This is a genomic window from Nostoc sp. NMS8 (assembly GCF_017115045.1).
In the GTDB taxonomy this organism is placed as follows: Bacteria; Cyanobacteriota; Cyanobacteriia; order Cyanobacteriales; family Nostocaceae; genus Nostoc.
Genome location: NZ_JABXKK010000111.1, coordinates 1 through 47,391 on the forward strand (window position 1 = coordinate 1; position 47,391 = coordinate 47,391).

Here is a 47,391-nt window from a genome sequence, read left to right on the forward strand (position 1 = left end):
ACGACCCTTATTTATGAATTCACTATTTTGTTATTCTGTCAATGCGTAAGTCCTAAAATATACAAATTATTCTAAATTACTGATAATTTCTGACTTTTGAGTGCTGAATTATTACGTTTTTATAACGGTTCCAACTCAAATGCAGTACAAAATTATATCGCAAGGTGTAGGGGCAATTCATGTAGACACGTACCCCTGCGGGGAAGCAAGCTACGCGGAGCGTCTCCAAGAGTTGCGGCTGACCGCAGGGTATTGCCCCTACTGGTGTACCTCACGTGAACGAGAACCGCTATATTAGACAGAGCTAACAGGTATCTTAATTACAAATTCTGCACCTTTTCCTGGAACAGAAAAACAGCTAAGTTGTCCATTATGTTTTTCAACTATAATCTGATAGCTTATATATAGCCCTAGTCCACTACCTTTACCCACAGATTTAGTGGTGAAAAAAGGATCAAATAGCTTTGAACGAACTTGTTCATTTATCCCTAAACCATTATCAGCAATAGTAACCTCTATCCACTTTTGATCGATTAACTCAGTTTTTATTTGAATTTTAGGATTATTATCTGCGAGTTGTTCATTGTCAGTAGTTTGTGGATTTACAGCTGACCAATGACCATTGTTAGCCAATAACTCTAGGGCATCGATTGCATTAGTAAGAATATTCATAAACACTTGGTTGAGTTGACCAGGGTAGCAAGTTACATTGGGTAATTGACTGTATTTTTTGATAACTTTGATTTCTGGGTACTCATGCCTAGCTTGCAGACGATGTTCTAAAATCATTAAAGTACTATCAATTCCCTCGTGAATATTAACTTGCTTAAATTCTGCTTCATCAAGTCTGGAAAAGTTACGTAGCGATTTAACAATTTCCTGAATGCGTTCTGTTCCCACTTTCATTGACTCGAAGAGTTTAGTTATATCTTGAATCAGAAAATCTAAGTCTATTTCTTCTACTTTTGCTTGGACTTCTGGAGGAATATTTGGACAAATTTGTTGATAAATTTGCACCAATGTTAGTAAATCCTGAGTATATTTATGGGCGTGGTGAAGATTCCCATAAATAAAACTCACGGGGTTATTAATTTCATGGGCAATACCAGCGACCATCTGACCTAAACTAGACATTTTCTCAGCTTGGATAAGCTGAGTTTGGGTAAGTTGTAGTTCGTTTAGTGTTTCTTGTAAATCAGTTGTGCGTTCCTCAACCCGAACTTCTAGCTCTTGATTAGCTTTCTTAAGTGCTTCCTCCGCTTGTTTACGTCTTTGCACTTCCTTGGCTAACTCATCGATTTTTTCGTTCAAAAGAACAAAATTACTGCTAGCTACAACTCTATTTTCCAAGCGTAAGAGAATTAAAGCTGAAGATTCAGCAGACCAAGGTTGAATCACCGCTCCTTGACTACGACATATTAAGTTTTGTCCATCATTTTTTCGTAAAGTCAAAGAGCCAATCACCATTTCCCTGCTACTTGAACAGGCTTGCAGGTACTTTACAACATCATTGTTAGACTCAGTTACAAGTTCAAAGAGCATTCTTCCCCGCAGTTCTTGGCGGCGTAACCCCAGCATATCTGCGACTGGTTGATTGGTAGCTAACAACTGACCCTCTCCACTTACCAGCAGTAAAGGTTCTGGTAAAACTCTGGCAAGTTCAAGAAATTGTTCAGGAGTCATAAGGCCTCCAATTTCAGGGTTCAACTCTACTTTAGATATCTGCACTCAAGTTTATATCCTGGGGTTGGTTTAGTATTTAAGGGTTTAAACAGATTCCAGTCCCCGAAAGTATTCTCGACCTTCTGCATCTTCTGCTTCTTCTGTAGGTTTTAGGTAAACAATAACTCTACATCCAGAAGCACCCTCGGCTATAGTGTCTTGCAATTCTACTTTCGCATATCCCAGGTTATTAGCTGCGATCGTCCCAAAGACGTTTGAAGTCATCATACACATAGCAGGGCGATTAAGTACTTTTTCGGCAAATGGGCAGACGCGGTTGCCAAAGACAATTTTTTCATCATTCTGCTCAATGACATAAAAATCGCCCTGGATTCGTTTTTTTAAATCAATCAAGACATCAGCCACTTGCTTACGAGAAAGGCTGGAAACTTCCAGGGCAGATTTATAATCTTGGTCAATCTGCCTACCCATTCTTTCACCAACTACGCTAATAAATCCAGAAGCTTCTTTTAAGCCAACTACATCCTGTAAGGTGCCAGATAATTCTCTAATTAATGTACGTAAAAATATATCGCGTTCTAAAGAAAGATTAAGGGTAGCTATCGAGTGGTCAAGTGCATTACTCATAAGTTTTGAGGAAATAATCTTGGAACTATAGTTATAGAGTTCCCAAAAATACATCTAAAGTAACCGCTTAATCTCTTTCTTCAGAGAATTTGATGCTTGCTTTTATTCATAAGGCAATACAGTTCAGTTAAACTTCTCTTACTTCTCTTTCTTTGCATCCTTCTCCCTTGGCGTTAGCCTCTCCCTTTGGGAGCGACGGGGTACACACATCTTGGTAATGAAGCCCAAATCCTGGATTTACCCCCCTTAATCCCTCGTTGGTAAGGGGGGAATATCTGGTTCTTCCCCTTACCAAGGGGGAGTTAAAAAGGGTGAAAAGGACTTGTGTGTACACCGAAGGGGAGACACTAATGCGAATGCGGTAGCCTACAGCAAGTCGCTCCACGTCTACGTTAAAAACTATTTATTATATCGTGATGATCTACGATCAAATTTAACATTTATTTTTACTACAATTAATTTTAATATTTAATATAGTTGCTACTTTAAAAAATAGGAATAGTGATTATAAATTCAGAACCCGCTCCTAACACAGAATTTACTTCTAGAGTTCCTTTATGTTTTTGGACAATTATTTGATAAGCAATTGATAATCCTAATCCTGTTCCTTTACCCACAGGTTTAGTTGTGAATAAATGGTCAAACATTTTTTGTTGAACATCAGCTGATATTCCCACCCCGCTATCTTGAATTCGAATTGAGACATCATTGTTATCTTTAGTTAGGGCAGTATGAATAGTAATTTGATTAGGATTTAGCTTAATCTCATCAAAACTCAGTCCATAATTAGACTCTTCTAAAGTATCAATAGCATTTGCCAATAGATTCATAAATACCTGATTTAGCTGTCCTGGAAAGCATTCAACTAGGGGTAATTCTCCATAATCTTGAACTAATTCAATAGCAGGGCGAATTTTATTAGCTTTCAAACGGTGCTTGAGAATCATCAGAGTGCTATTAATACCTTCATGAATATTAAACAGAACTTTTTGTTCTGTATCTGCTCTAGAGAAAGTTCGCAGACTATTGCTAATGTTGGAAATACGATCCGTGCCTTCTTTCATTGAGGAAATGAGTTTAGGTAGATCGTCACGCATATACTCCAGATCAATTAATTGAATTGTTTCTTCAATTTCCTGAGATGGTTTAGGATAGGTTTGCTGATAGAGGTTAATGAGATGTAACAAATTCTGAATATACTCTTTAGCTGGAGTCAGATTACCTGCTATAAACCCAACTGGATTATTAATCTCATGAGCTACATCTGCGACAAGACTTCCCAAAGTAGACATCTTATTTTGCATTATTTGAAGATTAAGAAGCATTGTTTCTAGTTCATGGCCTCTTTCTTCTAGCTTGTATTGATATTCATTTAATTCATCAATCACTTTTTTTAGCAAGAATTCTTTTTTTTTATTTGTATCTTCGAGTTTTATCCGATCTGATTCAGAACGCTCCAATTTTTTTTGGATAATTCTATTCGCTTTTTTTAATTCCCTAATTTCTTGTTGATAATCCAATATTTCCATCATTTTTTACCTAGTTCCCAAAATTAAAGTTACAAAAGTTTCATTATGGAATTGCGTCTGACTAGTTCGATCTATGGGAGCAATCTCTCCATAAGAATAGAATCCACAGGCAGGTAAATACTCAGTCAGATAAAGTTTTGTGTTTTGATACTCTTCTTTTGCCCTCGTGCCAAGTATTTGCCGACGAGCTACACATGAAAAAAACAAAACAGCACTTGGTTTTGCACCTGGATAATTATTTAAAGCATTCATGAATGACGCCTTCGATGCTGCCAAAATATCCTCATGATCTGCTTCTGAAATTTGAATAACTGCTTGATCGGGAATATCTCCAAAAAAGGTGATGCTACCAGATTCTTGATTATAAGCAATAGGCGCTCTTATATAAAAATTGTCTTCATTTTGATCGAACACTGCTAATGGATATTCCATTGAAGGAGGAAGCGAACCTAGATAATGATGATAAAAATCTAAAGCTGGCTTGCCATCTATTTCATAGACTATGTTCTTATCTACCTTAGTAGCTTTGCTTGTTTGACCAATAGGATGCCAACCACTTGCAACAGCATGGGAAAAAAATATTGTGCCAGAAAAAAGTAGAATTGGTACAGAATCACTTAATACTTCTGTTTGAAAAAATTGATATGTACTTTGGTATCTTGACTGATCGCCAGCCAAACCACCAAATATCGGCATATATTGACCAAGAGCTAGCTTTAAGCCATTTAATATAGAGACACCACTAGTTGTGAGGCTCTCTGGATGAGTTAAACATAGCTTTGGGGGTGCGGTACTTTTTGCTTTGGCTTGCTCCACGGCTTGTTTAGTTGCAGTAATTGGATCGCTTGAAACTTTGCGTCCAATTCCTGCATGTATTTCAACTTCGTCTGAGCAAAACAACATCAAGGTGATTGAGTCCTGCTGAAACTCTAAGACTGAAGAAATTTCTCCATCTGTTGTTCCACCAATCAACTCAATACCGGGAAAAGCCTGATGAATTTGCTGCAAAATGAGAGCATGTTCAAAGCCAATTGCAGCAAAAATAATTCCAGCTTTTGGTATATCTCCTGCAAGAGAACTAGCACATTGCAGAATAACTTCTTCAAGTGCTGATAGAGAATCTGGATCGTTACTGTGACCTACTACTGCCTTAAACATAAATTTACTTATTATGTTGATGAACGCGATTTGCTCTGATTTTTAAATGGGAAGCCTGATGATAAACTCTGAACCTTTTCCTAGTACTGAATTTACCTCTAGAGTTCCACCATGTTTTTCGACAACAATTTGACGGGTAATTGACAATCCTAATCCTGTACCCTGAGCCACAGGCTTGGTGGTAAATAAATGGTCAAAGATTTTTTGCTGAATATCAGCCGACATTCCCACACCATTATCTTTAATCCGAATCAAGATATAATTTTTATCTTCAGTGAGTAGAGTCTGAATCAAAACTTGATTGGGATCTGCTTCAATTTCAATATAAGTACGTCCTATATTAGACTCCTCTAAAGCATCAATAGCATTAGCTAATAAATTCATAAATACCTGATTTAGTTGTCCGATAAAGCATTCTAAGTCTGGCAATTTATCGTAATCTTTAATTACTTGAATATCAGGACGATCCTCGGATGCTTTCAAGCGGTGTTTGAGAATCATGATAGTGCTATCTATGCCATCATGAATGTTGCAAGAAACTTTGCGATCGCTATCGGCTCGAGAAAAAGTTCTCAGACTAGTACTAATGTTGCGAATGCGCTGGACACCCTCTTTCATTGAGGAAATTAAGTTTGGTAGATCGGAAAGCATATACTTCAAATCTATTGCTGTAATTTCCTCTTGAATTTCTAGAACCGGATTAGGATAATGCTTTTGATAGAGATCAATCAGGTTAACCATGTCTTGAAAATATATTGAAGCATGTCCGAGATTGCCATGAATAAAACCAACTGGATTATTAATTTCATGTGCAACTCCTGCTACTAATTGACCAAGAGCAGACATTTTTTCTGTCTGTACAAGCTGGAGTTGAGACTCTTGTAGGTCTTTTAATGCTCTGGATAAGGCTGCTGTTCTGTCTAAAACTCGTTTTTCTAAAGTTTTTGTAAGATTTCGTAATTGAAGATGGGTTTTAATTCTAGCTAATAATTCTTCTTCATGAAAGGGTTTAGTAATGTAATCAACTGCCCCGATATTTAGACCCTTTACCTTACTATCAGTATCAGAATTTGCTGTCATAAAAATTACGGGTATATCACAAATAGCTGGATTTGCTTTCAGCATTTTACAGGTTTCAAATCCATCTATTTTTGGCATCATTACATCTAATAAAATCAAGTCGGGTAGTGTATCTTCAACAATTTCAATTGCCCTCTTACCATCATTTTCTGTAATTACTTTGAAGCCAAAATTAGTTAATATATCAAAGACAATTTCTAAATTTGTAGTAGTATCATCAACTACTAAAATTAGATTATCTTCTGGTTTATCAAGTATTTTCATATCTGGCTTTTCATTCATGTATTTAAATTGATTTAACTTCTTGTTAGTTATTCAATATTCGTCTAGCGATCGCAGCTAAGTCACCTCTGTTTTATTGTCGGACTAACTAACAATTTTCTAGTCTGACAATCCTATAGTTCCCAAAAATTGTTACAACAGCAACATTCTCACACTAAATTGCCCATAGCTTATACGTGGGGCGATCGCTACAGCATAGACATTCAGCACCAATCTTTACTTTTGCCGGAGTTGATGATCCTCTTTCATGAAAGCGATCGCCCTGAAATTAGTCATTATTACCCTTGTCTTTTCAGAAATGTAGTGTTATATTACATTTATGGCACCAACAGGTAACTTTTTCAGCCAGTCAACCATTTTTCTCAATAAAAACACGTAGAATTGGCTACTTTTATTTTTTAATCAAAGTATCTAGATAACTATTGAAATATTTATATGCGTTTACACACTACTATGTAGTGGCGTAAATTAAACTTGCGCATTTTAAAATATGAATTTTTTAAAAGTTTTTCAAAGGCTCTTTAAAGAAAAATATTGAGCTACTGTCTGTGTGGTGATGCGACCAATTTTTTCGGTACTTTAAACTAATTCATTTCTATGAATCAATCAAGTAACCCTGATTTATACTGCCCATTCCCATCCCACATCAATAAATATGTTGATGTTCTAGAAAATCACGCTCTTGAATGGGTATTTAGTTTCAATCTCCTGAGCGATGAATCAACTTATAAGCGTTTTTGCAAATCTAAATTCTTTTTTTTAGCTGCATCTGCCTATCCTGATAGCAATCTTGAAGAACTGAAAATTGCACATGACTGGCTGAGTTGGGTGTTTATTTGGGATGATCAATGCGATCTATCAGAGTTAAAAAAGCAACCTGAAATATTAAATAATTTTCACAAAAGATATTTAGAAATATTAAATGGTGCAGAAGTTATAAGTCAGGATACACTATTGAGTCATGCATTAATTGATTTACGAGAAAGAACTCTCCAAAAAGCTAGCTTAAAATGGTTTAAGCACTTTGTTAACTACTTGAAAGACTACTTCTGTGGTTGTGTTCAGGAAGCAAACAACCGCGCTAAGGGAATTGTACCTGATATGAGTACTTATATTAATATACGTAGGTCAAGCGTAGGAGTTTATGCTGTTCTTGCATTAGCTGAATTTTGTAATCAGTTCATGATTCCCGATGTTTTAAGAAATCACTATCTTGTGAAAAAACTGGAACTAATTACAACTGATATTATTTCCTGGTCTAACGATATATTCTCTGCATCAAGGGAAATAGCAAGTGGTGATATTCACAATTTAGTATTTGTCTTACATTATCACAACCAAATTTCTCTAGAGGAAGCAACAAAACAAGTGGCGCAAATACACGATATAGAGGTACGTTCCTTACTAAGCTTAGAATCATTCCTCCCATCTTTTGGAAAAGAATTAGATGTTGATATCGCAAAATATATATCAAGTATGCATAGTTGGATTCGTGGCAACCTCGATTGGTATTCCCACTCTTTTCGCTATCAGAATTCAGAAAGGTTGAAAATAACAGAATTCAAATAATAAAATATGTCTCTATATTGAAACTCATTCAAGTTTGAAATATGGAGTTATAAAAGAAGTATATTATTAGGTAGTAGCTTCAGTTATGGATATTACCTAATAAAAAAACTCGTAATCTAGGACTCATCTTTGATTTTTGAAAAAAAGTCACTACGTATCTATCCCTTTTTTTCTGTTCCTTGTCTACGCAGCTAGAAAGAATTAATGACTATTAGTTCACTACCATTTCAAAGGAAAAAATTAGATGCAACTACCTAATCTTCTCAAAACCCCCTCTTTACTACAAAAGCTTCAATGGGCTACTGATCCTGTGGCCTATATGGAAAATGCAGCCCAGCAATATCCTGATATTTTTACTGGTAATATCATCGGTTTTGGTGACACAGTAGTGTTTGTGAACCATCCTCAAGCAATCGAGGAAATTTTAACTAACGATAGAAAAAAGTTTACAGCCGTCGGGGAACTCAACGAAATTTTGCAGCCGCTTTTGGGAAGTTATTCAGTCCTGATGCTGGATGGTGATCGCCACAAACGCCAACGACAACTTGTAACACCGTCTTTTCATGGAGAACGGATGCAAGCTTATGGTCAACTAATCTGTAATGTGTCTGAAAAACTTTTTAGTAAGTTCCCACTGAACAAGCCATTTTTAGTTCGTAATCTAACAGAGGAGGTATCCCTGCAAGTCGTTTCACAGGCTATCTTTGGCTTGCATGAGGAAGAAAAAATTCAAAAACTTAGACAACTATTGCCTTTGCTGTTAGACCTTTTCAAGTCACCTTTGACTTCTAGTTTATTCTTTTTTCCATTCTTGCAACAAGATTTAGGAGCTTGGAGTCCTTGGGGGAAGTTCCTGCGCGATCGAGAGCAAATTGATCAATTTCTCTACACTGAGATTGCCGAACGTCGGCAAAAACCCGATCCAGAACGCATCGATATTCTCTCTTTGCTGATATCGTCTCGCGATGAAGCAGGCCAACCGATGACAGAACAGGAGTTACACGATCAGCTAATAACTCTAATACTTGCAGGTTATGATACTACAGCATCGGCAATGTCTTGGGGATTCTACTGGATTCACCAAAATCCTCTAGTCCTGGAAAAACTGCTCCAAGAACTAGACACTCTTGGTGATTTCCCAGATCCGATGAGCATTTACCAACTGCCATATCTCACCGCTATTTGTAATGAAACCTTGCGAATTTACCCCGTGACAATGTTTTCGTTTCCCAGGGTAGTGCAAGAATCTGTTGAATTATTGGGACATACTTTAGAGCCAGGAACTGTACTGCTTCCCAGTATTTATCTCACTCATCACCGAGAGGATTTATATCCCCAGTCTAAGCAATTTAAACCAGAGCGCTTTATTGAACGTCAATTTTCTCCCTATGAATTCCTGCCCTTTGGTGGTGGTGTCCGTCGTTGTATTGGCCAAGCTTTGGCTCAATTTGAAATGAAGCTAGTATTTGCAACCGTTTTGTCACGTTATAACTTGGCGCTAGTTGATCAGCGGGCAGAGAAACCTCAGCGTCGGGGCTTTAACCTTGCGCCTTCTAGTGGAGTGAATATGGTAATTACAGGACGGCGTGCGCGTCAAGAGTCTTTAGCGAATCTGACAACTACATCCGTATCCTAAAACTTTGTCAACTAAAGACCTCTTGCAAAAGTCCCTAATACCCCACACCTTAGTAAGGCTACAGTGTACAGACAAGTACTATCTGAAAGCGTTTCAGGCCTTATAGACTCCTTAAATTGTCATTACGAGCGCACTGATAACGGAGCGTTCGCGTAGCGTCTCGTAGAGAAGTAATCACATAAACAGCGCAGTTTTTGCGATTACGTGTCGTAGACATGCACTTGCGTTCGTCAGACTACTAGTTTAGATATCTGACTGTTGCATTGGGATCTCAATCACGAACTCAGTCCCTTTTCCTAATGTGGAATTACAGGTTAAACGACCCTTGTGTTTATCCACAATAATCTGATAGCTAATCGACAACCCTAACCCTGTGCCACTTCCTATCGATTTAGTAGTAAAAAATGGGTCAAATATTTTTTGCTGCACCGCTTTGGTCATACCCGAACCGTTATCAGCAATCCGAATTATCGCCGTATTAGAATCTGTTAGTTCAGTAAAGATATGAATTTGTCCTACCCTATCAGAAACCGCCGATGCGTCTATGTCTCTTGTTATTTGTTCTTTATTATTTACCAGTGATGGATCGCCAATGACAAATGATTCTTCTAAAGCATCAATCGCATTACTCAGAATATTCATAAGCACCTGATTTAATTGACCAGGGTAACACATAACTTCTGGTAATTTTCCGTATTCTTTGATGACTCGAATTTCGGGAAAATTGTTCTTTTCTTGAATTCGGTGTTGTAAAATCATTAAGGTACTGTCTATTCCCTCATGAACATCTACAGGCTTCATCTCAGATTCATCTAGACGAGAAAAGTTGCGTAAGCCCAAAACAATATTTCGGATACGTAAACTTCCCATTTTCATTGAATCTAGAATCTTTGGTAAGTCTTCTGTGAGAAAGTCTATGTCAATTTCCTTATATTTTTCCTCAACTAAAGGCGAAGGATGAGGATATTCTTGCTGATAAATAACTACCAAATCCAGCAAGTCTTGGACGTACTCACTAGCATGATCAATATTGCCATGAATAAAGTTAATAGGGTTATTGATTTCATGAGCAACTCCTGCTACCATTTGTCCTAAAGAAGACATTTTTTCACTTTGAATTAATTGGATTTGGGTACGTTGTAATTCTTGTAGAGTTTGTTGTAAAGAGTAATTTTTGTCGTTGAGTTCCTGTGTTCTCTCGTGGACTTTCTCTTCTAAAGTATGGTTGTATTCCTCCAAGCTTTCTTTAGCTTGTGCCAAATTTTTGTAGAGGATAGCATTTTCTAGGGATATTGCTGCTTGAGTGGTGAAGAGTTTGAGTACTTCTATGCGATCGCGTGTAAATGCTCCTATCGTCAAATTATTTTCTAGATAAATAATCCCAATCAATTTACCTTGATTTAGAAGAGGTATAGCCAACAAACTCTTAGGTTCTTCACTCAGAATGTAGCTATCACCTGCTAAAAAGGAAACAGTCATTGCATCATCAATAACCAAAATTTCTCTGGAGCGTTTAACATAGTTAATCAAAGTAATTGGAACATCGTAGCTGGACTCCAAAGAAGTTGATGGAAACTCTGTGTAGGTATGGTCAAAATTTGAACTTGAAGAAACCGCTGTAACAGTTAATGCTAAGTTATCACCTTCGCTCAAAATTAAAGCGCATTTAGAAGCCCCTGCATTCTCCATCACAACTTCCATCAAAGTAGAAAGTAATCGCTCAAGCTCGATTTCGCCAGAGAGTGCTTGAGATGCCTTAATGAATGCGGCTAAATCCAGAGAATCAGAAATACTTATCTTCGAGGCAATAACAGTTTGTTGATTACTCAGGGTAGATAAAAATGATATAGATGTGTTATGTAAAGAAGTGCTTTCCTCGCTGGAATAGATACTCAGTTTTTCTTGCTGCAATATAGGAGCCAGTAATTGGGGATAGCGTTTTGCCAAATCGCCAACTTTGGCTAACGCTCCCCAACGAACATAGCTATAGTAAGCATCTGTTAGATAGGTTTGGGCAATCTTATGTTTACCCCATTCTAAATAGAATTTGGCGGTAAGTTCTTGAGCGAGGGCTTCTTCATTAATATACTCATTTTCTTTGGCAAGGAAAATGGCGCGATCGTAGAATTCCATTGCTTCCAGATATTGACCACCAACTCGATACTGTTCAGCCTTTACAAGATAATATTTGTGTAAATAATTCATCGGAGCATGATTTGCCCAATGCTCCATTTTTTGCTGATTTACTTGAACTTTATTCAGAATACACTTTTGCTCAGAATCCGATGCTTCAAGGTATACTGCTAGTCGTGTTAGTGAATCATATAAGTAGAAAAGAGGAGTCACTAGCTGTCCTATTCCACCTTGTAAATACTGTTCTGCTAAATTAGCATTTTCTAAGGCGGAAGGATATTCCTGAAATAGGTAGCAGAGATGTAATTTACTTACATATAAATAGAAAATTCCCATGACATCATTAGCGTCAAGGTAAAGTGGCAGCATTTTTTCTTCATCGTAAGCTTCACCACATAAATGACAAGGATTTTCTACGTTTCCTAATAAGTTTAAAACACTTTGTTGGTAAATGGTAATCCAGTTAAATACTGTTTGTTGGTTGATTTGTCTGATGACATTGCTGTAAGTTGCCATCTCCCGCTCTAGCTCTGTCAGTTCTTTACCAATGAAATATGAAGAGTAGGAATAAGAATGGAGATAATAAGCTGCATATTCTAAGTCTCCTATTTCTAGTCCAGCATAATAACCTTCTAATAAAGGTTCTAATACTTCTTTGGTATGTTTCTTCCAATGCCGAATAGTTGTATTAAATCCCAGCATGATCTTAGCTTTAACATCTTTAGCATTCAGCTTATCCACTAGACTAGCAGCGAGTTTACCAAATTGATACCCAGACTCAATATCTCCTACTAATCCGCTGAGTATTAATCCATAATAACTATAGCCAAAAGCAGATAAGGGAGCATTACCATATTCGAGCGATAATTCGATTTGCTTTAGAATAATCAGCGGAAAAAGTTTAGGAGCAACTGCATAGGTAATAGAAGTTGAAGTTGATAGTATACGCATTATTGCCAGCGGTTGGAACTCTGTCATTTCCGGTAGATTAATTAAATCTTCAATGGGCCTACCGTTGATATTTGATGTTAATTCTGACATTGCTGACTGAATATCAGACTGGCTTGGATGTTCAGGAAACTCTACTCCCAAAAGTTTCAAAAAGGTTAGGGCGGTATTTACGGCCTCCAATGCCTTGTTCTGTGCCCCATAAGCCTGAATTTTGACTTCATAAACTTTTACTTTTTCTAGCAGTGGTTTACGTACCAACACCACCTCTGCTAATTCCTCCATCTGTTCAAAGTTACCAGCCAGGTAGGCTGCCTCTGTCGCAGTCTCATATAAAGCTAGGGTGAGATGATGTTTCGTTTCCCAACTATTACTTGCCAGCAGTTGGATGCCGATAGTTAAATACTTAACGGCAGCGGAATAAGCTGTTGATGCTAATGCTTTACGTCCAGCAATCAGATTCATCTGAGCTAGTTCATCTCGTTTAGCTTGAGGAGAGATAAATTCCACTGCAATATTAAACTGATTGACAACCTCAAAAATCTTTTCTTCCTTTTCGGCAACTGGAATATTGTTCAATAACAGTAGCCCAATTTTTAAGTGAATTTGCTTTTTTTGTTCTTCGGGAATTAAAGAATAAGCAGCTTGCTGCACTCGGTCATGTACGAATTTATATTTAGGTAGCTGTAAATTAGAAATTGAAAATTGCGTAGATTCTATTCTATGATTAAGAAATTCATTATCATCATCTTTTGAAAATATGTTGTAATTTTCAGTCTGTGGTAAAACTAGCCCATCAAGTAATGCTTGCCACAAGTCTGATGCTGTATCTACTACAGATTTTTCATTGACGATCGCTAGAGTTTTTAAGTCAAATTGATTTCCAATACAGGCAGCCAGTTTCAGAACTTTTTGGGTATGTATTGGCAATTTTTCTATTTGCAGAGCGATAAATTCTACGACATCATCTGTGAGAGCTAATTCTTTGACTTTTAAAATATTATACTGCCAATAATTAACATCAAGATTTAAGAAAATTAGCCCATCATCCTGTAAAGCTTTAAGAAATTGAACGGAAAAGAAGGGGTTGCCTTTAGTTTTGGCAAACACCATCTGGGTGAGAGGAACCGCAGCGACTTCAGTACAATGAAGGGTATCAGCAATGAGATGATTTAAATCACCCTGATTTAAAGGTGCTAAGGTGATCGTATTAATATTTACTGCTGCTTGTTTAATCTCATGTAGTGTTAAATATAGTGGATGTGCCTTGGAAACTTCGTTATCTCGATAGGAACCAATTAGCAATAAACCACCCTGGTTTTCATCCAATTGTTCTGTATCTTCTGATAGAGAAGACAACGTATCTTGACATATTAATAACTGGATTAATTTTAGAGAAGCTGTATCTGCCCATTGCAAGTCATCAAGAAATATAACTAGAGGGCGTTCTTTCATTGTGAAGATTTGGATAAATTTTTGAAACAATAAATTGAACCGATTTTGATTAGCACTGCCAGAAATTTCTCTAACTGGAGGCTGCTTGCCAACGATCTGTTCAAGTTCAGGAATTACATCAATAATCACCTGAGTTTGTGTACCCAATTCCCGGAGTATTTTAGTTTTCCATTGTTGAATTTGGACATCACTTTCTGAAAGCAGTTGCCCGATTAAGTCTCGAAAAGCTTGCACCAATCCTGATAAGGGAATATCGCGTTGAAACTGGTCAAATTTTCCTTTGATGAAGTAACTACGCTGCCGCACAATAGGTTTATGGACTTCATTGACCACAGCAGTTTTGCCAATGCCAGAGAAACCCGCGACTAATATCATTTCTGTTACCCCGGCTGTTACGCGCTTAAAAGCTGTGAGTAGGGTTTCAACTTCACTTTGGCGACCGTAGAGTTTTTCAGGGATTACGAAACGATCTGAGATGTCTCTCACACGTAGTTCAAAGGGTGCAATATTTCCTGTTTCTTGCCACTGGCTTTGGCACACCTCTAAGTCATGCTTTAACCCCAAAGCACTCTGATAGCGGTCTTCGGCATTTTTTGCCATGAGCTTGCTGATGATGTCAGACAAAATTAGCGGAATATTAGAGTGAATCCGACTGGCTTTTAGGGGTTGTTTGGCAATGTGAGAGTAAACTAACTCAGTCGGATCTTTGCTGGTGAAGGGTAACTGTCCGGTGAGGAGTTGAAAGAAGGTGATACCAAGGGAATAAAAATCAGTGCGGTAGTCGATACCTCGGTTCATCCTGCCGGTTTGTTCTGGGGAAATGTAAGCCAGAGTACCTTCTAAGATATTGGTATTGGCGAGAAATTGAACTTCTCTTGGTAGGAGGGTGGCAATACTAAAGTCGATGAGTTTTATTTCATCTGTGCTAGGGTTTATGAGGATGTTGGCAGGCTTGATGTCTTTGTGAATAATGCGATCGCGATGCAGTCTTTCAAGGGTAGAAGCAATTTTAATCGCAATGGGGAAAAACTCGTTGAGAGAAAGCCAGTTATCCTTCTTCCCCTTGTCCTCCAGTCGCCAGTCTTGGAGGGGAATGCCGCCAAAATCTTCCATCACTAAGACGTAGCTGTTACGGTAATTTTCTAAGCTATAGGTTTTGACTATGCCAGGAATATCAAGATTTTTGGTGATGATATATTGATTTCGGAATTGGGCGATTTCTGCAAAGGTAGGATATTCATTCCGCATCAATTTGAGAACGACTGATTTTTTGTCTTCTTCTCTGATGCCCCGATAAACTAGGGTTTTACTGCCTGAGTAGATTTGCTCGGTAATCCGATAGCCAGGGAAGGAATATAATGTATCTAATAGTACTAACATTGCAGACTATACTCATAATCATTGTTTCTACGGCTTATTATTCCCGTGTGAAGACTATCCTCATCATGAAATAGGATTTTTTTGTTTAATTTATATTAGGAAATATAATTTTTTACTAAATATCTGAATCTTAAAAGCGTTTCCTTATCTAGTTAAATACCAATACACTTAGGTTTTCGAGACGCGATAAAAAATCGCCGTCTCTACAAGTGTTTTGGGCTGCTCTGAACTGTATTGAGTTAAATACATATAAAAATCTCACCCCAATCCCTCTCTGTGAGCAAAGGGGAGATAAAGCATAGCTTTATCGGGGTGAGGTTAAACTGTATCTCAGTAGATAATTATGACTTATCAACATCAACATAAGTATTTTTGAACTAACTATTTTTACCCGCTTTGAATCGGACACCTGTTATTAGAGAGGGTGTATTTTTTGCGATAATAATAACGAGCGCAAATACTACTTGATTTTTTGTTTAATAAAAGTCACAACCTGAGTTAGCTGTTTTTTCAAACCATCAATTTCTGCCTGCATTTTGGCAATTTTCTCGTTCAACGCATTAATTTCTGCGTCGGAGACTCCTCCAGCCGCAGTATTGGTGACGTTAGGAGTTGCAACTGCAACATTGCCGACGCTAGGGGCTGCGACTGTAGCAGTTGCAACATTAGAGGTTGCAACTGTTCTATTTTTAACGGCCGCTACTGCTCCCACTGCGACTAGTTCTGGGCGCGGCTGTTTCGCCTTGGTCATAGCTAACTTAATTGCGTTAATTAGTTGCTTTTGATCAAAAGGTTTGCCCAGAAATTCAAAGTATTCAAAGGGTTCTGTGATTTTTTCAGTCACCTCTTCCTTGCGACCAGACATGATCACCAAAGGAATTTTCCTTAACTCTGGATCGGCTTGAACTTTCTGAAAAACCTCCCAGCCACTCATTTTAGGCAACAGGAAATCCAGCATAATTAGGCTGAGTTTTTCCTGAAGGATGAAATTTAGTCCTTCCACACCGTCTTTTGCTTCCAGTACCTCAAAATTGCCCGGAGGCAACATTTCTCGTACTTTTACCCTGACAACTGTAGTGTCATCGATAACTAAAATCTTGTTGCTTGCCACGACTGTTTGCTCTAACAGAAACTATAAGTGTAAATAGCGGCTTTGCCGATTGCCCTTGAGAATCCTCCCACTATATACAAAATTTCTAGCAATTGGGGGATAGTATATTTCGGTATAAATGACATTGTGAGAGGTGTTTTGCAAAACTTTTGCTCGCGCTCTTTTGAATTTGTGTCATGGTGATATTTAATCAACAAACCACTACATCTATATCCGCATCTTGCTTAGATGTCTATGATTTCGTCACAACAAGCCGAACTAAAGTCTGAAATTACGGCAATGCCTAGCTGGTTACGTCGTTCGATTGGCAAAGCCAGTGAAATCTCTACCGTACAACGCATTATTAAGCAGCGCCAAATTCACACGATTTGTGAAGAAGGACGCTGCCCTAACCGTGGAGAGTGCTACGCCCAAAAAACTGCAACTTTTTTGCTAATGGGGCCTACTTGCACACGCTCTTGTGCTTTCTGTCAAGTAGATAAAGGTCATGCACCAATGCCTCTTGATTTAGAGGAACCCGAAAAGGTAGCCCAGGCGGTGCAGCTTTTGGGATTGCGTTATGTGGTGCTGACCTCTGTAGCCCGTGATGACTTGCCCGACCAGGGTGCAGGGCATTTTGTGAAAACGATCGCGACTATCCGCCAATTTAACCCAGAGACTCAAATTGAAGTGCTGACCCCCGATTTTTGGGGTGGTGCTGGTGTTGGGGAATCGGGTCAACGCCAGCGGATAGAGATGATTGTGAAAGCCAAACCAGCTTGTTTTAATCACAATATTGAGACAGTGCGGCGGTTAACAGGGCCAGTGCGCCGAGGAGCCAAGTACGATCGCTCCCTGTTAGTGCTGGCTATGGTCAAAGAAATCGATTCGACCATTCCCACTAAATCGGGTTTGATGCTGGGACACGGAGAAACACTTGATGAAGTCGTTGAAGCAATGGCTGATTTAAGGGCTGTAGGGTGCGATCGCTTGACTATCGGTCAGTATATGCGTCCTTCCCTAGAACATTTGCCAGTGCAAAAATATTGGACTCCAGAGGAATTCGATCAGCTTGGCAGACTAGCATGGAAAATGGGATTCAACCATGTTCGTTCTGGGCCTCTGGTTCGCAGTTCCTATCATGCTGGAGAGGAGGGAGTGGGGGAGTCAGGGATGAGGGAGCAGGGGAAGAAATAACCAATGCCCCATGCCCAATTTCCAATTCCCAATGCCCAATTCTTAACTTCACACAAATATTCTTAAAGAATTTGAGTATTTGGTACGCCAGTTTGGTATTTCTTAAAAAGTCCTGACATTAGGAGAATTGAATTATGACTGCTAAAAGTAAGATTTCCCCAGTTGCCGACAGTGGAGCTAAACCTCCCTACGCCTTTCGCACAGGCTGGGCGCTGTTCTTGTTAGCTATTAATTTCCTGGTAGCAGCCTACTATTTCCACATTATTGAGTAATTAGAAGTGGAATGGTGCTGCTCAAATCGTTCCTTTGAATAAACCTTTGGGACGAATGAGCAGCACCAAAATCATGATCAACAGGGCTACACCCTGTTTGTACTGCGAACCCAGCCAAGGAGTGCTGATTTCCTGGACGATGCCAATGATAAAAGCTGCTGCGATCGCACCGTAAGGATTGCCAATGCCACCAAGTATTACCGAGGCAAATAATGGTAATATTAGAAACCATCCCATATTTGGACGCACTGCTGTAATTAACCCATACATACTGCCACCCAATGATGTAAGCGTGCCAGCAATTACCCAAGTCCAAAAAATTACTCGGTCAACATTAATACCTGAAACCCTGGCTAAGTCCAGATCGTCGGCAACTGCTCGCATCGCCTTACCAATTTTGGTATTTTGCAGCAAGTAATGCAGCGCCAAAATTGCTAGCACCGCTAACCCCAATACCAATAATTGATTTTGCGGTACCTTTAAACCCAAAATATCTAAAGCTGGTGTCACAGGTAAATCATAATTTTGGTTCTTGCCACCCCAAATCAAAATAATCCCATTGCGAAGAAATAAGGCAAGTCCGATAGAAATAATAATCAGCGTCGTGGAAGTAGCACGGATAGAGCGCATCCTTGACCACAGTAACTTTTCCGATAACAGCATTACTGCAACTGTTCCCACTGCTGCCAAAATCATCGACAGCCAAATATTAACTCCAATGGTGTTTATCAGCCAGGTGAGATAGGCTCCTAAAGTGAGAAAGTCACCATGAGCAAAATTTGATAGTCGTAAAATTCCATAAGTAAGAGTCAGTCCGACTGCGGCTAGCGCAATAATGCTCCCCACCGCAATCCCATTAACCATTAGTTGGGCGAATTGTGTATCCATAAGTCTCAAGTTGCTTTTAAAAAATTTTAGGTTAATGGTTCATAAAATAATTTTTTTGTCTAGCTGCTAAATTCGGCATCATAAGCTATGGTTTATAACAACATAAGTTATGGTTTATAAATAAAAAAGAATTCTCGGCTAATATGCATAAAATCCTATTCGGATTTTTATGCAAAGCTAAATTTGTTCAGCGGTCTAGTTGACCATGCAGCAGTACTCAAGCTTACCAGACCAGAACTCACTGATAGATGCAACGCCAAAACTTTTGACAACAATTGAGCAACTTCGCGCACAACTGTGGCTGGAGAGCAGCTTAAACCAGTTGCAAAGTCGCCTTAATGATTGCCTACTTTCTGCTTGTAACACTGCCCCACAGGCAGGAGCCGCACAAGCAGAAATTTTCCAAGCTGTGGTTAACGAAATTAACAGTGCTGTTCACAGCAGTAATTTGGCACTTACAGATTGTGCCGTAGGCATTGCGTTGTTTCAACCACAAGAAACCGTTGCCACAGTTTGCTATGTTTCTCGTTCTCCATCCCCAAACTCACAACCTTTATTTGTAGAAGTGCTGACAGCAGAAAAAAAGCTGCTGTTGAGATTGCAAGAAGTCATAAAACTTGAAGATTTGCAACAGCTTGAGAATCAACAACCACAGAGCGCTTGGCGGTTAGCTGATGACTCTGGTAATGTTATGGGCTGGCTAATTATTGCCACAGCGTCCCTAAGCTCTGAGCGTCAATCGCCGATTAAACCACAAGCTCAACTCAGATCGCAATTGATGGCAAGGTCTGCTAAGTACTGTACTACAGCTTTGCTACAACTTAGACATATCCTGTCTTGGTCGCAACGGTATCAACACTTAAGCAACTCTAATCAAGAATTGGAGCGTACTAATCAACTCAAAAATCAGTTTTTGGCAAATACCAGCCACGAAATTCGCACACCGCTTAGTTCTATTATTGGGTTTACCCACCTGCTTTTAGCACCAGGGTACGAACCAACTAGAGAACGCCAGCAAGAGTATTTAAATATCATTCAGTCTAGCGGCAAGCACTTGCTAGCTCTGATTAATGACATTTTGGATCTCTCTAAAATTGAAGCAAATCAGCTAGAAGTACAGTGGGAAATAATAGATGTGCCACTGCTGTGTAGCAATGTTTTGGCACTAGTGAAAGAGAAAGCCGCTAATAAGGGTTTAAAACTGTGCTTAGAACTTGAACCCGATATTACAACTTTAGTAGCCGACGCCTTACGACTCAAGCAAATGCTGTTGAATTTAATCTTCAACGCTCTAAAGTTTACCAGTGAAGGAAGTGTTGGCTTACGGGTTGCTCCTAAAGGTGTATTTGTGCATTTTACAGTGTGGGATACAGGCAGTGGCATTTCCCAAGAAGACCAAGTTCAACTGTTTGAACCCTATTTCCAAATTGCCAAGGCCGTAGCAGGTGGTGTTGAAGGTACTGGTTTAGGTTTAGCAGTGACTCAGAAACTTGCCCAAATTCACGGTGGTTCTGTGAAAGTGGAATCTGAAGTAAATCGCGGCTCCCGTTTTACCCTGGTACTTCCCTTTAAGCAAGAACTGGGAGTGGAGAAAGATGGGGGAGATGAAGTGGATGAGAGAGCAAAATTTTCTTCATTTCCTCTGCATTTCACACCTAGTTCCTCTGTAGAGATTTTGTTGGTAGAAAATGATTTACCAAATGCTGATTTGATGCAAATTTACCTACGTAAATTGGGATATCAGGTGACTTGGGTTCAGAATGCTAGCGAGATGTGGGAAACTCTAACTGGGTTAGAGCCGGCGGTGATTTTAATGGATGTTTGTTTAACAGATGGAAATGGTCTGAGCTTAGTGCAACAACTGCGAGAACATGAGCAATATCGGACGATTCCGGTAATTGTTCAAACAGCAATGGCGATGAAAGGCGATCGCGAAACTTGTCTAGCCGCTGGAGTAAATGACTATATTTCTAAACCGATTGATTTACCACTTTTAGCCAGTCTGGTAGCCAAGTACAGTAAAGCACCAACTTCGCTTGATGGGGAGTGAGGGAGCAAGGGGAGCAGGGAGCAAGAAAGAAGAGTTTTCCCCTCCGCTCCCTGCTCCCCGCCCCTTTGCCTCTTTTCAATGCCCAATGCCCCATAACTAATGACTACAATATAAATTGTTGGGTGCTATAGGGTTTTGGCAGGATTAGGAAATGATGCTGACAGAAAAATTTGAGCAATTAAGAGCCTTATTTCAAGAGATGGAGCAGGCGTTGATTGCCTACTCTGGGGGCGTTGATAGCACTTTGGTTGCCAAAATTGCCTATGATGTCTTGGGCGATCGCGCTTTGGCTGTCACGGCTGTTTCTCCTTCGCTATTACCAGAAGAGTTAGAAGACGCGAAAATTCAAGCTGCAACAATTGGGATTCCTCATAAAATTGTCCAGACTCACGAGATGGAAAATCCCAATTACACTTCTAACCCTGTTAATCGCTGTTATTTTTGCAAAAGTGAGTTGCACGACACTCTCAAACCTTTAGCTTTAGAGTTGGGTTATCCTTATGTCGTGGATGGGGTAAATGCCGATGATTTGCATGATTATCGCCCAGGAATTCAGGCGGCTAAAGAAAGAGGGGCGCGATCGCCTTTAGCAGAAGTGGGTGTCACTAAAATAGAAGTTCGCCAACTTTCGCAACAACTCGGTTTACCTTGGTGGGATAAACCTGCTCAACCCTGTCTCAGTTCCCGCTTTCCTTACGGTGAAGAGATTACTGTGGCTAAGTTGCAACGAGTCGGTAGAGGAGAAATTTATCTCCGAAAACTAGGTTGGCAGAATTTGCGAGTGCGATCGGAAGGTGATACAGCACGTATTGAATTACCACCAGAGCAAATTAAAGAGTTTGTATTAACTAACGATTTACAAACATTAGTTTCAGCATTTCAAGATTTTGGGTTTATCTATGTAACCTTAGATTTAGAAGGTTATCGTAGCGGTAAGTTGAATCAGGTTTTAAATCGGGAAGCCTTGGGCGTTAAAGTATAAAATTTTGGTTGTATAAAGATAGAATTTATTTACCTTCTAGAGAAACTAGAAAGCAACCGTTAATCCTCCAGATATAATCGGGCTGTTTTTCCATAAAATATAAAGCCCTTAAGGGAACTCCATCAGGAGCAAGTAGCAGCAGTGGTTGAGTGATGTTTCCCTGGATGGTTGTTATTTTCTCGAAAAAGACAGAACGAGGGCGGTATACTGCTGGATAGCTTGTTTTTACCATAAGCATAAAATGTTCTGCGGTTCCGAATTGCGCCTGAATTGCCGGACTAGCGAAGGTAAAAGCGCCTTGAGCGTCATCTTTTTTAAAAGCTGCCAATTGGTATTCAATTACAGAACGTATGTTGATGGCATCTGTATCAGTAACTTCCATAAATTTAAAAATTGCGTAGGCACAGCCTGTCGTAGATATCGCTCTAATCTCGGCAAAGCGATCGCTCACTTCTCACGCTGAGTGAGCTTGTATTCTATCTGCTGTAGTGCCGTTCGCCACACGTCATATCCCTCTTGAGACAAGTGCAACCCATCTGTGGTTAACTCTGGGCGCAAATTGCCTTCCATATCGGTAAACGAGCTATAAATATTTAGATAATTAGCACCTTCTTGTTTGGCAATCACGGTTAGTTGGATGTTGATGTGACGAATGCGGCTATTGGCAATGTTTGGCAGACGAGTAGGTAAAATTGATTGGACAATAATTTGAGCATGAGGGTGAGCCTGTCGTAAACGCCTGACAATCCGGCGATAATTACGCAAAATTGTTTCATCACTAGCACCTTTTCTTAAGTCGTTAATCCCAGCCATGATGTAAATTACATCTGGTCGTGTTGCCGAAAATGCCCCCAATCTTTTTAAAACGCCACTAGAGGTATCTCCAGATATGCCTTGATTCAGCCACAATTTACCAGCAGGCAGTTTTTCTCTCGGAAACCACATGCTCAAAGAATCACCAACTAAGATACTTAGATGATTTGGGCCTTGACCTTGAGCGATCGCTCTCGCTTCTAAAGCTAGTAAACTTTTCCAGTCGTCATAAGTTAGTTGACGTTTCTTGATCGACTCCCACAATGATTGCAAATTATCACTATCTACGCGTGTATAAATCTGACCTGTTTTCAGAGCCGCCAATCTTTGGTAGTAAAGTTGATTCCCAGATGTCAATAAGAGGGTAGTTGCTTGGGTGCTGGGGTTAAGTGATGACTCTGTTGGGGTTGGTAATCCCGGACTGCCGAATTCTGGTACGCTAGGGATGTTTTTCTCACCTTCTGATAGCTGCGAAGTTTTTAAGGGTTGGAACGCTTGGCCGCTCAGTTCTGGTAAAGAGAGATCAACATTCTTGATAATTTTTGTACTGACTATTGCCTGCGAACCCTGTTTTAAATCCCACAGGAATCTAGAATTTTCTGGCAGGACAACGGACAGATGTGGAAGAGCCGATGCTGGTATTGCTAATCCTGTTAACAAGCCTGCTGCCAACAGATAAGGGTCCCTCATCGCTTTCTCTCTCCTCTACTCACTGCTTTTCCATATCACAGCATTCGTTGTCTGTATTCAGGAAAATTTTACTTCGGTTAATCTACTATTCTTATTTAGACTGTATAGTTCTGTAAAGCGTGTTCACGAGATTATATTTGACAATTTACGATCTCTTTAAAGTAGGGTTTTATCAGTAGTATAGAAGTATTATTTATGAGATTTTTCTACTGAAGACACTGATTTCTTTGGCTACACTTTTTACACTCAGTTGTCACAAATTAAGTGTTGGCAAACTCGGCGATTAGTGAGTGATTTGTGAGCATCTCAGGAGAGAGGTTTTTGCTTTTGATTAAATTACCATAAAATTCCAGATTTCTAGATTTCAGTAATTGTGGCGATCGCATGAGAGTTTACTAGACCTAGAAGCGATGCCTGACGAAAGACCGCTTTACATCTACACTTTTCACTTTTTATGCGAAATTGAGCTTTGCAAAGGTAGCAGTTATCAAATGAGTAATAGGTGTAAGTGTAATCATCGATAATATTGATATCATACGATGGTGTGTCATCGATAAGCAAGTATTAAGTTTGCCCTACTGAGAATTTGAGAACTTACTATAAGACTCATATTTGATTTTTGAAAAAACTCAGTACACACCTATTCCCTTCCTATGGTGCTTGCGCTACGCTTCTCTACGAGAGGCTACGCTAACGCGAACACGCACCACAAAAATAAATTCCGTAATCAAATCGGATTCCTATATACTTCATTTGAAATTTATGTTTACTCATTGAAGTATGAGTTGAAACACATTTAAATTAAGTTTTAACTCTAGAGAATAACCTCATTAGAAGTGCTAAGATTTAGGCTGAATCATTAGTGTTTCCCTTTTTTTACGTGGCTAGAGCTAGTACAGCGATTGGTGTTAGTCCCATTATTAAAGAGATTGTGCAAAAACAGGCACATTCTACACGTTTGACCCTGAAAGAAGTTATTCTCATGGGGATGTTAGCTATTGACAAACTAGATGATCGAGGTCGTCAAGAGTTAGCAGATCAAGTTCATCAAATGCAGGTAAATGGAGAAATTTAAGTAAGTCGTTATGAGTTATGGGTTACAAGTTATGAATTAGAAATTTTAACTTCTGGCTCTTGACTCTTCAGTTAATTTAGTTATTGGCCAAATCGATAACGACTTCCCATTACGTAATTTTCATTAATTTCAAAAGATATCCAGCGGCGTTGTAGAGTCTCAGAAACAAAGCCAGTTGTATTAGAACCTGCAAATGGATCTAATACTATATCACCTTCATCAGTTAAGAATTTGATGAAAAACTCGGCGAACCCTTGAGGAAAACGTGCTGGATGGGGTCTAATTTCTGCTGTTTTGCAGCGTCGTAAATAGGCACTATTAGATTCAGTATTAGCAATTTCTAATAAATTGGGTGGAATTGCACCCTGGTTATCCTTTTGAAATTTATCAGAAATATCATGTCCACTAGGACGTATTTTTGCTTTATAGCCATTTTTGAGTAACTGTTTCATACTTTGGCTATAAGGCTTTAAAACTTTTCTATTATCTGCTTTAGGATTTGGTGTTTTAGACAACCACCAAACTGTATTTACAGAATCTTTCACACGAATTCGTCTGATTGTCACCCACTCAGCAGGGGTTGGCAGTCGAGATGGATTATAGTGGTAAAATTCTTGAGCAAGAAAGAAACCTACTTCCTTACATAATCTAACTAAAAGTTCGTATTGGTAGATACTGCGAACGGGATTACCAGGTAAGTAAGCGCCACCTAAATCTAGTACGAATGAGCCATTATCTGCCAGCACTCTTTTAAATTCGGATGCAAAAGGTAAAAACCACTCAATATATTTTTCTGCACTTTCGTTACCGTATTCTTTTTTTCGTGTGAGAGCAAATGGAGGTGATGTAATAATTAAATTGATACTATTATCGTCAATGAATTTAATAAGTTTAAGGCTATCACCTAAATATGCGGCTCCGTTCTGCTGGGTATAATAGGGATTAAAAATTATTTCTTTTGGTGGCGTTATTAGTTCTTCTTGCAAGAGTGATAAAATTATCTCGTTTTTTATAGTTATAACTTGTTTTGATATTGTCTGGATATTTTATTTTAACAATACAGTTTGGTTAAGGTTTTTTGATGAAAATGCGAGAGCGCAAAGACGCGATAAATCGCCATTGTAGAGACGGCGATTCATCGCGTCTCTTGCCTTAATCGAACAGTATTGCATAGCGAAACTAATCTGCTTTGATGCTGAATTCTTCTTCAATTAAAAAGCGCCCCCTATTTCTGGAGGGCGCTTTTTATTTAGCTAATACTGGAGTATTAACCGTTGATAGCAGGAGCAGTCATTGCTACAGGAGTAACTTCACCAGCAGCTAAGTCTAAGGGGAAGTTGTGAGCGTTACGCTCGTGCATTACTTCCATACCCAAGTTAGCGCGGTTGATTACGTCTGCCCAAGTGCTGATTACGCGACCTTGGGAGTCAATAATTGATTGGTTGAAGTTGAAACCGTTCAGGTTGAATGCCATCGTGCTGATACCCAAAGCGGTGAACCAGATACCGACGACAGGCCAAGCTGCGAGCAAGAAGTGCAATTGACGGCTGTTTTGAAATGATGCGTATTGGAAGATCAAACGACCGAAGTAGCCGTGTGCCGCAACGATGTTGTAGGTTTCTTCTTCTTGACCGAACTTGTAACCGTAGTTTAGTGATTCGGTTTCGGTGGTTTCACGCACCAAGGAAGAAGTTACTAGAGAACCGTGCATTGCAGAGAACAATGAACCCCCAAATACACCAGCCACACCTAACATGTGGAAGGGGTGCATTAAGATGTTATGTTCTGCTTGGAACACAATCATGAAGTTGAAGGTTCCAGAGATACCCAAAGGCATACCATCAGAGAAAGAACCTTGACCGATTGGGTAGATCAAGAATACTGCGGTAGCGGAAGCCAAAGGTGCGCTGTAAGCTACGCAAATCCAAGGACGCATACCTAAGCGGTAAGAAAGTTCCCACTGACGACCCAAGTAAGTAGCGCAACCAATCAAGAAGTGGAAAACTACCAATTGGTAAGGGCCGCCGTTGTACAACCACTCATCAAGAGAAGCTGCTTCCCAGATTGGGTAAAAGTGCAAGCCGATAGCGTTTGAAGAAGGAACAACTGCACCAGAGATGATGTTGTTTCCGTAGATCAAAGAACCTGCAACTGGTTCGCGGATTCCATCGATGTCCACAGGAGGAGCAGCGATGAAGGCAATTACGAAGCAGGTGGTTGCAGCTAGCAGGGTAGGAATCATCAAAACGCCGAACCAACCGATGTATATACGGTTTTCGGTGCTGGTGATCCACTCGCAGAAGCGATCCCATACGCTAGCGCCAGAGCGCCGTTGTAAGGTTGTGGTCATGGTTTTATAAGTGCTATGGGTTGTTAAATATGGAACAAACGAAATAAATTTCGCCTGTTGAAATATAGTCTACATGAATTTACTTGGACGCAATCTGTGACTTAATATTCTTTAACAAAATTCTTTAACAAGCTAGTCGAACTGTAAAGTTTTTCTACTATTAAATAAGTCATGGATTGACGCTTTATAAGGCATTTCACCACCTAACTTGCTATTACTTTCGAGGATGCGATCGCCTACTACTCTGTGGCGGAAGTTTTCCTGCCTTTAATAAGGGGCTTAATCAATTGTCTGGCTAATTGAGATGGTAGGTGGATTTCCCTTACTTGCCTTTACACTTCTTTACAATCAGCCTGTGGGAAATATTTTAAGTCTTAATGAAATCTTGAAATGCCCCCCCAGAGGATTGCAGTTTGTATCCTAATAGGTTTTATTAAAAAGTTACATCTCTTAAATAATCTTCACAAGCCTAAATGAAATAGTTAGGCTCAGTTTTTCGCTGCTAATACAGTCCTATCCGTTTTTACCAAACAAAAATCTGTCTTTAAATGAGGAAATATATGTTATCAGGTTTTTCGCGTGTTTTCAACGATAGCTCCAGAAACGTTAGACGTAAAGTTATCAACATTTATGCATTCTTGATTAGCGTGAATATTTTGGTTTGGGTAGTTGCCCTCATTGCATTCCACAGTTACCCCCTTCTGCTTGGCACTGCCGTATTAGCTTATAGCTTTGGGCTGCGTCATGCTGTGGATGCCGATCATATTGCGGCGATTGACAATGTTACCCGTAAATTGATGCAGGAGAACAAACGACCTGTTGCTGTTGGGTTCTTTTTCTCACTGGGTCATTCCACCATTGTAGTTTTAGCCTCTGTTGCGATCGCATTGACTGCCTCAACCATTCAAAAGGACTTTCCTAGTTTTCAAAAGGTTGGTGGGTTAATTGGCACTACTGTTTCTGCACTTTTCCTACTGGCAATTGCAGCGATTAATATGGTGGTTCTCTGGGATGTCTATAAAACCTTCCAAAGCGTAAAGCGGGGAGGAATCTACGACGATCAGTCTTTAGATGAATTTTTGAACCAACGTGGGCTGTTAGGTCGCTTCTTCCGTCCCTTGTTTCGGCTGATAGATAGTAGCTGGAAAATGTACCCTTTGGGGTTTCTTTTCGGTTTAGGCTTCGACACAGCGACCGAGGTAGGACTGCTTGGGATCTCTGCAAGTCAAGCGGCTAAAGGTCTGCCAATTTGGTCGATCTTATTGTTTCCAGCTTTGTTCACAGCAGGTATGTCCCTAGTTGACACTACTGACGGCATTTTAATGCTTGGTGCTTATGGCTGGGCTTACATCAAACCAATCCGCAAGCTCTACTACAATATGACCATCACTTTTGTTTCTGTACTGGTCGCTGTAATCATCGGAGGGATTGAAGCTCTGAGCATCATTGGCGATCAGTTAGAACTGAAAGGTTGGTTTTGGGATTTTATTAGTGAACTAAGTGATAATTTTGGCACAATTGGCTACTTGATTATTGGCATTTTTGTATTAAGTTGGTTACTCTCGACTTTCATCTACAAAGTCAAAAAGTACGATGACTTGGAAGTTACTACCACTACAACCCCTAAGCAGACAAGGAATAAGGGAATAGATACAAATCAAAAAAGATGATCGATCTTAAGCATGGACAAGGTTTACAGCCAGTATCCGACTTGGAAGTGCGAATTCAAGTTGACATTTAAAAATCAAAGTAGATGTAGGGCAAACTGCCTTCGGGGGCTAATAACCAAACAGCGTAGAAACAGATGGGAACGAATACAAGTTTAATTGGCCAGTTAAACTCTAACTTCAGCATTCGGTTGAAGGTATAGACTACAGTCATCAGGGCAGCTAAAGCTAGAAGTACCCAAGTGAGTTGGGATTGGCTCATATTTAAGGCTTCCACATAGACCTTTTCCGCAAACTGGGCGTCAGCCGGATAACCCCAAAGATGCCGAATTACTAAAGAAGAGTCTTGGAGATTAGGTAAACGGAACCAAATCCAAGAGGTAAAAACCATCAGTTGGGTTAATAACCAAGCGACAAAAATACCCAGAGGATTTTGCCAGAATTGTTCTAGCTTTTCAAAGCGATCGCTTATAGAATCTGTAAGTCGATGAACCACCAAGGCTAATCCGTGGAATATGCCCCAAACGACATAACCCAAAGCAGCACCGTGCCAGATACCAGCAATTAGCATCACAAGAAATAAATTCCAGCAGGTACGGACTAAACCTCGACGAGAACCGCCCAAAGGAAAGTAGACATAGTTACGCAGCCAATCTCCTAGAGTGATATGCCAGCGTCGCCAAAATTCTGAGATATTGGTGCTGAAATAGGGAAAGTCAAAATTCTCAGGTAGAACCAAACCGAAAAGCAAAGCACTCCCACGGGCAATATCTACGTAACCATTGAAATCTAGATATAATTGCAAGCCGTAGGCAAATGTCGCTAACCAAAGATCGGTACTACCCGCCCGTTGCAAATTCCCAAAGCATAAATCGACGAAAATTCCCAAGTGGTCTGCAAAAATTCCCTTTTTAACTGCGCCCCTAGCAATCAACCACAGCGCCTCAGCTACTCTATCAGCACTAGGTAAATCTAGTGTATTGAATTGATTTGCTAAGTTGTGGTAGCGCGTAATCGGGCCTGAAATCAGTTTGGCGAAGAATAATTTGTATGTAGCAAATTTGAGAAAATTATCAGTAGCAGGGGCACCGCGATAGACATCTATTAAATAGGCAATGCATTCAAAGGTGAAAAATGAAATTCCTAAAGGTGCAATCAATTTAAAAGAGCTATCTGGTGAGTTGGTTTGTATATTAAAAACAAACTTGAATAAGGGGGTTAAATACTTAAAAGCTAACAGCAGTAAAACATTTAGAGTTATACCCAACCACAAAACTTTGAGACGGCGACGATTCCAATCAACTTGAGCAAATTGCCACTCTTCGTTAGAGATTTGCCAGTCAAGAGAATGTTTTCCTGGTGATGTATTTTTACCAATTTCCAGTCCCACACGGAAATTAATAAATGTCAAAGCTAATAGTAATGGTATGTATTGGATGTGCAAGGATGCATAGAAAACCAGACTGGCAATTAGCAACGTCCATAATCGAAATTTCTGTTGTGCTAAAGACCAGTAAATTCCTAATACACTCAACAAGAACAGCCCATAGAAAATTGATATAAAGTTCATTTTTTAGTCATTAGGCATTAGTCATTAGTCATTAGTCATTGGCCATTGGTCATTAGTAATTAGTCATTGGGTATTGTAGATTATTCTGCCTAGCTCCCAGTCCCCAGTCCCCAATCCCCAATCCCCAATCCCCTACTTCACTGGCCAAGGAATCATCGGATCGTTAGCTAACTTTTTCGAGACTTCGTATGCGCCAAAGCGGTTGAGGTGACTAGGATCAGAAAAATAGTCATTTGCTTTTGGCCACTGTTGGCTCAAATCACGATAAATAAAGTTGGGATTAGTAGCCAAACGCAACATATATTGTTGAAATTGTTGCTCATATTGTTTACGCACTGGATCTAAATAATCTGCCGTCAGAGGCATGTTGACAAACACTAAGGAAATTTTCTGAGCCTGGGTAAACTGAAGCACCTCTTGGAAAGCAGTATCTTGCTGTCCTTCTACCTGGAAAGATTTATAGTCGTTGTCATAATTTCCGGGAACTCTAGAATGTTTTTGATAATATCTCGCGGGATTAAAGCGAATAGACAAGGGTAGAAAGCCATCAAAGTCAACTGCTTGCTGAAAAATACTCTCATCTGAAGTAGCGTCTGTTAGCTGTTTTTCTGATGTAACTGTCTGATTATGACCAACTGCAAGGAATTGTTTTTGCAGTAAACTTTTTATTTGGTCACGGTTTTTATAACTAGCAGAAACAGATGCCAAAGCCTGATTTAAGGACTGATTGACAGCTTCATAAGTGCTGATCTCCGGTTTTTCTTCGGTTGTCTTTTTTTCTCCTGAATTTACTGTATTTTCTGGCAAATCATTACTATTTGCAGGGTTTGCTGTTTTTTGGAATGCTTGTTTATAACCAGCTGATGCAGCAAGCGATTTAAAGGTAATATCCTCGCGTCCGCCGTTGAAAGCACGGGCGCCATCTGCCCAGATAATTATTTTGGGTAGTTCTGATGGTTGCAGTACATGGCGAATTACAAAGTCTACAACTTGTGCAGTAGCACCGTTGATTCCAAAGTTAAATACATCAAGATTTGGATAGCCCTGAGTCGCTAAAGCTTTAGAAAGTGCTGCGGGATCTACTCCTCTGAGGGCGCGGGAGGAGCCAATAATCAACACGTCTGGCGGAGTACCAGTTCTAGCTAAACGCTGTTTATACAGTGCTAGTTGCTCGTCTAATTGTCTGACGTTGAAACTTGGCAGTTGCGATCGCGCTGCTAAAAGAATAGCTGTTGCGGTAGCTTTTTCCTTCAGTGGGGCGGCTGCCAAATTATTTTTCGGAGTATCATCGCTTTGGGTAAATTCCGAAGCATTAAATACAGAACTCTGATTTGGAGGAGATTTCGTTTTGGAAGTGCTGGTAAAAAATGTTGTTTTCTCACTCTGATTTTTTTCAGATGTCAAAGATGCTTGGCGCTCAGAAGATGATGGGAGGGAGACGCTAGCGACTTTTGACGAACTTGGTGTAGTACGTGCAATAATTTGACCCAGTACCCAATCAGTTTGGAGGGTGAGCAATAATCCCAGTGTTCCCCAAACTAGAGCAATCTTAATTCCTTGAACATCACGGTTATCTTCTGCTGATTGGTTGCTTTCGGTAAATAGCTGGCTGTTCAATAGCAATTTTTTTGCTGTTGCACTTGTCGTTGTCAGCCAATCTCGCGCTACTTCGGTTACAAAACTTTGAACTTCTTCTGTGGTTAAGTCGGGGCGCAAAATTGGCTCACTAGTCTCAGAGGTTACTAAATCGTTAACGTATTTAGAAGTAGCAGCAAATTCTGGGGTTGCCTCTGGTACTAAACGTTGGCGATGTTCAAGATCGACGCCATAATGCCAAAAAGGTTCTTTATTCCCAGCCCGGCGACCGTAGACACGTACTCCCATGATACCGGGAATTTTTAACTGGCGGATAAACTGCGTAATTTTACTTGCTACTTGTTGCCGCACTGGACAAACAGGCGCATCACACATGATGTGTAATAAATCATTTTTGTTCAGTAGAAGTACGCGAATGCCACCTGTTAATAGCCGCCAATCCAAATCAGGATTGAGTAAACGCTCCAGTAAAAATACGATCGCAGGTTCATCGCCAGTATTGGCTAAATCGAGCGGTGATGTGGCAAAGATGGGATTGTTGGCTGCGGGTAAACTCAGCCAATCAATCCAAGTCGGCTGCATGTCGCCTGCTTTTTGTCCGTAGACGGTGGCGGCGAGAATGCCTTGAGGTGCGATCGCTTCTAGTTGCGGTAAAATTGCCTCTAAACACACTGCCTTGTCTGGGATAGGGGCAGTTCCTAAGAGATCAAAAGCTGGAATACAAAAGATATGTAGCGTTGATTCTTTTAAAGAAACTTGGACACCAACTTTTAACCCTGATAGTACCTCAGTTAATAATCGAGCGATCGCTTGGACATCTCCCCAACGCGCCCACTCTTTGAGCATTACCTCTGGTGGGGTCAAGTCTATCCGCAGCAGCCAATCAGGGGCAGTTTCGCCGCTAACTTGAGAAACAATTACAGCATCTTGGTAGCCGGAAAGCTTGAGATAACGCAACTTTTGTGCTATTGGTTCAGCAAGCAATGATGCATCAGGGCTATAGCTCGACTGGCAAAATATCCACAGGCGATTTTCTTCTGGCTGAGAATTCTTGGGCTGATATGGCTTAATTTTTGCCTGTACTGATACACCTAACGTACTTAGGGTTTCGCTGAGATATCGAGCGATCGCCTCTGGGTTGCCTTGGCGTGCCAAACTTTCGTTAGAGACAATTAGCGCCCCACCCGATTGTTTAGATTTTTCTGAGTCTGCTAGTAGCGCTTGCTGCACCTCATCCAAATGCTTATCTATCTGATTCAAGTGAACTCGATGGCACCATGAGGGGCGCTGTTCCCCTTTTCTGCGGCCATAGACAAATACTTGATATATTGAGGTTTGTTCGCTGCTTGTGAGGATATCTAAATTTGTTTGCTGTAGTGCTTGCAGCAAGTCAGACAAAGTACGCCAACGCTGAGGACATTCCGTTCCTTCACAAAGAATATGAAGGTCATTTCCCCGCAACCGGACTTTCACCCCGAAAGTGTTGATCCCTGTTGCCTGGCTTACCCATTGCGCTAAGGATTGCTGGCGATCTGGTAATACTGTTTTCATGCTCAGTTAACTTTACAGTCAGCGATTGTTGGGGGATAGTGCCTGCACTTGTAAACTAGAACCATAGGTTTATCACACTCTGACGTTTTTTTTTAACAATTTTGTTACCTTCGTAGCTCATAAAATCGGCCAAGATAGTCTTGTACGGGTTGCAAGTCTGACTAATGTTGAGTTTTGCGTTTATTTTACTAACAGGGAGTCAAAAATCAGAAGTTAGGAGTTAGGGGTTAGGAGTTAAAAGTTAGGAGCCAGGAGTCAGAATAATTCTATATGACTGGCTGATGACTTGTCCTTGAAAGCCGGATTTGCATCCCACTGCCCTAATACGCCAGATGGGCAAAACAAACAATAAGCTTATCTCATTAAACTCCCTCCCTTTATCGTTGGAGTTATCTTAACTCCTAACTCCTGACTCATAATTCATAACTCCTAACTTCTTCTTACTCATATTTCCCATAACCAAGAATTAGCAATGCCTCCTGTCAACCAACAATCTTCATCTAAACCCGCATCCAATCTGGATTTATTTGCCATTCCCCCGTCGTTCCTTTTACAAATTGGTACAGCGTCTATATTACTGCTGCTGATTACTGGAAAAACTACAGTAAAAGCACTAGAAGCCATAGGGGAAGCCAGTGAAGAATTATTTCGAGGCGATCGCCTACCCAACCTAGATTTCCCAGATGAACACGAAATCAATCAAGATGAGAAGATATACACCAAATAATTATTTGCTCAGGAACAACCCAGTGAGCATTAAGTGCAAAACCTAGAACCGTAAACACTAATTAGCTTTACAAGAATAGAGAATATGGGTTCCCTTTTATACTCTTCGTCTCAAACTGCGGATATATACCCGGTGTCGGAATTATTTTTGCGCCATCGTCTCCAGGTAGTGGAAGAATTGTGGGAGTCAGTTCTCCGGCAAGAATGTGGTCAAAATATGGTAGATTTGTTGCGGCAGTTGCGCGATTTATGTTCGCCAGAAGGGCAAGCAACAAATGACCAAGCATCTTCAGCCGTCAAATTAATTGAACAACTAAATATCAACGAAGCAATTCGCGCGGCTCGCGCTTTCGCTCTATATTTTCAGTTGATTAACATCATAGAGCAGGAATACGAACAACGGCAGCAATTGAGTCGCTATGAGGCCGAAAGCGAGGAAATCGAGCCGGAAACAGCAGCCAATGTTAACTATTCGTCTAATCAAAGAGAAGATGACGCGCCTGTTAGCAAGGGAATAGCAGCAGCCTTCCTCAAAAAGAATTATCTCGAAAAGGCGCAAGTCAAACCCAAAGGTACCTTTGCTGCCTTATTTCCCTATTTATTCAAACTGAATGTACCACCCCAGCAAATTCAGCGTCTAATTGCACATTTGGATGTCCGCTTAGTTTTCACAGCCCACCCGACGGAAATTGTTCGTCATACCATCCGGGATAAACAGCGACAAGTAGTACAACTTTTGCAGAAGTTGGATGCTTTAGAAAACCATTCTGGGACTACACCAGGAGCATATCCTTGGGAAGCAGCAGATGTCCGCGAACAATTGCTCGAAGAAATTCGCCTCTGGTGGCGCACAGACGAACTTCATCAGTTTAAACCCACGGTGCTAGATGAAGTAGATTATGCCCTACACTACTTCCAAGAAGTTTTATTTGATGGCATTCCCCAACTTTATAAACGTTTCAAACATACTCTATCCAATACCTTTCCTTGGCTAGAACCACCGAGTAAAAACTTTTGCTCCTTCGGCTCCTGGGTAGGCTCAGATAGAGATGGGAACCCATCAGTTACACCCGAAATTACCTGGCAGACAGCTTGCTATCAGCGCAAAATGGTGCTAGGGAGATATATTCAGTCAGTGAAAAATCTGATTGAGTTGTTGAGTGTGTCGATGCACTGGAGTGATGTCTTACCAGACTTGCTGGAATCTTTAGAAGCGGATCAGTCGCAGTTGAGTGAGGTATACGACGCACTGGCGCTGCGTTATCGACAAGAACCTTATCGGCTGAAACTGGCTTATGTGCTGAAGCGACTGGAAAATACTCGCGATCGCAATCTAGCTTTGTACAATCGGGAAACGCCAACCAATCAAGATAGTCCCCTGTATCGTTCGGGAAACGATTTTTTAGCAGAACTGCGGATGATTCAACGCAACTTGACAGAAACAGGCTTAAGTTGTCGAGAATTAGAAAATCTCGTCTGTCAGGTAGAAATTTTTGGCTTTAACTTGACACAGCTAGATATCCGTCAAGAGTCATCCCGCCACGCCGATGCGCTCAATGAGATACTGGAATATCTACAACTATTACCCCAACCTTACAACGATCTATCTGAGGAGCAAAGAGTCGCTTGGCTGACAGGAGAATTGCAAACCCGTCGGCCATTAATTCCGGCAGAATTGCCATTTTCTGAAAAAACCAACGATGTCATTGAAACCTTTCGCGTCGTGCGATCGCTGCAACAAGAATTTGGTCTAAATATCTGCCAAACTTACATTATCAGTATGTGCCGCGACGTAAGCGACGTGCTGGAAGTACTACTGTTAGCCAAAGAAGCCAGACTTTTTGACCCCGCCATAGCTGTGGGAACCATTCAAGTTGTCCCCCTCTTTGAAACAGTAGAAGACTTACAACGCTCCCGAAGCGTCATGCGGAAACTATTTGAACTCCCCTTATATCGCGCTTTATTAGCCGGCGGCTACGAACAAACAAAAGTAGAGAATGAAGCATCCCCCCCTGCCCCCTCCGTCTCTTCCTCCCCGCTTCCCACGAACTTGCAAGAAGTAATGCTGGGGTATTCTGACAGCAACAAAGACTCTGGTTTTTTAAGTAGTAACTGGGAAATTCATAAAGCTCAAAAATCACTGCAACAAATAGCAGAAAACTATGATATAAATTTGCGGATTTTCCACGGACGCGGCGGTTCTGTGGGACGTGGTGGTGGCCCTGCTTACGAGGCGATTTTGGCTCAACCAGGTCATAGTATCAATGGGCGAATCAAGATTACCGAACAAGGAGAAGTTTTGGCTTCCAAATACTCCTTATTGGACTTGGCTTTATACCACATGGAAACTATCACCACAGCAGTGATTCAAGCCAGCCTGCTGCGAACAGGGTTTGATGATATTGAACCCTGGAATGAGATTATGGAAGAATTAGCAGCGCGATCGCGTCAACATTATCGTGCCCTAATCTACGAACAACCTGATTTTGTTGACTTCTTCCACCAAGTAACCCCCATTGAAGAAATTAGCCAGCTGCAAATTAGCTCTCGTCCCGCACGTCGTCCATCTGGTAAGAAAGATTTAAGCAGTCTACGAGCGATTCCTTGGGTATTTAGCTGGACACAAACCCGCTTTTTACTTCCTTCCTGGTATGGCGTTGGCACAGCTTTACAAGAATTCTTGAACGAAGAACCAGAAGAACACTTGAAATTGCTCCGCTACTTTTACGTTAAGTGGCCCTTTTTCAAGATGGTGATTTCTAAGGCTGAGATGACTTTGGCAAAGGTAGATATGCAAATGGCACATCACTACGTCCAGGAATTGTCCAAGCCAGAAGATCAACTTCGTTTTGCCAAGGTTTTTGACCAAATTGCCAGCGAGTTTTATCTGACAAGGGATTTGGTGTTAAAGATCACCGATCACAATCGACTGTTAGATGGCGATCCTGTGTTGCAACGATCTGTACAGTTACGCAATGGCACAATTGTACCTTTGGGATTTATTCAAGTTTCACTACTCAAGCGTTTACGGCAGTCCCTAAATACGACTGCTACTTCTGGAGTAATTCATTCTCGTTATAGCAAAGGCGAGTTACTGCGAGGAGCGTTGTTAACTATTAATGGCATTGCTGCTGGGATGAGAAATACGGGTTGATTGGGCATTGAGCATTGGGCATGGGGCATTAGCCTCGTTCCCAGCCTGGAGGCTAGGAATATATTCCCAGGGGCTCTGCCTCTGGTCAAGAAAGAGGAGGCGGAGCCTCCCAGAATGGGTTCCCACCCTAGAGGCTGGGAACCAGTTAGATGACTAATGGCTAATGACTAATGACTAAAAATAGAATTTTAATTTGCACTTTTTTGGCTTTGTCATCAGGTTTTTTTGGTGCTTACACTAGTGGGCAAATCACCATGATGCTGCATAGCCAAAAGTGCCAAAACCAACCTTGGGGTTTAAAGGAGATGTGCAATGCTTGGATGACGCCAGGGGCAATGTGGCAAGGTAGCACAACAGGACTTTGGACAGGCACTATTTTAGGGGCGTTTGTTGGTGGTGTGGTGACGCGACAAGCTCGTGATTAGTTAACCTTTGGCGGCTTTGGTGTCAGCAAGGCTGGTAAAATCTACCCATAGCTAAGAAGAGAAAATCACCATGCCTACCGAAACTAACTCAGGGAATCAAAGTACTACTGGGGCTGATGCGATTGATGAAGCGATCGCACAGGGAATTGATTTTGATGGTTCTCCTATTCCGCCTGCCAAGTTAGAACTCTATGGTAAAGTTATGGCGCTAGAAGGCAATAGACAGCGCAGTGGTGTATCTAATACGATGCGATCGCGCATTGTGCGAATTGGCGCAAAGCATATTCCCCAAGCAGAACTCGACCAATTACTTGTAGATGCTGATTTTGCACCCCTTAAAGAAAAAGAAATTGCCTTTTTCTATAGTGGTAAATAATTGTTGATGTTTTACAACAGGTTTCATTTATTTGAACCAAATATGTTGTAGGGGCACAGCAATGCTCATTGGTGTCAACTTAAGCTGGAAATAGCTTATCTGTTGGCTGCCATGCCCGCCCGGAAATAAATTTTCGGGCTAATAGCTTAAGTCTACTGAAGTAGACTGGAGATTTTTAGCAATATTTTTTAGTCATCTTCAGATGACTTTAGCTATGAGACGGGAATTTCAATTCCCGGCGGACAAGCGGTTTCGCGTTAAGTTGACACCAATGAGCAATGCTGTGCCCTTAATACTGTTCGCTTAAGGCAAAAGACGCGATGAATCGCCGTCTCTACAATAATCTCAATTTTCTACCTCACATATCCTAAATTGCCATCAGTATTTTGGCTTCTTGAGTCTTTTCCCGATCGCGTTGAAAAGTGTATCTACAGCAAGATATTGTCAACTTTGCCTTGTGTTTGAATTAGCAGGTGGCTATATGTACTTGAGTAATAGCTGAAAGACTTGGAGAACACATGTCAGGAACTACGTCAAATTCAGAAATGCAATATCGAGTACTCGGCAGCACAGGAGAGAAAGTTTCCGCCATCGGATTGGGCGGTTGGCACATCGCCTTGAAGCACGTTGATGAGCAATTGGCTATCCGTATTGTGAGAACAGCTATCGATCGCGGCATCACTTTTATGGATAACAGTTGGGATTACAACGGTGGAGTCAGCGAAATTCGTATGGGAAAAGCACTGCGCGATCGCTACCGAGATAAAGTGTTTTTGATGACGAAAATTGATGGTCGTTCTAAAAAAGAAGCTGCAAAACAGCTAGACGAATCACTGAAACGCTTGCAAGTTGATTACATCGATCTTGTTCAGCATCACGAAATGATTCGATACGAAGATCCCCATCGAATTTTCGATCCAGAAGGGGCGAATGCTGCCTTCATTGAGGCGCGAAAAGCTGGAAAACTCCGATACATCGGCTTCACCGGGCACAAAGATCCCCATATTCATCTACACACGCTAGAAGTTGCAGCTACTCACGGGTTTAAATTTGATACGGCGCAGATGCCGCTAAATGTCATGGATGCCCATTACCGAAGCTTTGCAAAGCTAGTTGTACCAGAACTTGTGAAACAAAACATCGGCGTTTTGGGGATGAAAAGCTTGGCAAACGGTATTCTTTTACAGTCAAATACAGTAACGCCAATTGAGTGTTTACACTATGCTTTGAATCTGCCGACATCGGTTGTGATTACCGGAATTGACAGTATGGAAATTCTAGAGCAAGCTTTTGAAGCAGTGCGGACATTCCAGCCAATGAATGACGAGCAAGTGCGATCGCTCTTAGCAAAAACGGCAGAAGCAGCATCACGCGGCGAGTTTGAGCCGTTCAAAACCTCATCAATCTTTGACAGTACCGCCCAAAATCCAGATTGGCTGGGAGAGGAACCACAGCGCATCCAGCAATTGATGTCAGCGTGATGCTTTCTGAGTGTTGTCTGTAGAGGAAGTCCACACATCGATATGCTACCACTGGTATCTTTCTGGTTTCATTCGTTCCCAAGCAAAATTCATTTTTACCCAAGCATCCCGCCAGTAACTTGTAAAACTATGTCCTCCAGCTCTGAGTGCGTGATGATGACCAATCCAGACTAGAATCACGGTACATAGTAAAGAAAATGCTGCATAAGATAAGTGACCTTCCGTAACCATGCAGGGTGGTTTCTGTGTAAAACTGCCAAACGCTCGTATTGAAAACGAATATGCTTTACTTCGTCTATCAATATTTGTTGACACAACTGCTTTAAAACTAGGGAATCAGACCTCTCCCTGCCTTGAACTAAAGTTCAAGCCTATCCCTCTCCGAGTCGGAGAGGGACAGGTTTTGCGTAGTAAAACCAGGGAGAGGTTTTTTGGGTGGACATGATATACCAATCGAACTCACGTTGTTTCAATGATTCCCAAAACTTACTGCAAACCTCTTAGACGTAATTGCGATCGCCACGCTATCTAATGTCTGCAATGGCATTGTTTCGGCTGACAATGCTATTGTTTTGACATGCAATGGCATTGTTTCGACTGACAATGCTACTGTTTTGACATGCAATGGCATTGTTTCGACTGACAATGCTATTGTTTTGACATGCAATGGCATTGTTTTGACTGACAATGCTACTGTTTTGACATGCAAAAATTAACTCACACTTTTTTAACCTTGTTCGATCTAAAAATCTCACTTTACCGTTAGTTTTTTTGATCTAATGGGCACATTAAATATATGACCTATATCAGTATGCCTATATGCCCGCCCAAGATCAAACCCGCCGTCTGCCTTCTCAATCAATTAGTCAAGATATAAATTCATTGCACGGCTTGCAAACCATCAGCACATACAACACAACCCGTACTGATGCGTCTGTAGCAAACTTACAGCAAGCTTATCAGACGATGCTGGCGCAGCAACAAGCCGAAACTGAAAAACTAACTTTATACCGTGCTGCTGCTGACGCTGTGCGATTAGCAGAATGGGAATTTCACAATGCTGTATTAGCCATGAAAGAAGTGATTCGCGGCCAATATGGCTCAGATAGCGATCAAGCCCAAGCAGTCGGACTGAAGAAAAAATCAGAACGCAAGCGTCCCAACCGTAAAAAGTCAGTTGCGATAGCGTAATCGGCGGCTGGAAGCGATCGCAAGTTAATTAACTAAAGAGCGATCGCCCATATCCAAAATTTGTAACCTGTTTAATTTGACTTTTGATTACCAAGGAATAATCTTTACTCAAAATTCAATCTATCAAAATAGTGAATTAATTTCATAACTATTGACGCTAAAACTTCTATCTAGCGATTGATATGGCTAATAAGCTAAATAAAGTAGATTTAGTATACTAAGTCACATGAGATTGTCTTGTATGAAACAGAATTATGTTACAAAACAGCTTTCCACAGTAAAACGCTGGATGGCTACAACATTGCTTGGTATGTTAGCGATCGCTTTTGTTTGGCAAGGTGCATTTTTCTCAAACACCTCAGCAATGGCTGATCCTGCTGCAACCTTGATTGCATCCTCAGACGCAGGCGATCGCGCTCAAGAAAAAGCCAGTAGAGATGCTGGACGAACCAAAAATTTCATTGATGATGCGGCAGATAAAGTTAAAGACGCTGCCAAGAGCAATGCCAGTAAAGTTGACCAAGCAACAGACAATGGTAGCTTTATTGAGCGCAAAGCAAAGAAAGATGCCGCTACAATTCAAAGAAGAGCAAGTGAAGATGCATCTCGCACTAAAGAAGCAGTAGACAACACCAAGAATGTTGTTGAACGTACTGTCGAAAACATTAAAGATGCTTTTGGTAAATAGAGAATAGATATAGCCGCAACCCGTAGATCCCCGACTTCGTAAAAGTTGTCGGGGATCTTGTTTTTTACGAATGATTCAGAAAAATATTAAGTTACTAAAATACTGAATTTTGCTAAAACAAATAAGTAATTTTAGATACATCTTTGTTGCGCCTAGCTAAACTAGCGATCGCTGATAAAACTAGCTCCTGTCAACGCAGAACAGAAGAAACAATAGTTAAATATTTACTAGCAAATGTGCTAGATATATAGTTATAAATAAAATATTTAACTTTCTTTTTTACTAACTTAAAAAGGTCAAATTGAGTAATCTTCGTAGGATACTTCCGCAAATTACTTCTAAAAAACTTGTTTTTCTATACGGGATATAAACACATATTAAGTAGCATTACTTATTGACAAATGTGTTATGGCTTCAACTGATTGCAAATTAATTTGACGAATTGTTAATGGTTAACAAATTTTTCACCATTATCAATTACGAAGTTATACTTTCCACTACAACTTAGTAACAATATAAGAGTTTGATTCTGTGGATAACCCGACCGTGGGAAAATCAAAATACCGAAACTGAAGTTTAGAGAGGAAAACCTTATAATATGCATCTGAGCGAAATCACCCATCCTAATCAGTTGCACGGTTTATCTGTTCGCCAACTACAACAGATTGCCCGTCAGATTCGAGATAAGCATCTCCAAACAGTAGCAGTTAATGGTGGACACTTGGGGCCAGGGTTGGGTGTTGTCGAATTGACACTAGGACTTTATCAGACGCTAGATTTAGATCGCGATAAAGTGATTTGGGATGTAGGACACCAAGCTTATCCCCACAAACTGCTTACCGGACGTTACGATCGCTTCCACACCCTCAGACAAAAGGACGGAGTTGCAGGTTATCTCAAACGCGGTGAAAACAAATTTGACCACTTTGGGGCTGGACACGCTTCTACAAGTATTTCCGCAGCATTGGGCATGGCTTTAGCGCGAGACTTGAAAGGGGAAAAATTTAAAGCCGTTGCCGTGATTGGCGATGGGGCGCTAACTGGCGGTATGGCTTTAGAAGCCATCAACCATGCTGGACACATGCCGAAAACTAACCTCTTAGTTGTTCTCAACGACAACGACATGTCCATATCTCGCAACGTCGGCGCGATTCCCCGCTATCTCAACAAAATGCGCCTCAGCCAACCGGTGCAATTTATTAAAGATAATCTTGAAGAACAGTTTAAACAAATTCCCTTCGTGGGTGAATCCCTGTCTCCCGAACTTGGACGCATCAAAGAAGGTATGAAACGCTTGGCTGTTCCTAAGGTAGGTGCAGTTTTTGAAGAACTCGGCTTTACCTACATTGGGCCAGTGGATGGACATAATCTCGAAGAATTGATTACCACCTTCCAACAGGCACATCAGATACCAGGCCCAGTCTTGGTACACGTCGCAACAGTCAAAGGCAAAGGTTATGAAATTGCCGAACTCGATCAAGTTGGCTACCACGCCCAAAGCCCCTTCAACGTAGCAACTGGCAAAGCCATTCCTTCTAATAAACCCAAACCCCCGGCTTATGCCAAAGTGTTTTCACACACTCTGGTGAAACTTGCCGAACAAAACCCGAAAATCGTCGGCATTACTGCGGCGATGGCAACAGGGACAGGCTTAGATAAACTTCAGGCAAAACTACCCAATCAATATATTGATGTCGGCATTGCGGAACAACACGCGATTACTCTAGCAGCAGGACTTGCAACTGAAGGGATGCGCCCCGTAGCTGTTATCTATTCTACCTTCCTGCAACGCGCCTACGACCAAATAATTCACGATGTCTGCATCCAAAACCTGCCAGTATTTTTCTGCTTAGATCGGGCAGGAATTGTCGGTGCTGATGGCCCCACCCACCAAGGTATGTATGACATTGCCTATCTGCGTTGTATTCCCAACATAGCAATTATGGCACCCAAAGACGAAGCAGAAATGCAAAGCATGATAGTAACTGGTGTTAATCATACCAGTGGCCCCATCGCAATGCGTTATCCCCGTGGCAATGGTTACGGCGTTCCCTTGATGGAAGAAGGTTGGGAACCTTTGGAAATTGGCAAAGGTGAAATTCTGCGTACAGGCGATGATGTGTTAATCGTCGCCTATGGCACAATGGTCTACCCAGGAATGCAGGCTGCGGAAATTCTCAGCGAACATGGGATTGAAGCAACTGTAATTAATGCCCGTTTTGTTAAGCCTTTGGATACCGAGTTGATTTTACCTTTAGCTAAGAAAATCGGCCGCGTTGTCACCTTAGAAGAAGGCTGTGTGATGGGTGGATTTGGTAGTGCGATCGCTGAAGCTTTACTAGATGCAGATATTCTGGTTCCTGTCAAGCGATTTGGTGTACCAGATGTATTGGTAGATCATGCAGAACCCAATGAATCAAAGGCAGAACTAGGTTTAACTAGCCATCAAATAGCAGAGAGAGTTTTGCAAGCTTTCTTTAAGCAGCAAGTATCGGCTGTGGTTTAGCTAATTCTAAGTCAAAATAGTTTTATGAAAATAACCCCAAATTCTGGGGTTATTTTCATAAGGATACTGAAAACCCTCCAAATTTTCTAGGCAGTTTGCCTAATCCAATACAGTTCAGATCAGCCCAAAACACTTGTAGAGACAGCGATTTATCGCGTCTCGAAAACCCAAAATTGTTGCCTAATCCCTCTATTGGAGGAAGAATTAAATATTACCGTTAAATTAATGTTATTAAATATACAAAAATATAGAGGCTTTTTACTATGGCTGCTGATGTATTCGAGTTACCAGCACCGTCCGCCAACTCAATAGTTGGACATCTACTTGAACTTGGACAAGACCCATTAGGATTTCTGACCCGTTGTCGTGACTATGGTGATCTTGTTCCCTTACAGTTAGGGTTAACATCTAGTTGTTTAATAACTAATCCTGAATATATAGAAGAAGTCCTCAAAAATCGCAACAATTTTATTAAAAGTCGAGGCTTACGGGCTTTAAAAACCTTATTAGGAGAAGGCTTGTTAAGTGCCGAAGGAGAATCCTGGTTTTGGCAGCGTCGTCTTGCCCAACCAGTATTTCACCAAAAACGGATTAATGCCTATAGCCAAATAATGGTAGAGTACACCAACCAAATGCTTCAAAGTTGGCACGATGATGAAACTCATGATGTTCATGAAGATATGATGCACCTAACGCTGCAAATAGTTATGAAGTGCATATTTAGCTCAGATGTAAATGCAGGAGAAGCAAAAGTTGTTGCCAATGCACTAGATGTAGCAATGCAGTGGTTTGAAAGTAAGCGGCGGCAGAATTTTCTGGTATTGGAGTGGTTTCCCAGACCTGAAAATATCCGTTATCGTAACGCTATTGCCCAAATGGATGAAGCTATTTATAAACTGATTCAAGAACGTCGCAATAGTACAGAAAAAAGCAATGATTTGTTGACAATGTTAATGGAAGCAAAAGACGAACAAACTCTTCAGCAGATGGATGATAAATTGCTGCGGGATGAAGTCGCTACCTTAATGTTGGCAGGGCATGAAACTACTGCCAATACTTTATCCTGGACGTGGTTGCTTTTGGCGCAAAATCCCGAAGTGCGTGAAAAATTACAATCAGAGTTAAATCAAGTCCTGCAAGGAAAATTACCAACACTAGAAGACCTTGGACAGTTAGTTTATACACAGCAAATTATCAAAGAATCAATGCGCTTGTATCCTCCAGTACCTCTTATGGGGCGGGAAGCAGCAGTAGATACGCAGATTGGTGATTATGAAATTCCTCAAGGCATGGCAATCATGATCAGCCAATGGGTAATGCACCGTCATCCAAAGTATTTTGAGAATCCTGAAGCTTTTCAACCAGAAAGATGGACACAGGAATTTGAAAAGCAACTACCGAAAGGAGTATATTTTCCCTTTGGAGATGGGCCAAGGATTTGTATTGGTAAAGGTTTTGCTCAGATGGAAGCGGCTTTGTTATTGGCAACTATCGCTCAAAGCTTCCAAATGGATTTAGTACCAGGATACTCAATCGTGCCACAGCCTTCAATTACCTTACGCCCAGAAAACGGGCTGAAGGTACAACTCAAACAGGTTGCTTAAGGAGGCAGGAGGAATCCCCATAAATAAATTTAGGCGTTCCGTCAGCATCAGCTAAAGGGGAATTTAACAAGGACGTTGTATTTTAAGACGTATGGCTCAAAATACATACAATTCGTAGAGAGAAATATGAAGTTCGTTTAGTTGCCCCTAAATTTATTTATGAGGATAATTAATTTTGAATTTTGAATTCGGAGCAAAGCGACGTGACACTTTCCACAAACCAGGTTTATCCCGTTATTTGGCACAACGATTCGGTGTCATTAATTGACCAAACGCGCTTACCTAACGAATATACCTTTGTAGAAATTCACCGCAGTGAAGATATGGCGCGGGCGATTAAAACGATGATTGTCCGAGGTGCGCCGGCAATCGGTGTGGCTGCGGGGTATGGAATGTATCTTGGCGCGAGGGAAATTGAAACAAGCGATCGCACTGAATTTTTGCAAAACTTAGATAAAGTTGCTCAGTTATTACGTTCTACTCGTCCGACGGCGGTAAATTTATTTTGGGCAATTAGTCGAATGATGAAAGTTGCTAAAGAAACGCTGGGAACTGTTGAAGACATAAAGCAAACCCTTTTCCAAACAGCCCAAGCAATCAACGTTGAAGATTTGCAAACCTGTCAAGCGATCGGTGACAATGGTTTGGCAGTCTTACCCACTACCCCCGAAAGGCTGACGCTACTTACTCACTGCAACGCTGGGGCGCTAGCTACTGCTGGTTATGGCACAGCTTTGGGTGTTGTGCGTTCTGCTTGGAGGGAAGGACGTTTAGAACGTTTATTTGCCGACGAAACCCGTCCTCGTTTGCAAGGTGCAAAACTCACCGCTTGGGAATGTGTGCAAGAAGGTATTCCGGTGACATTAATTACTGATAATATGGCAGCCCATTGCATGAAACAGGGTTTGATTCATGCTGTAGTTGTGGGTGCCGATCGCATTGCTGCTAATGGTGACACTGCTAATAAAATTGGTACGTATAGTGTGGCGATCGCAGCTAAAGCTCATAATATCCCTTTCTTTGTCGCTGCACCCCTTTCTACCGTCGATTTTGAATTAGCCGATGGCAGCCAAATTCCCATTGAAGAACGCGAACCAACAGAAATATATCAAGTTGGCGATACTATTCTCACACCTGCGGGTATAGATTTTTATAACCCAGCTTTTGATGTGACTCCAGCTGAGTTGATTACAGCCATCATTACAGAAAATGGAGCGATCGCACCTGATAAATTAGCGAAATCACAGTTAAAGAAATTACCGATTGGGTTAAATCCGAATTAATGCAGAACTTGCGCCGAGTTCTCGATAACTCTAAATCCGAATAACGGAAACTTTATAGGGGATTGCCCCAAAAAAATCTCCGACTTTTCAGAAAAGCCGGGGATTTTGTTTTTTGACCACTTTAAAATCTGACAGATCAAAATTTATCAGCGATTTTTTCAATAATTTTATCTAAACTTCATATTTGGACTAAATTTAATAAGTAGAATCCGCAATTACTTACTCAAAATAAGCTTTTGCTTTCTCAAACCCCAGTTTGCTTACTCATTTTGGTGTTTTCCGCAAGTCAAATAAGCTTTGACTTACTCAAAAGAAGCTTTTGCTTTCTCATTTTAGTGTTTTCCGCAAGTCAAATAAGCTTTGACTTACTCAAAAGAAGCTTTTACTTTCTCATTTCGGTGTTTTCCGCAAGTCAAATAAGCTTTTGCTTTCTCAAAATGCCATTTGACTTACTCAAACCCTAGTTCGCTTTTTGATTTTGGTGTTTTTTGCAAATAAAATGCCATTTCGCTTTTTTAAAATCGTTGATTTATCAGAAGATGTCTGAGAAGTATTAAATATTTGTTGATCCCCTTAACCCCCTTAAAAAAGCTAGGGTTGTATACACAAGTCAAATTAGCCCCTTGTAAAGGGCAGGGCTGTTTCATTCCCTAAAACAGGTAAAATTGCAAGGGTAGAAGGGGGGG

General features: G+C 40.8%; 34 protein-coding genes. 18 read left to right on the top strand and 16 right to left on the bottom strand.

Going from position 1 to position 47,391, the window contains the following annotated elements:
- Positions 1 to 294 precede the first annotated feature (294 nt).
- From HWQ39_RS29535 to HWQ39_RS29555, 5 genes are all read right to left on the bottom strand, one after another.
- Positions 295 to 1,683 carry an ATP-binding protein gene (locus HWQ39_RS29535; RefSeq protein ID WP_292853347.1) on the bottom strand — a complete coding sequence of 463 codons (1,389 nt, stop codon included), beginning with the start codon at positions 1,681 to 1,683 and terminating at the stop codon, positions 295 to 297.
- Between the two features lie 84 nt (positions 1,684 to 1,767).
- Positions 1,768 to 2,310, bottom strand: coding sequence for a methanogen output domain 1-containing protein (locus HWQ39_RS29540; RefSeq protein WP_292853349.1), 543 nt, complete (start codon positions 2,308 to 2,310; stop codon positions 1,768 to 1,770).
- A gap of 485 nt (positions 2,311 to 2,795) precedes the next feature.
- Positions 2,796 to 3,839: an ATP-binding protein gene (locus HWQ39_RS29545; RefSeq protein ID WP_292853407.1), complete on the bottom strand. Its 1,044-nt coding sequence runs from the start codon at positions 3,837 to 3,839 to the stop codon at positions 2,796 to 2,798.
- A gap of 6 nt (positions 3,840 to 3,845) precedes the next feature.
- Entirely contained in the window at positions 3,846 to 4,997 is a 1,152-nt protein-coding gene (locus HWQ39_RS29550; RefSeq protein ID WP_292853351.1) for an FIST N-terminal domain-containing protein, read from the bottom strand.
- 42 nt (positions 4,998 to 5,039) lie between these two features.
- A complete protein-coding gene (locus tag HWQ39_RS29555; RefSeq protein ID WP_292853353.1) occupies positions 5,040 to 6,341 on the bottom strand; it encodes a response regulator in 1,302 nt (433 codons plus the stop codon).
- A 615-nt stretch (positions 6,342 to 6,956) separates the two neighbouring features.
- Here HWQ39_RS29555 and HWQ39_RS29560 point away from each other — a divergent pair.
- Together HWQ39_RS29560 and HWQ39_RS29565 are read left to right on the top strand one after the other, a co-directional pair.
- Positions 6,957 to 7,928 carry a terpene synthase family protein gene (locus HWQ39_RS29560; RefSeq protein WP_292853355.1) on the top strand — a complete coding sequence of 324 codons (972 nt, stop codon included), beginning with the start codon at positions 6,957 to 6,959 and terminating at the stop codon, positions 7,926 to 7,928.
- 244 nt (positions 7,929 to 8,172) lie between these two features.
- A complete protein-coding gene (locus tag HWQ39_RS29565; protein WP_292853357.1) occupies positions 8,173 to 9,564 on the top strand; it encodes a cytochrome P450 in 1,392 nt (463 codons plus the stop codon).
- 243 nt (positions 9,565 to 9,807) lie between these two features.
- Here HWQ39_RS29565 and HWQ39_RS29570 read toward each other — a convergent pair whose 3' ends face one another.
- Both HWQ39_RS29570 and HWQ39_RS29575 read right to left on the bottom strand, forming a co-directional pair.
- Positions 9,808 to 15,480, bottom strand: a complete 5,673-nt coding sequence (locus HWQ39_RS29570) for an ATP-binding sensor histidine kinase (RefSeq protein WP_292853359.1) — start codon at positions 15,478 to 15,480, stop codon at positions 9,808 to 9,810.
- 460 nt (positions 15,481 to 15,940) lie between these two features.
- Positions 15,941 to 16,591, bottom strand: coding sequence for a response regulator (locus HWQ39_RS29575; protein ID WP_292853361.1), 651 nt, complete (start codon positions 16,589 to 16,591; stop codon positions 15,941 to 15,943).
- Between the two features lie 234 nt (positions 16,592 to 16,825).
- Between HWQ39_RS29575 and lipA the strand changes: the two genes are divergently transcribed.
- Together lipA and HWQ39_RS29585 are read left to right on the top strand one after the other, a co-directional pair.
- On the top strand, positions 16,826 to 17,767 hold the full coding sequence (lipA, locus tag HWQ39_RS29580) for a lipoyl synthase (RefSeq protein ID WP_292853363.1): 942 nt from the start codon (positions 16,826 to 16,828) through the stop codon (positions 17,765 to 17,767).
- A gap of 134 nt (positions 17,768 to 17,901) precedes the next feature.
- A complete protein-coding gene (locus HWQ39_RS29585; protein WP_292853365.1) occupies positions 17,902 to 18,039 on the top strand; it encodes a photosystem I protein PsaX in 138 nt (45 codons plus the stop codon).
- Positions 18,040 to 18,060: 21 nt separating this feature from the next.
- Here HWQ39_RS29585 and HWQ39_RS29590 read toward each other — a convergent pair whose 3' ends face one another.
- Positions 18,061 to 18,927 (bottom strand): branched-chain amino acid ABC transporter permease, encoded by an 867-nt coding sequence (locus HWQ39_RS29590; protein WP_292853367.1) that lies wholly within the window; start codon positions 18,925 to 18,927, stop codon positions 18,061 to 18,063.
- 205 nt (positions 18,928 to 19,132) lie between these two features.
- On the opposite strand from HWQ39_RS29590, the gene hrmK reads away from it, so the two are divergent.
- Positions 19,133 to 20,977, top strand: a complete 1,845-nt coding sequence (gene hrmK, locus HWQ39_RS29595) for a hybrid histidine kinase/response regulator HrmK (RefSeq protein WP_292853369.1) — start codon at positions 19,133 to 19,135, stop codon at positions 20,975 to 20,977.
- 154 nt (positions 20,978 to 21,131) lie between these two features.
- Positions 21,132 to 21,959, top strand: coding sequence for an ATP-dependent sacrificial sulfur transferase LarE (gene larE / locus HWQ39_RS29600; RefSeq protein WP_292853409.1), 828 nt, complete (start codon positions 21,132 to 21,134; stop codon positions 21,957 to 21,959).
- A 25-nt stretch (positions 21,960 to 21,984) separates the two neighbouring features.
- Here larE and HWQ39_RS29605 read toward each other — a convergent pair whose 3' ends face one another.
- Together HWQ39_RS29605 and HWQ39_RS29610 are read right to left on the bottom strand one after the other, a co-directional pair.
- A complete protein-coding gene (locus HWQ39_RS29605) occupies positions 21,985 to 22,341 on the bottom strand; it encodes a DUF4864 domain-containing protein (protein ID WP_292853411.1) in 357 nt (118 codons plus the stop codon).
- A 65-nt stretch (positions 22,342 to 22,406) separates the two neighbouring features.
- Positions 22,407 to 23,462, bottom strand: a complete 1,056-nt coding sequence (locus tag HWQ39_RS29610) for an SGNH/GDSL hydrolase family protein (RefSeq protein ID WP_292853371.1) — start codon at positions 23,460 to 23,462, stop codon at positions 22,407 to 22,409.
- An 862-nt stretch (positions 23,463 to 24,324) separates the two neighbouring features.
- Here HWQ39_RS29610 and HWQ39_RS29615 point away from each other — a divergent pair.
- Complete coding sequence (locus tag HWQ39_RS29615) at positions 24,325 to 24,537, top strand: hypothetical protein (protein WP_292853373.1); 213 nt, start codon at positions 24,325 to 24,327, stop codon at positions 24,535 to 24,537.
- Positions 24,538 to 24,617: 80 nt separating this feature from the next.
- Here the strand turns inward: HWQ39_RS29615 and HWQ39_RS29620 are convergent, their stop codons facing one another.
- Positions 24,618 to 25,523 (bottom strand): site-specific DNA-methyltransferase, encoded by a 906-nt coding sequence (locus HWQ39_RS29620; protein ID WP_292853375.1) that lies wholly within the window; start codon positions 25,521 to 25,523, stop codon positions 24,618 to 24,620.
- Between the two features lie 281 nt (positions 25,524 to 25,804).
- Positions 25,805 to 26,887: a photosystem II q(b) protein gene (gene psbA / locus HWQ39_RS29625; protein WP_292853377.1), complete on the bottom strand. Its 1,083-nt coding sequence runs from the start codon at positions 26,885 to 26,887 to the stop codon at positions 25,805 to 25,807.
- 560 nt (positions 26,888 to 27,447) lie between these two features.
- Between psbA and HWQ39_RS29630 the strand changes: the two genes are divergently transcribed.
- Positions 27,448 to 28,557, top strand: a complete 1,110-nt coding sequence (locus HWQ39_RS29630; protein WP_292853379.1) for a HoxN/HupN/NixA family nickel/cobalt transporter — start codon at positions 27,448 to 27,450, stop codon at positions 28,555 to 28,557.
- A gap of 67 nt (positions 28,558 to 28,624) precedes the next feature.
- Here HWQ39_RS29630 and HWQ39_RS29635 read toward each other — a convergent pair whose 3' ends face one another.
- Together HWQ39_RS29635 and HWQ39_RS29640 are read right to left on the bottom strand one after the other, a co-directional pair.
- A complete protein-coding gene (locus HWQ39_RS29635) occupies positions 28,625 to 30,124 on the bottom strand; it encodes an MBOAT family protein (RefSeq protein ID WP_292853381.1) in 1,500 nt (499 codons plus the stop codon).
- A gap of 132 nt (positions 30,125 to 30,256) precedes the next feature.
- Positions 30,257 to 33,271 carry a DUF1574 family protein gene (locus HWQ39_RS29640; RefSeq protein WP_292853383.1) on the bottom strand — a complete coding sequence of 1,005 codons (3,015 nt, stop codon included), beginning with the start codon at positions 33,269 to 33,271 and terminating at the stop codon, positions 30,257 to 30,259.
- A 472-nt stretch (positions 33,272 to 33,743) separates the two neighbouring features.
- Here HWQ39_RS29640 and HWQ39_RS29645 point away from each other — a divergent pair, with 472 nt between their 5' ends.
- The 5 genes from HWQ39_RS29645 to HWQ39_RS29665 all read left to right on the top strand — a co-directional run bounded on the left by HWQ39_RS29645 (position 33,744) and on the right by HWQ39_RS29665 (position 39,433).
- Positions 33,744 to 33,998: a hypothetical protein gene (locus HWQ39_RS29645; protein WP_292853385.1), complete on the top strand. Its 255-nt coding sequence runs from the start codon at positions 33,744 to 33,746 to the stop codon at positions 33,996 to 33,998.
- 84 nt (positions 33,999 to 34,082) lie between these two features.
- Complete coding sequence (ppc, locus tag HWQ39_RS29650; protein ID WP_292853387.1) at positions 34,083 to 37,151, top strand: phosphoenolpyruvate carboxylase; 3,069 nt, start codon at positions 34,083 to 34,085, stop codon at positions 37,149 to 37,151.
- Between the two features lie 170 nt (positions 37,152 to 37,321).
- A complete protein-coding gene (locus HWQ39_RS29655; RefSeq protein ID WP_292853389.1) occupies positions 37,322 to 37,576 on the top strand; it encodes a hypothetical protein in 255 nt (84 codons plus the stop codon).
- A 70-nt stretch (positions 37,577 to 37,646) separates the two neighbouring features.
- A complete protein-coding gene (locus HWQ39_RS29660; RefSeq protein ID WP_292853391.1) occupies positions 37,647 to 37,952 on the top strand; it encodes a DUF4090 family protein in 306 nt (101 codons plus the stop codon).
- Between the two features lie 518 nt (positions 37,953 to 38,470).
- Positions 38,471 to 39,433: an aldo/keto reductase gene (locus tag HWQ39_RS29665; protein ID WP_292853393.1), complete on the top strand. Its 963-nt coding sequence runs from the start codon at positions 38,471 to 38,473 to the stop codon at positions 39,431 to 39,433.
- A gap of 45 nt (positions 39,434 to 39,478) precedes the next feature.
- Here the strand turns inward: HWQ39_RS29665 and HWQ39_RS29670 are convergent, their stop codons facing one another.
- Complete coding sequence (locus HWQ39_RS29670; protein WP_292853394.1) at positions 39,479 to 39,664, bottom strand: hypothetical protein; 186 nt, start codon at positions 39,662 to 39,664, stop codon at positions 39,479 to 39,481.
- A gap of 238 nt (positions 39,665 to 39,902) precedes the next feature.
- Positions 39,903 to 40,142 carry a hypothetical protein gene (locus HWQ39_RS29675; RefSeq protein ID WP_292853396.1) on the bottom strand — a complete coding sequence of 80 codons (240 nt, stop codon included), beginning with the start codon at positions 40,140 to 40,142 and terminating at the stop codon, positions 39,903 to 39,905.
- A 110-nt stretch (positions 40,143 to 40,252) separates the two neighbouring features.
- Here HWQ39_RS29675 and HWQ39_RS29680 point away from each other — a divergent pair, with 110 nt between their 5' ends.
- The 5 genes from HWQ39_RS29680 to mtnA all read left to right on the top strand — a co-directional run bounded on the left by HWQ39_RS29680 (position 40,253) and on the right by mtnA (position 46,705).
- Complete coding sequence (locus HWQ39_RS29680; protein ID WP_292853398.1) at positions 40,253 to 40,624, top strand: hypothetical protein; 372 nt, start codon at positions 40,253 to 40,255, stop codon at positions 40,622 to 40,624.
- Positions 40,625 to 40,865: 241 nt separating this feature from the next.
- The gene (locus tag HWQ39_RS29685; protein ID WP_292853399.1) at positions 40,866 to 41,312 is read left to right on the top strand and encodes a hypothetical protein; all 447 of its coding nucleotides are present in this window, start codon (positions 40,866 to 40,868) and stop codon (positions 41,310 to 41,312) included.
- A gap of 598 nt (positions 41,313 to 41,910) precedes the next feature.
- The gene (gene dxs, locus HWQ39_RS29690) at positions 41,911 to 43,818 is read left to right on the top strand and encodes a 1-deoxy-D-xylulose-5-phosphate synthase (protein WP_292853401.1); all 1,908 of its coding nucleotides are present in this window, start codon (positions 41,911 to 41,913) and stop codon (positions 43,816 to 43,818) included.
- A gap of 263 nt (positions 43,819 to 44,081) precedes the next feature.
- Positions 44,082 to 45,422, top strand: coding sequence for a cytochrome P450 (locus tag HWQ39_RS29695; protein WP_292853403.1), 1,341 nt, complete (start codon positions 44,082 to 44,084; stop codon positions 45,420 to 45,422).
- 203 nt (positions 45,423 to 45,625) lie between these two features.
- Positions 45,626 to 46,705 carry an S-methyl-5-thioribose-1-phosphate isomerase gene (gene mtnA, locus HWQ39_RS29700; RefSeq protein ID WP_292853405.1) on the top strand — a complete coding sequence of 360 codons (1,080 nt, stop codon included), beginning with the start codon at positions 45,626 to 45,628 and terminating at the stop codon, positions 46,703 to 46,705.
- The last annotated feature ends 686 nt before the right edge of the window (positions 46,706 to 47,391 follow it).

Coding starts and splice junctions, on each gene's coding strand:
- HWQ39_RS29555 (WP_292853353.1), bottom strand. CDS start 6,341: ATGAAAATACTTGATAAACCAGAAGATAATCTAATTTTAGTAGTTGAT.
- HWQ39_RS29685 (WP_292853399.1), top strand. CDS start 40,866: ATGAAACAGAATTATGTTACAAAACAGCTTTCCACAGTAAAACGCTGG.
- HWQ39_RS29645 (WP_292853385.1), top strand. CDS start 33,744: ATGCCTCCTGTCAACCAACAATCTTCATCTAAACCCGCATCCAATCTG.
- psbA (WP_292853377.1), bottom strand. CDS start 26,887: ATGACCACAACCTTACAACGGCGCTCTGGCGCTAGCGTATGGGATCGC.
- HWQ39_RS29665 (WP_292853393.1), top strand. CDS start 38,471: ATGTCAGGAACTACGTCAAATTCAGAAATGCAATATCGAGTACTCGGC.
- HWQ39_RS29565 (WP_292853357.1), top strand. CDS start 8,173: ATGCAACTACCTAATCTTCTCAAAACCCCCTCTTTACTACAAAAGCTT.
- HWQ39_RS29535 (WP_292853347.1), bottom strand. CDS start 1,683: ATGACTCCTGAACAATTTCTTGAACTTGCCAGAGTTTTACCAGAACCT.
- HWQ39_RS29545 (WP_292853407.1), bottom strand. CDS start 3,839: ATGGAAATATTGGATTATCAACAAGAAATTAGGGAATTAAAAAAAGCG.
- HWQ39_RS29670 (WP_292853394.1), bottom strand. CDS start 39,664: ATGGTTACGGAAGGTCACTTATCTTATGCAGCATTTTCTTTACTATGT.
- HWQ39_RS29610 (WP_292853371.1), bottom strand. CDS start 23,462: ATGAGGGACCCTTATCTGTTGGCAGCAGGCTTGTTAACAGGATTAGCA.
- HWQ39_RS29640 (WP_292853383.1), bottom strand. CDS start 33,271: ATGAAAACAGTATTACCAGATCGCCAGCAATCCTTAGCGCAATGGGTA.
- HWQ39_RS29605 (WP_292853411.1), bottom strand. CDS start 22,341: ATGGAAGTTACTGATACAGATGCCATCAACATACGTTCTGTAATTGAA.
- HWQ39_RS29585 (WP_292853365.1), top strand. CDS start 17,902: ATGACTGCTAAAAGTAAGATTTCCCCAGTTGCCGACAGTGGAGCTAAA.
- hrmK (WP_292853369.1), top strand. CDS start 19,133: ATGCAGCAGTACTCAAGCTTACCAGACCAGAACTCACTGATAGATGCA.
- HWQ39_RS29680 (WP_292853398.1), top strand. CDS start 40,253: ATGCCCGCCCAAGATCAAACCCGCCGTCTGCCTTCTCAATCAATTAGT.
- HWQ39_RS29550 (WP_292853351.1), bottom strand. CDS start 4,997: ATGTTTAAGGCAGTAGTAGGTCACAGTAACGATCCAGATTCTCTATCA.
- ppc (WP_292853387.1), top strand. CDS start 34,083: ATGGGTTCCCTTTTATACTCTTCGTCTCAAACTGCGGATATATACCCG.
- HWQ39_RS29695 (WP_292853403.1), top strand. CDS start 44,082: ATGGCTGCTGATGTATTCGAGTTACCAGCACCGTCCGCCAACTCAATA.
- larE (WP_292853409.1), top strand. CDS start 21,132: ATGCTGACAGAAAAATTTGAGCAATTAAGAGCCTTATTTCAAGAGATG.
- HWQ39_RS29660 (WP_292853391.1), top strand. CDS start 37,647: ATGCCTACCGAAACTAACTCAGGGAATCAAAGTACTACTGGGGCTGAT.
- HWQ39_RS29570 (WP_292853359.1), bottom strand. CDS start 15,480: ATGTTAGTACTATTAGATACATTATATTCCTTCCCTGGCTATCGGATT.
- HWQ39_RS29655 (WP_292853389.1), top strand. CDS start 37,322: ATGACTAAAAATAGAATTTTAATTTGCACTTTTTTGGCTTTGTCATCA.
- lipA (WP_292853363.1), top strand. CDS start 16,826: ATGATTTCGTCACAACAAGCCGAACTAAAGTCTGAAATTACGGCAATG.
- HWQ39_RS29560 (WP_292853355.1), top strand. CDS start 6,957: ATGAATCAATCAAGTAACCCTGATTTATACTGCCCATTCCCATCCCAC.
- HWQ39_RS29635 (WP_292853381.1), bottom strand. CDS start 30,124: ATGAACTTTATATCAATTTTCTATGGGCTGTTCTTGTTGAGTGTATTA.
- HWQ39_RS29540 (WP_292853349.1), bottom strand. CDS start 2,310: ATGAGTAATGCACTTGACCACTCGATAGCTACCCTTAATCTTTCTTTA.
- HWQ39_RS29590 (WP_292853367.1), bottom strand. CDS start 18,927: ATGGATACACAATTCGCCCAACTAATGGTTAATGGGATTGCGGTGGGG.
- dxs (WP_292853401.1), top strand. CDS start 41,911: ATGCATCTGAGCGAAATCACCCATCCTAATCAGTTGCACGGTTTATCT.
- HWQ39_RS29630 (WP_292853379.1), top strand. CDS start 27,448: ATGTTATCAGGTTTTTCGCGTGTTTTCAACGATAGCTCCAGAAACGTT.